Annotated in this window: 51 protein-coding genes and 4 tRNA genes (2 of these 55 only partly in view); 39 read left to right on the forward strand and 16 right to left on the reverse strand. The window is 60.4% G+C overall.

The features are described from left to right. The 5 genes from NAV27_RS13120 to NAV27_RS13140 form a co-directional block, all read right to left on the reverse strand. Positions 1–342, reverse strand: partial view of a DegT/DnrJ/EryC1/StrS family aminotransferase gene (locus tag NAV27_RS13120; protein ID WP_102828583.1) — the 5' end (the start) only. Its footprint begins 834 nt before the window's first position; the window shows 342 of its 1,176 coding nt (coding positions 1–342); its start codon is at positions 340–342; its stop codon lies off the left edge, out of view. A 62-nt stretch (positions 343–404) separates the two neighbouring features. Further along, positions 405–1,184 carry a hypothetical protein gene (locus NAV27_RS13125; protein ID WP_102828582.1) on the reverse strand — a complete coding sequence of 260 codons (780 nt, stop codon included), beginning with the start codon at positions 1,182–1,184 and terminating at the stop codon, positions 405–407. Between the two features lie 843 nt (positions 1,185–2,027). After that, positions 2,028–2,104 (reverse strand) — tRNA-Met (locus tag NAV27_RS13130). Between the two features lie 133 nt (positions 2,105–2,237). Beyond that, a tRNA-Met gene (locus tag NAV27_RS13135) sits at positions 2,238–2,314 on the reverse strand. 41 nt (positions 2,315–2,355) lie between these two features. Next, positions 2,356–2,535, reverse strand: a complete 180-nt coding sequence (locus tag NAV27_RS13140; RefSeq protein ID WP_102828673.1) for a hypothetical protein — start codon at positions 2,533–2,535, stop codon at positions 2,356–2,358. A gap of 136 nt (positions 2,536–2,671) precedes the next feature. On the opposite strand from NAV27_RS13140, the gene NAV27_RS13145 reads away from it, so the two are divergent. Further along, positions 2,672–2,953 carry a hypothetical protein gene (locus NAV27_RS13145; RefSeq protein WP_102828581.1) on the forward strand — a complete coding sequence of 94 codons (282 nt, stop codon included), beginning with the start codon at positions 2,672–2,674 and terminating at the stop codon, positions 2,951–2,953. 102 nt (positions 2,954–3,055) lie between these two features. Beyond that, on the forward strand, positions 3,056–4,030 hold the full coding sequence (locus NAV27_RS13150; protein ID WP_102828580.1) for a tRNA dihydrouridine synthase: 975 nt from the start codon (positions 3,056–3,058) through the stop codon (positions 4,028–4,030). Between the two features lie 5 nt (positions 4,031–4,035). Here NAV27_RS13150 and NAV27_RS13155 read toward each other — a convergent pair whose 3' ends face one another. Further along, positions 4,036–4,782 (reverse strand): SDR family oxidoreductase, encoded by a 747-nt coding sequence (locus tag NAV27_RS13155; protein ID WP_102828579.1) that lies wholly within the window; start codon positions 4,780–4,782, stop codon positions 4,036–4,038. A 14-nt stretch (positions 4,783–4,796) separates the two neighbouring features. Next, on the reverse strand, positions 4,797–5,693 hold the full coding sequence (locus NAV27_RS13160; protein WP_102828578.1) for a LysR family transcriptional regulator: 897 nt from the start codon (positions 5,691–5,693) through the stop codon (positions 4,797–4,799). 190 nt (positions 5,694–5,883) lie between these two features. On the opposite strand from NAV27_RS13160, the gene leuC reads away from it, so the two are divergent. The 13 genes from leuC (at position 5,884) to NAV27_RS13225 (ending at position 21,581) form a co-directional block, all read left to right on the forward strand. Next, the gene (leuC, locus tag NAV27_RS13165; protein ID WP_102828577.1) at positions 5,884–7,311 is read left to right on the forward strand and encodes a 3-isopropylmalate dehydratase large subunit; all 1,428 of its coding nucleotides are present in this window, start codon (positions 5,884–5,886) and stop codon (positions 7,309–7,311) included. An 11-nt stretch (positions 7,312–7,322) separates the two neighbouring features. After that, positions 7,323–7,970, forward strand: coding sequence for a 3-isopropylmalate dehydratase small subunit (gene leuD / locus NAV27_RS13170; RefSeq protein WP_102828576.1), 648 nt, complete (start codon positions 7,323–7,325; stop codon positions 7,968–7,970). A 106-nt stretch (positions 7,971–8,076) separates the two neighbouring features. Continuing rightward, positions 8,077–9,159, forward strand: a complete 1,083-nt coding sequence (gene leuB / locus NAV27_RS13175) for a 3-isopropylmalate dehydrogenase (RefSeq protein WP_102828575.1) — start codon at positions 8,077–8,079, stop codon at positions 9,157–9,159. A 56-nt stretch (positions 9,160–9,215) separates the two neighbouring features. After that, positions 9,216–10,328, forward strand: a complete 1,113-nt coding sequence (asd, locus tag NAV27_RS13180) for an aspartate-semialdehyde dehydrogenase (RefSeq protein ID WP_102828574.1) — start codon at positions 9,216–9,218, stop codon at positions 10,326–10,328. 424 nt (positions 10,329–10,752) lie between these two features. Then, positions 10,753–13,503: a motility hub landmark protein FimV gene (locus tag NAV27_RS13185; RefSeq protein WP_102828573.1), complete on the forward strand. Its 2,751-nt coding sequence runs from the start codon at positions 10,753–10,755 to the stop codon at positions 13,501–13,503. Then, positions 13,503–14,381: a tRNA pseudouridine(38-40) synthase TruA gene (gene truA, locus NAV27_RS13190; RefSeq protein WP_102828572.1), complete on the forward strand. Its 879-nt coding sequence runs from the start codon at positions 13,503–13,505 to the stop codon at positions 14,379–14,381. Before NAV27_RS13185 ends, truA begins: the two co-directional genes overlap by 1 nt. Positions 14,382–14,508: 127 nt before the next feature. Beyond that, positions 14,509–15,138 (forward strand): phosphoribosylanthranilate isomerase, encoded by a 630-nt coding sequence (locus NAV27_RS13195; protein WP_102828571.1) that lies wholly within the window; start codon positions 14,509–14,511, stop codon positions 15,136–15,138. 183 nt (positions 15,139–15,321) lie between these two features. Continuing rightward, on the forward strand, positions 15,322–16,215 hold the full coding sequence (gene accD / locus NAV27_RS13200) for an acetyl-CoA carboxylase, carboxyltransferase subunit beta (RefSeq protein ID WP_102828570.1): 894 nt from the start codon (positions 15,322–15,324) through the stop codon (positions 16,213–16,215). After that, positions 16,212–17,516, forward strand: a complete 1,305-nt coding sequence (folC, locus tag NAV27_RS13205) for a bifunctional tetrahydrofolate synthase/dihydrofolate synthase (RefSeq protein ID WP_102828569.1) — start codon at positions 16,212–16,214, stop codon at positions 17,514–17,516. The genes accD and folC overlap by 4 nt, the downstream gene beginning before the upstream one ends. Further along, positions 17,500–18,099, forward strand: a complete 600-nt coding sequence (locus NAV27_RS13210) for an SPOR domain-containing protein (protein WP_102828568.1) — start codon at positions 17,500–17,502, stop codon at positions 18,097–18,099. Before folC ends, NAV27_RS13210 begins: the two co-directional genes overlap by 17 nt. A gap of 133 nt (positions 18,100–18,232) precedes the next feature. Beyond that, the gene (locus NAV27_RS13215) at positions 18,233–18,808 is read left to right on the forward strand and encodes a CvpA family protein (RefSeq protein ID WP_102828567.1); all 576 of its coding nucleotides are present in this window, start codon (positions 18,233–18,235) and stop codon (positions 18,806–18,808) included. A gap of 12 nt (positions 18,809–18,820) precedes the next feature. Then, on the forward strand, positions 18,821–20,326 hold the full coding sequence (purF, locus tag NAV27_RS13220) for an amidophosphoribosyltransferase (protein ID WP_102828566.1): 1,506 nt from the start codon (positions 18,821–18,823) through the stop codon (positions 20,324–20,326). A gap of 43 nt (positions 20,327–20,369) precedes the next feature. Further along, positions 20,370–21,581: an O-succinylhomoserine sulfhydrylase gene (locus NAV27_RS13225; protein ID WP_102828565.1), complete on the forward strand. Its 1,212-nt coding sequence runs from the start codon at positions 20,370–20,372 to the stop codon at positions 21,579–21,581. Positions 21,582–21,633: 52 nt separating this feature from the next. Here the strand turns inward: NAV27_RS13225 and gspD are convergent, their stop codons facing one another. Together gspD and NAV27_RS13235 are read right to left on the reverse strand one after the other, a co-directional pair. Next, positions 21,634–23,883 (reverse strand): type II secretion system secretin GspD, encoded by a 2,250-nt coding sequence (gene gspD / locus NAV27_RS13230; RefSeq protein ID WP_102828564.1) that lies wholly within the window; start codon positions 23,881–23,883, stop codon positions 21,634–21,636. Between the two features lie 3 nt (positions 23,884–23,886). Continuing rightward, positions 23,887–24,504 (reverse strand): type II secretion system protein N, encoded by a 618-nt coding sequence (locus NAV27_RS13235; protein ID WP_008568853.1) that lies wholly within the window; start codon positions 24,502–24,504, stop codon positions 23,887–23,889. A gap of 271 nt (positions 24,505–24,775) precedes the next feature. Here NAV27_RS13235 and NAV27_RS13240 point away from each other — a divergent pair. From NAV27_RS13240 to NAV27_RS13275, 8 genes are all read left to right on the forward strand, one after another. Next, a tRNA-Val gene (locus NAV27_RS13240) sits at positions 24,776–24,851 on the forward strand. A gap of 18 nt (positions 24,852–24,869) precedes the next feature. After that, positions 24,870–24,946: transfer RNA gene (locus tag NAV27_RS13245), tRNA-Asp, on the forward strand. 209 nt (positions 24,947–25,155) lie between these two features. Further along, complete coding sequence (gene ligA / locus NAV27_RS13250) at positions 25,156–27,522, forward strand: NAD-dependent DNA ligase LigA (protein WP_102828563.1); 2,367 nt, start codon at positions 25,156–25,158, stop codon at positions 27,520–27,522. A 401-nt stretch (positions 27,523–27,923) separates the two neighbouring features. After that, positions 27,924–29,471, forward strand: coding sequence for a flagellin (locus tag NAV27_RS13255; RefSeq protein WP_102828562.1), 1,548 nt, complete (start codon positions 27,924–27,926; stop codon positions 29,469–29,471). 115 nt (positions 29,472–29,586) lie between these two features. Beyond that, entirely contained in the window at positions 29,587–29,880 is a 294-nt protein-coding gene (locus NAV27_RS13260; protein WP_102828561.1) for a flagellar protein FlaG, read from the forward strand. Between the two features lie 63 nt (positions 29,881–29,943). Continuing rightward, on the forward strand, positions 29,944–31,392 hold the full coding sequence (gene fliD / locus NAV27_RS13265) for a flagellar filament capping protein FliD (RefSeq protein ID WP_102828560.1): 1,449 nt from the start codon (positions 29,944–29,946) through the stop codon (positions 31,390–31,392). A 124-nt stretch (positions 31,393–31,516) separates the two neighbouring features. Continuing rightward, on the forward strand, positions 31,517–31,894 hold the full coding sequence (gene fliS / locus NAV27_RS13270) for a flagellar export chaperone FliS (protein ID WP_102828559.1): 378 nt from the start codon (positions 31,517–31,519) through the stop codon (positions 31,892–31,894). Between the two features lie 23 nt (positions 31,895–31,917). After that, the gene (locus tag NAV27_RS13275; RefSeq protein ID WP_102828558.1) at positions 31,918–32,214 is read left to right on the forward strand and encodes a flagellar protein FliT; all 297 of its coding nucleotides are present in this window, start codon (positions 31,918–31,920) and stop codon (positions 32,212–32,214) included. A gap of 104 nt (positions 32,215–32,318) precedes the next feature. Here the strand turns inward: NAV27_RS13275 and ppnP are convergent, their stop codons facing one another. Next, positions 32,319–32,600 carry a pyrimidine/purine nucleoside phosphorylase gene (ppnP, locus tag NAV27_RS13280; RefSeq protein WP_008568847.1) on the reverse strand — a complete coding sequence of 94 codons (282 nt, stop codon included), beginning with the start codon at positions 32,598–32,600 and terminating at the stop codon, positions 32,319–32,321. A gap of 114 nt (positions 32,601–32,714) precedes the next feature. Continuing rightward, on the reverse strand, positions 32,715–33,056 hold the full coding sequence (locus NAV27_RS13285; protein ID WP_008568845.1) for a DMT family protein: 342 nt from the start codon (positions 33,054–33,056) through the stop codon (positions 32,715–32,717). A gap of 131 nt (positions 33,057–33,187) precedes the next feature. On the opposite strand from NAV27_RS13285, the gene NAV27_RS13290 reads away from it, so the two are divergent. Then, on the forward strand, positions 33,188–33,439 hold the full coding sequence (locus tag NAV27_RS13290) for a YkgJ family cysteine cluster protein (RefSeq protein ID WP_102828557.1): 252 nt from the start codon (positions 33,188–33,190) through the stop codon (positions 33,437–33,439). Positions 33,440–33,536: 97 nt separating this feature from the next. Here NAV27_RS13290 and gltA read toward each other — a convergent pair whose 3' ends face one another. Next, on the reverse strand, positions 33,537–34,808 hold the full coding sequence (gltA, locus tag NAV27_RS13295) for a citrate synthase (RefSeq protein ID WP_008568843.1): 1,272 nt from the start codon (positions 34,806–34,808) through the stop codon (positions 33,537–33,539). A 359-nt stretch (positions 34,809–35,167) separates the two neighbouring features. Here gltA and sdhC point away from each other — a divergent pair, with 359 nt between their 5' ends. The 15 genes from sdhC to htpG all read left to right on the forward strand — a co-directional run bounded on the left by sdhC (position 35,168) and on the right by htpG (position 53,333). After that, positions 35,168–35,542, forward strand: coding sequence for a succinate dehydrogenase, cytochrome b556 subunit (gene sdhC / locus NAV27_RS13300; protein WP_003287773.1), 375 nt, complete (start codon positions 35,168–35,170; stop codon positions 35,540–35,542). Next, positions 35,536–35,904 (forward strand): succinate dehydrogenase, hydrophobic membrane anchor protein, encoded by a 369-nt coding sequence (gene sdhD, locus NAV27_RS13305; RefSeq protein ID WP_008568842.1) that lies wholly within the window; start codon positions 35,536–35,538, stop codon positions 35,902–35,904. Before sdhC ends, sdhD begins: the two co-directional genes overlap by 7 nt. A 3-nt stretch (positions 35,905–35,907) precedes the next feature. After that, positions 35,908–37,680 (forward strand): succinate dehydrogenase flavoprotein subunit, encoded by a 1,773-nt coding sequence (gene sdhA, locus NAV27_RS13310; protein WP_003287769.1) that lies wholly within the window; start codon positions 35,908–35,910, stop codon positions 37,678–37,680. Between the two features lie 11 nt (positions 37,681–37,691). After that, positions 37,692–38,396 carry a succinate dehydrogenase iron-sulfur subunit gene (locus NAV27_RS13315; RefSeq protein ID WP_003287766.1) on the forward strand — a complete coding sequence of 235 codons (705 nt, stop codon included), beginning with the start codon at positions 37,692–37,694 and terminating at the stop codon, positions 38,394–38,396. A gap of 290 nt (positions 38,397–38,686) precedes the next feature. After that, a complete protein-coding gene (locus NAV27_RS13320; protein ID WP_102828556.1) occupies positions 38,687–41,518 on the forward strand; it encodes a 2-oxoglutarate dehydrogenase E1 component in 2,832 nt (943 codons plus the stop codon). Positions 41,519–41,592: 74 nt separating this feature from the next. After that, a complete protein-coding gene (odhB, locus tag NAV27_RS13325; protein WP_102828555.1) occupies positions 41,593–42,813 on the forward strand; it encodes a 2-oxoglutarate dehydrogenase complex dihydrolipoyllysine-residue succinyltransferase in 1,221 nt (406 codons plus the stop codon). A gap of 97 nt (positions 42,814–42,910) precedes the next feature. Then, positions 42,911–44,347 carry a dihydrolipoyl dehydrogenase gene (gene lpdA / locus NAV27_RS13330; RefSeq protein WP_008568840.1) on the forward strand — a complete coding sequence of 479 codons (1,437 nt, stop codon included), beginning with the start codon at positions 42,911–42,913 and terminating at the stop codon, positions 44,345–44,347. A 201-nt stretch (positions 44,348–44,548) separates the two neighbouring features. Then, entirely contained in the window at positions 44,549–45,715 is a 1,167-nt protein-coding gene (sucC, locus tag NAV27_RS13335) for an ADP-forming succinate--CoA ligase subunit beta (RefSeq protein WP_102828554.1), read from the forward strand. After that, positions 45,715–46,602, forward strand: a complete 888-nt coding sequence (gene sucD, locus NAV27_RS13340) for a succinate--CoA ligase subunit alpha (RefSeq protein WP_102828553.1) — start codon at positions 45,715–45,717, stop codon at positions 46,600–46,602. The genes sucC and sucD overlap by 1 nt, the downstream gene beginning before the upstream one ends. Before the next feature lie 309 nt (positions 46,603–46,911). Continuing rightward, on the forward strand, positions 46,912–48,219 hold the full coding sequence (brnQ, locus tag NAV27_RS13345; protein WP_077683351.1) for a branched-chain amino acid transport system II carrier protein: 1,308 nt from the start codon (positions 46,912–46,914) through the stop codon (positions 48,217–48,219). Between the two features lie 88 nt (positions 48,220–48,307). Then, a complete protein-coding gene (locus NAV27_RS13350; protein ID WP_043298418.1) occupies positions 48,308–49,033 on the forward strand; it encodes a DUF599 domain-containing protein in 726 nt (241 codons plus the stop codon). Between the two features lie 57 nt (positions 49,034–49,090). After that, positions 49,091–49,552: a PaaI family thioesterase gene (locus NAV27_RS13355; RefSeq protein WP_008568832.1), complete on the forward strand. Its 462-nt coding sequence runs from the start codon at positions 49,091–49,093 to the stop codon at positions 49,550–49,552. After that, positions 49,549–49,995: a PaaI family thioesterase gene (locus tag NAV27_RS13360; protein ID WP_008568831.1), complete on the forward strand. Its 447-nt coding sequence runs from the start codon at positions 49,549–49,551 to the stop codon at positions 49,993–49,995. Before NAV27_RS13355 ends, NAV27_RS13360 begins: the two co-directional genes overlap by 4 nt. A gap of 56 nt (positions 49,996–50,051) precedes the next feature. Then, complete coding sequence (locus NAV27_RS13365) at positions 50,052–51,290, forward strand: MFS transporter (RefSeq protein ID WP_102828552.1); 1,239 nt, start codon at positions 50,052–50,054, stop codon at positions 51,288–51,290. Between the two features lie 138 nt (positions 51,291–51,428). Further along, entirely contained in the window at positions 51,429–53,333 is a 1,905-nt protein-coding gene (gene htpG, locus NAV27_RS13370) for a molecular chaperone HtpG (RefSeq protein WP_043298422.1), read from the forward strand. A gap of 96 nt (positions 53,334–53,429) precedes the next feature. Here the strand turns inward: htpG and NAV27_RS13375 are convergent, their stop codons facing one another. The 4 genes from NAV27_RS13375 to NAV27_RS13390 all read right to left on the reverse strand — a co-directional run. Further along, positions 53,430–54,581 carry an acyl-CoA dehydrogenase family protein gene (locus tag NAV27_RS13375; protein WP_102828551.1) on the reverse strand — a complete coding sequence of 384 codons (1,152 nt, stop codon included), beginning with the start codon at positions 54,579–54,581 and terminating at the stop codon, positions 53,430–53,432. Positions 54,582–54,615: 34 nt separating this feature from the next. Further along, positions 54,616–55,710 (reverse strand): enoyl-CoA hydratase/isomerase family protein, encoded by a 1,095-nt coding sequence (locus NAV27_RS13380; RefSeq protein ID WP_102828550.1) that lies wholly within the window; start codon positions 55,708–55,710, stop codon positions 54,616–54,618. Further along, positions 55,703–56,602 carry a 3-hydroxyisobutyrate dehydrogenase gene (gene mmsB / locus NAV27_RS13385; protein WP_102828549.1) on the reverse strand — a complete coding sequence of 300 codons (900 nt, stop codon included), beginning with the start codon at positions 56,600–56,602 and terminating at the stop codon, positions 55,703–55,705. The genes NAV27_RS13380 and mmsB overlap by 8 nt, the downstream gene beginning before the upstream one ends. Before the next feature lie 165 nt (positions 56,603–56,767). Further along, on the reverse strand, positions 56,768–57,110 hold the end of the coding sequence (locus tag NAV27_RS13390) for an enoyl-CoA hydratase (protein WP_102828548.1). The gene runs 431 nt beyond the window's last position; the window shows 343 of its 774 coding nt (coding positions 432–774); the start codon falls outside the window, past its right edge; the stop codon is at positions 56,768–56,770.

Raw genomic sequence — 57,110 nt, forward strand, 5'->3', positions numbered from 1 at the left:
CGCTTCGATCCGCTCGGGATCGATGTTCCAGGTGGCTTCGTCGATGTCGGCAAAGATCGGCCGGATGCCTTCCCATTGCAGGGAGCTGGTCGTGGCCACGAAGCTGAACGGCGTGGTGATCGCGCTGCCGGTGAGCCCCAGGGCCCGGTAGGCGATCTGCAGGGCGATGGTGCCGTTGTTGGTGAGGATGATGTTCCTCACACCCAGGTATTCCTGCAGCCGCTGTTCCAGCGCCATCACCAAAGGGCCCTGGTTGGTCAGCCAGCCCGTGTCGTAGATGCGGTCGACGTAGGCTATGAACTTGTCTTTGTTGCCCAGGTAAGACTTGGTCACGTTGATCATGTCGATTTCCTTATCGGGCCATGCGGCCCTTCTCCGGTTTCTGGCCGGCAAGGGGAGGGCAGTCAGACGGCGTGCTGGTCGCTTATCTGGCTGGCGCGACGTGCACGGTGCTGGTTGACCGCCAGGATCAGGCTGGTCAGCAGGCTGCCGGCATGCGGATCGCCGTAGTGGAAGATCGCCGTGGCACGGCGATAGGCCGGGTTGCAGGGCTCATTGGCGTGCAGTGAGCGATAGCCCCAGAACAGATAGAGGTTGCCGGGCACCAGACGCAGACGCTGCGGTCGAAGCAAATGCAGCCGTATGCCGAGGCTGATCAGCTTGCGTGTGAAGGTGTTCTGCACCAGTGCTTTCTCCAGCACGTTGAGCAGCACACTGGGGCGAACACGGCGCCGATTGGCGAATAGCAACAGATCGCCGCGCTCGTTCGGCTTGCCCTGTTGGGGGATTTCGATAGGGAGCAGGGCGGTCACCAGACTGGCATCGAAGTGAAAGCAGTTGGACTCGCGCCGTCCGCTGCCTCCCTGAACGCAGCGCAATACGGGGAATATTTCAGAACTCGGCGCGCTGTTACCGACCGCCTGTCGATAAACATCGGCGAGCATCTTCTGGAAATCAGGCGACGCCTTCAGCGCAACGAGCGGACTTCCCGCCAGCGCATTGTCGCCGTGATACGCGAAGTAGTTGCCTTCATGTCGCTCGGCCTCGATGGAAAGCTGCTCACGAAGTTCTTCAAGCTGCGATCTGCTGAGGAATTCGGGAATGCAGGCGTAACCTTCTTTGTTTATTGCCTTGGCAATAAGAGCGATAGAACTATTGTCTAAGTTGCTAGTTTGGGCGCGCACAAGTTTCTCCCGCAGAAAAGAGGGAAGTATGAAGATTTGTCTTTACATGAATTTGTTTGTCTGGCGGTGCGTTCTTCGCCCTGAACGCGGTCAATTCATATTAGTGGCGAAACGAGTATGTGTTTCGCGCGTTAGCTTGGATTACTTCTATATGAATTGCGGCTATTAGGCCGGTGGAAAACCGGAAATGCTACCGCCCATGGGCCTTTCAGCCGTTTCGCCGCTCAGCACCTGTACCGTCTTGCCTCAACTTCTACAAAGCAAAGCAATTATCTGCCCAGTAACTTTTCTTCGGGCAAAGCTACCGCACTGACCGCTCTCTTCGGTTCTTGAAATGAAAATTTTTCGGGGCTTCGCTGGCGGTATAACTCAGCTGCTGAACTTGATCGCTCCCGATGATCTTAACTGCTCGCAGCGCACTACTCCGTTCGGCAATAGATATCCGTCAAAGTGTGATCGAAGTCAAGCTCGCGGAGACGTTTTTTTGTTGCTTGGCGAGGCCTGACGAAGCAGGTCACATAACCTGCTGAATGGTAAAGGAAATTTATTTTGACGGTTTCCGTGAGAATCAATCCTTGGGTGGATTGCGATTCTCTTGCCTGTATTTCAATTGCTGATAATAGTTGAGCGCGTTACTAAGAGAATGCCTATAGAAATAAGCGCTCTTTTTTAAATGCTAGCCGGAATAAGTAATTGAGAAATGAGAGTTGCTTTCATTACGAGCGATAAGCCGCCACAGAAGCCGGAGTGCGGGGCGAGGAGGGGTGGCAACTTGTGCCTGGTGCGCTTCGACAGAACGAGGGCAGAAACGAAAAAGGCCACTCGATGAGTGGCCTTTTGAATTGGTTGCGGGAGCCGGATTTGAACCGACGACCTTCGGGTTATGAGCCCGACGAGCTACCAGACTGCTCCATCCCGCGCCGTGAATTCTACGCGCTGAGCCTCGGCTGTCAAGCGATTTCTTAAAAAATTGGCTTTTTAATCAGCGGGTTAGCTTTTGCATCGGGCTACAGGGAAAACAAAAAAGGCCACTCGATGAGTGGCCTTTTGAATTGGTTGCGGGAGCCGGATTTGAACCGACGACCTTCGGGTTATGAGCCCGACGAGCTACCAGACTGCTCCATCCCGCGGCGCGAATTCTACAGGTTCTGTCGCGATTGTCACGACCTTATTAGAAAATTTTTCTGAACGGCAGTGGCAGGCTGAAAATCTTCGTCGACGGGTGATCGCGGTGGAGCACGCGTGACCGAGGGTGGCGCCGGGCGATCCGCATCATTCCCCAGAGCAGCGCCAGCGCGACCAGGAACCAGCCGAAGAGCATCAACGTAAGAGTGAAGGCGGGCGTCATCATGTAGCGCATCCTGTGCTGCGGGTCTCGTCCTGTGGCTATGCAGTGGACCTTGTGTGCCCGAAGCGGTTCCAGACCGGCCGAACGCCTGTGAGTGACGTACGGCCTAAACTGCAGGGGAATAAAGGAGGAGACAGCCATGCGTGTTCATCTTCTGCTCGCGTTCGGGTTTGTGTGGTGGGCAAGCGCTGCAACCGCGCAATCGGACGGCGTGTTGCCCGAGCGTGGAACTGCTTACGACGGCGCGCGAGAAACCGATACCGTCGTGAAGGGATGGTCGGAAGCGGGCAAGTCCGCGGATCAGGCATCGAAACGCCTGGCGATCCCGCTCGAGCGGAATGCTGGCGAACCCGGTCATGGAGGGAACGAGACCGATATGGTCCACCATCGACGTGAGCTGCGAGACAAGTCCGACAATTGATCGTGTGCGTCAGGGCGTCATGAGCAGGGTGTCGGCCGGCATTCATCGGTGCAGCCGATCTCCGTACAATGCCGTCCTTTTTTTCACGAGACGTCACGGACCATGCAGATCGCTCTTGCACCGATGGAAGGACTGGTCGACGAAATCCTGCGCGATGTCCTGACCCGAGTGGGTGGCGTCGACTGGTGCGTGACCGAGTTCATTCGCGTCTCGGACCGCCTTTTGCCGCAGAGCAGCTTCCGCAAGCTTGCACCGGAGCTGGCCGAGGGCGCGGTGACCCGTGCCGGTACGCCGGTACGGGTGCAGCTGCTGGGCTCCGATCCGGCCTGCCTGGCAGACAATGCCGCCTATGCCTGCACGCTGGGGGCGCCGGCTATCGACCTGAACTTCGGCTGCCCGGCGCGAACGGTCAACAAGTCGCGCGGCGGCGCCGTGCTGCTCAAGGAACCGGAGCTACTGCACGCCATTGTCTGCGAGGTGCGCCGCAGCGTTCCGGCGCATATTCCGGTGACCGCGAAGATGCGTCTGGGCTTCGACAGCCCGGATGGCGCGCTCGATTGCGCGCGTGCACTAACCGCTGGCGGTGCGCAGCAGTTGGTGGTGCATGCGCGCACCAAGCTGGATGGCTACAAGCCGCCGGCGCATTGGGAATGGGTGGCCAGAGTGCGCGACGTGGTGGATGTGCCGGTGTACGCCAACGGCGACATCTGGTCGGTGGATGACTGGCGCCGTTGCCGCGAGGTCAGTGGTGTCGAGGATGTGATGCTGGGGCGCGGGCTGGTTTCGCGTCCCGATCTGGCCCGTCAGATCGTGGCGGCGAGGCAGGAGCAGGCGCTGGCCGAGATGAGCTGGGACGACTTCAACCCCATGCTGGCCGATTTCTGGCGCCAGGCCCGCGGCAAGATTGCACCGCGCTACGCGCCCGGCCGACTCAAGCAATGGCTGGCACTGCTGACGCGCAATTATCCGCAGGCGTCGGAATTGTTTGCCGAGCTTCGTCGGGAGAATGATTGCGAGCGGATCGATGCCTTGCTCGGCGTGGATACCCAGGCCATCCGCCAACGAGCGCTGGCGTAGCGGGCTCAGCGTCCGCCGCTGACATCCAGCAACGCGCCGCTGGTATAGCTGGCGCCTTCACTGGCAAGCCAGAGAATGGCCTCGGCGACCTCACGCGCGGCGCCACCGCGTCCGAGCGGAACGCTTGTCTTGACCCGCTCGATCCGGTCCGGCTCGCCGCCACTGGCGTGGATGTCGGTATAGATCACGCCGGGACGCACCGCGTTGACGCGTATGCCTTCGCCGCCCACTTCCTTGGCCAGTCCCAGCGTCATGCTGTCGATGGCGCCCTTGGCTGCCGCATAGTCGATGTACTCGCCGGGGGCGCCGAGGCGTGCGGCTGCCGAGGAAAGATTGATGATCGCGCCGCCGTGCCCGCCGTGGCGTGTCGACATCCGCTTGATTGCCTCGCGAGCGCAGAGAAAGCTGCCGATCACATTAGCGCCAAGCACGCGGTTCCAGCGTGCCGCATCCATTTGCTCCAGGCGCAGCTGTCGCTCCAGCATGCCGGCGTTGTTGACCAGCACGTCGAGGCGGCCGAATTCCCGATCAAGCGCGGTGAACAGGTCGAGCGCTTCATCTTCACGGGAGACATCGGCCTGTACCGCGATGGCCTGCACGCCGAGGCGCTGGGCCTCGTGTAGCACCTGGTGCGCGGCATCTTCCCGATGATGGTAATTCAGGCACAGGGCGTAGCCCCGTTCTGCCGCCAGTTGTGCGGTGGCGGCGCCGATGCCTCGGCTGGCGCCGGTGATCAGCATGACCTTGGACATGGTGGGCTTCTTTATTAGTTGTTTGCCTTGCGCTCGGCGGTACCCGCCACGCTATCGAGCAGGGCCATGAACGCTCTTGCGGCATTGGATAGCGTTCGCTCGGTGTGCCGGATATAGCCTAGCTGGCGCGTCAACTGGATGCTCGGCAAATCCAGGCGCACCACCTGTTCGTCGAGCATGCTGCGAGGCAGAACGCTCCAGGCGATGCCGATGGAAACCATCATCTTGATCGTCTCCATATAGTTGGTACTCATGGTGATGTTGGGCGTCAGTCCTTCGCGTTCGAACAGGCGGTGCGCGATGTGATGAGTGAAGGTGTTGCCGCCGGGAAATACCGCGGGATGGCTGGCGATATCCGCCAGCGTGATCGTGGGCCTGCGTGCCAGCGGATGTTCGGGCGCGACGACGAAGTCGAGCGGGTCGTCCCAGACTTTCATTGCCTTCACCGGCTCGGCCGTCTGCGGCGCCAGGGTGATGACCGCCAGTTCGGCACGGCCATGCAGCACCTCGTCATAGGCGATTTCCGAATCGAGAAAGCGAATGTCCAGGTTCACCTGCGGGTGGGCCCGGGTGAACGCGCGCAGCAGTGGCGGTAAGCGATGCAGGCCGATGTGATGGCTGGTGGCGAGTGACAGCCGCCCGCCGATGTCGCCGTTGAGGTTGGTCAGGGCGCGGCGGGTATCCTCCAGAACGTTGAGAATCTGGTAGGCACGTGGCTGCAGCGCGCGGCCGGCCTCGGTCAGGCTGATCTCGCGACCCAGCCGATCGAACAGGCGCACATCGAGTTGACCTTCCAGTGCGGCAATCCGCTTGCTGACGGCTGGTTGTGTCAGGTGCAGACGCTCGGCTGCCAGAGAGAAGCTGCCGGTTTCGGCGACCGCAATAAAGGCGTTGAGATTGGCAAGATCCATGGGATCTCCAAGTCGTTGATTGGCGCTACGAGCCGGATAAATGTGTGTTAACCGGCGGCCCAGGCGATTCCCGTAAGGAATGCTTCGCATAAAAAATATGAATTTGAGTAATTCAATTCAAGCCCCTAGGATCGCCCCATAAGCGCAAGGGCTATTCGCCCCGCATAGAAAGCAGATGAGGAAAACTCCGATGGCCGGCAAAACGCTCTACGACAAGCTTTGGGAGATGCACGAGGTGAAGCGGCGTGACGATGGTTCGTCGCTGATCTACATCGACCGCCACATCCTGCATGAAGTGACTTCGCCCCAGGCCTTCGAAGGGCTGCGCCTCGCCGGCCGCAAGCCGTGGCGCATCGACGCCAACATCGCGACGCCGGACCACAACGTGCCGACGACCAAGGGTGAGCGCCAGGGCGGCCTGGAAGCCATCGCGGACGAAGTCTCGCGCATTCAGGTGCAGACGCTGGACGAGAACTGCGACGACTTCGGCATTCTCGAATTCAAGATGAACGACGTGCGCCAGGGCATCGTCCACGTCATCGGCCCGGAGCAGGGCGCCACTCTGCCGGGCATGACCGTGGTCTGCGGCGATTCGCATACCTCTACCCATGGCGCCTTCGGTGCTCTGGCCCACGGTATCGGCACTTCGGAAGTCGAGCACGTGCTGGCCACTCAGTGTCTGGTCGCCAAGAAGATGAAAAACATGCAGGTGCGCGTCGAAGGCAAACTGCCGTTCGGCGTCAGTGCCAAGGACATCGTGCTCGCGGTGATCGGCAAGATCGGTACCGCTGGTGGCAATGGCCATGCGCTGGAGTTTGCCGGCAGCGCCATTCGCGACCTGTCGATGGAGGGCCGCATGACCCTCTGCAATATGGCCATCGAGGCCGGTGCCCGTGTGGGTATGGTCGCTTGCGATGAGAAAACCGTCGCCTATGTAGAAGGTCGGCCTTATGCACCGAAGGGTGCGGATTGGGAAAAAGCGGTCGAAGTCTGGAAAGACCTGGTGTCCGATGAGGACGCGGTATTCGACACCATCATCGAGTTGAAGGCAGAGGACATCAAGCCGCAGGTCAGTTGGGGCACTTCGCCGGAAATGGTACTGGCGGTCGACCAGCGCGTGCCGGACCCGGCTGCCGAAGCCGATCCGGTGAAGCGCGATTCCATCGTTCGCGCTCTCAAATACATGGGCCTGAACGCCAACCAGCCGATTACCGAGATCAAGCTGGATCGTGTGTTCATCGGTTCGTGCACCAACTCCCGCATCGAGGACTTGCGTGCCGCCGCTGAAGTGGCCAAGGGCCGCAAGGTCGCCGCCAACGTCAAGCAGGCGCTGGTAGTACCGGGTTCAGGCCTGGTCAAGCAGCAGGCCGAAGCCGAGGGGCTGGACAAGATCTTCATCGAAGCCGGCTTCGAATGGCGTGAGCCCGGCTGCTCCATGTGTCTGGCGATGAACCCGGACAAGCTGGGGAGCGGCGAGCATTGCGCCTCGACTTCCAACCGCAACTTCGAGGGGCGTCAGGGTGCCGGCGGTCGTACTCATCTGGTGAGCCCGGCCATGGCTGCCGCCGCCGCGGTGACCGGTCGTTTCATCGATGTTCGCGAACTGATCCAGGCCTGAGGAGCAACAGCATGAAAGCCTTTACCCAACACACCGGCCTGGTCTGCCCGCTGGATCGCGCCAACGTCGATACCGACCAGATCATTCCCAAGCAATTCCTCAAGTCGATCAAGCGCACCGGCTTCGGTCCCAACCTGTTCGACGAGTGGCGCTATCTGGATGTTGGTCAGCCAAACCAGGACTGCTCCAACCGCCCGCTGAACAAGGAGTTTGTGCTGAACTTCCCGCGCTACCAAGGCGCCAGCGTGCTGCTGGCCCGTGAGAACTTCGGCTGCGGCTCGTCCCGCGAGCATGCTCCCTGGGCGCTGGATGAGTACGGTTTCCGCGCCATCATTGCGCCGAGCTTCGCTGATATCTTCTTCAATAACAGCTTCAAGAACGGCCTGCTGCCGATCGTGCTGAAAGAAGATGAGGTCGATGCGCTGTTCCAGCAGGCCGAGGCCACCGAGGGCTATCAACTTACCGTCGATCTGCAGGCCCAGACCGTGACGCGCCCGGATGGCGTGCAGTACTGCTTCGAGATCGACGCCTTCCGCAAGCACTGCCTGCTCAACGGGCTGGACGATATCGGCCTGACCTTGCAGGACGCAGACGCGATCAAGGCGTTCGAGAGCAAGCACCGGCAGGCCCAGCCCTGGCTGTTCGGCGCGATCAAGTAAACGAGCGTGCAGGTAGGGTGGAAAACCGCGCAGCGTTTTCCACCAGAGGATTCCGGTGGATAAGGCCGATGGCCGTTATCCACCCCACGAAAAATAGAGGAATGCAATGAGCAAGCAGATTCTGGTTCTCCCGGGTGACGGTATCGGTCCGGAAATCATGGCGGAGGCCGTCAAGGTACTGCAGCTGGCCAACGACAAGTTCCAGCTCGGTTTCGAGCTGAGCTACGACGAACTGGGCGGCGCTGCAATCGACAAATACGGCGTGCCGCTGGCCGACGAAACCCTGGAGCGCGCCCGCAACGCGGACGCCATTCTGCTGGGTGCCGTGGGCGGTCCGAAGTGGGATGCGATCGATCCAGCCATTCGCCCCGAGCGCGGCCTGCTGAAGATCCGTTCGCAGCTGGGCCTGTTCGGCAACCTGCGCCCGGCGCTGTTGTATCCGCAACTGGCCGATGCCTCGACCCTGAAGCCGGAGATTGTTGCGGGGCTGGACATCCTCATCGTGCGTGAGCTGACTGGCGGCATCTATTTCGGTCAGCCGCGCGAGAGCAAGGTGCTCGAGAATGGTGAGCGCATGGCCTACGACACCCTGCCGTACAGCGAAAGCGAGGTCCGCCGCATCGCCAAGGTTGGTTTCGATATGGCGATGTTGCGCAACAAGAAGCTCTGCTCGGTGGACAAGGCCAACGTACTGGCTTCTAGCCAGCTGTGGCGCGCGGTGGTCGAGGAAGTGGCCAAGGATTACCCGGAGGTCGAGCTGTCGCACATGTACGTCGATAACGCCGCCATGCAACTGGTGCGCGCACCCAAGCAGTTCGACGTGATCGTTACCGACAACATGTTCGGCGACATTCTGTCCGACGAGGCATCCATGCTAACCGGCTCCATCGGCATGCTGCCGTCCGCTTCGCTGGACGCGAGCAACAAGGGCATGTACGAACCCTGCCATGGCTCGGCACCGGATATCGCCGGCAAAGGCATCGCCAACCCGTTGGCAACCATTCTCTCGGTTTCGATGATGCTGCGTTACAGCTTCAATCAGCTGGTTGCGGCGGACACTATCGAGCGCGCGGTCAGCGATGTGCTCGACCAGGGGCTGCGTACCGGCGATATCTGGTCCGAGGGCTGCACGAAGGTAGGTACCCAGGCAATGGGTGATGCGGTAGTCGCGGCGCTCGCGAAGTTGTAAGCTCTTTGCCCGCCTTTCTATATGTGCGGGCCACTTTTTCTATAGGTGTAGTTGCGATGAAACGTGTAGGTCTGATCGGTTGGCGCGGGATGGTCGGTTCCGTGCTCATGCAGCGGATGCTGGAAGAGCGGGATTTCGATCTGATCGAACCGGTGTTCTTCACCACCTCGAACGTTGGCGGCCAGGGGCCGGCCATCGGCAAGGAAACCGCTCCGCTGAAGGATGCCTACAGTATCGATGAGCTGAAGGCGCTGGACGTGATCCTGACCTGCCAAGGCGGTGACTACACCAACGAGGTTTTCCCGAAGCTGCGCGAAGCAGGTTGGCAAGGCTACTGGATCGATGCCGCCTCGGCACTTCGTATGCAGGATGACGCCGTTATCGTGCTCGACCCGGTGAACCGCCGCGTGATCGACCAGCAGCTGGATGCCGGTACCAAGAACTACATCGGCGGTAACTGCACTGTCAGCCTGATGCTGATGGGCCTCGGTGGTTTGTTCGAGGCGGGGCTCGTGGAATGGATGAGCGCCATGACTTATCAGGCTGCATCCGGCGCTGGCGCTCAGAACATGCGCGAACTGATCAAGCAGATGGGAACCATCAACGCCGCCGTTGCCGACGACCTTGCCAATCCGGCGAGCGCCATTCTGGATATCGACCGGAAGGTTGCCGAGAGTCAGCGAGGTGAAGCGTTCCCCGTCGATAACTTTGGTGTACCGCTGGCCGGCAGCCTGATTCCCTATATCGACAAGGAACTGCCCAACGGGCAGAGCCGTGAGGAGTGGAAGGCGCAGGCCGAGACCAATAAGATCCTTGGTCGCTTCAAGAACCCGATTCCGGTTGACGGTATCTGCGTGCGCATCGGCGCTATGCGCTGCCACAGTCAGGCATTGACGATCAAGCTGAACAAGGATGTGCCGATTTCGGATATCGAAGGGCTGATCAGTCAGCACAATCCGTGGGTCAAGCTGGTGCCGAATCATCGAGAGGCCAGCATGCAGGAGCTGAGCCCGGCGGCCATCACTGGCACGTTGAGCGTACCGGTCGGACGATTGCGTAAGCTCAACATGGGCTCACATTTCCTCGGGGCCTTCACCGTTGGTGATCAATTGCTATGGGGGGCTGCGGAGCCCCTGCGTCGGATGCTTCGGATACTTTTGGAGCGTTGAGTCACTCTTAAAAAACCGCGGTTAGCCGCGGTTTTTTTTCGCCTGCATCCTGCAGACTGTGCGCCGGCACAGCGTCAAATATCGGGTGGGTGTCCGTTGTCGGACAGTGGACGGTGAGCGTTGGGTCTGGCGGGCGTAGTGAGCCCGGGCTTCGGTGTGAAGAAGCTCGGCAGCGCGCAGGGACTGGGCCAGTCAAATTGTGGATTGAGTCTGATAACGTGCCAAAAGCGTCGGAGTGGAATGCTGCGCCGTCCGCCAAGTTGTTGATAAAACACCATCTGTAAAAGATACTTACTGGTAATTCGAAGAACTTTTCTAAGTTGTGCTAGTACGGCCTATCGCTGATCGGGGGCGCTGCAAAGCGCGGGCAGTGACATAAGACCCTTTCTCAAGCTTCGAGAAAAAGATAAACAAAGGATAGACAATGGTTCGGGTTCGAAATCTGGTACTGGCAATTGCAGCTGCTACTGCGCTGACTACCGAGGTGGCCCATGCGCTGGGGCTTGGTGAGGTGCGGCTGCAATCGTCGCTGAATCAACCACTGGTTGCGGAAATCGAACTGCTTGACGCAAAAATGCTCGCTCCGGGCGAGGTGGTCCCTTCGCTCGCCTCTGTTGAAGAGTTCAACCGCGCCGGAATTGATCGTCAGTACTTTCTGACCGATCTGAAATTCACTCCAGTGCTACGGCCGGACGGCAAAAGCGTCATCCGAGTCTCATCGACCAAGCCGGTACGTGAGCCTTATCTCAATTTCCTGGTTGAGGTTCTATGGCCCAGCGGTCGCTTGTTGCGTGAGTACACATTGTTGCTGGACCCCCCGCTTTATTCTCCGGAAACCGTAGCTGCGGTTGCCCCGCAGTTGCCAATCGCTTCGGTGGCGCCCGCTCGCACGCCGAGTGTTTCGGCTGCGCCGAGTCAGGTGAAGTCGCCATCACCTGCGTCGACGACGGGGCAGGCGGCTGAGCGCGTGTCGACCGGCTCCGAGTACAAGACCTCTTCGCACGATACGCTCTGGGAAATTGCCGAACGTAACGCTGGCTCTGGCACGGTCCATCAGACCATGCTTGCCATCCAGGATTTGAATCCGAACGCTTTTATTGATGGCAACATCAACCGCATGAAGAGCGGACAAGTCCTGCGTTTGCCCAGCGCCGAGCAGATCAACAGTCGCACTCAGGCCGAGGCCATTGCGCAAGTCGCTGAGCAGAATACGATCTGGCGGCAGGCGCGCACTGCGCCTCGCGACGTAGCAAAGCAGATTGATGCGACTCGCCGGACCGCTGCAGGCGAAGCGCCTGCCCAAAGTGATAATCGAGATAACCTGCGGCTTGTGGCTCCGGATGCTGGAAAATCCACCGCCGGCAGTGATACCGGCTCCAGCGGCGACAGCAAGGCGCTACGTGATCGCCTTGCCACCACTCAAGAGAGTCTCGACTCCAGTCGGCGCGAAAATGTCGATCTGAAAGAGCGCTTGGATGAGCTGCAGGGTCAGTTGGAGAAACTCCAGCGTTTGATGCAGCTTAAGGATGATCAGCTGGCCAAGCTGCAGGCTCAGCTAGCAGTCGATGGTGAGACGAGCAATGTCGAGCGTCCATCGGAAGATGCTGCACAGGCAATTCAAGCTGATTCCGCGTCTGCTTCTAAACCGCAGAGCGATGAAACGGATAACGCCAGCGAGAACAAAACCGAGCTGACTCCTGATCAGGAAACAACGGCAAGCGCTGCGGCGCCTGCTTCACAAAAGGCCCAGCCGTCTAAGCCGGCAGCGGCACCGAAGCCGGCTCCCGCAGCTCCCGTGGTTCCGGCGTCTGAAGAGCCGAGCTTGCTTGACGAATATCTGGCCAATCCGATGCTGCTCGGTGTGCTGGGTGGAAGCGCGCTGCTACTGCTGTTGGTTGGGTTGATGGCGCTATCTCGCCGTAACGCAATGAAGGAAGCTGAGCTTCAAGAGCAACTCCTCGCGGAAAGTGAGAACGAAAGCTTCAATTTGCAGCCCGGGTCGCTACAGGATCTGCATTCAGACTCGGGCGCATCGCTCCCGAGCACAGCCGCTACCTTTGTCGAAACCGAACCGGTTGCTCCGACGCATGCCTCTACCGGTGATGCTCTGGCAGAAGCTGACATCTATATCGCCTATGGCCGTTTCAACCAGGCCGCCGAGTTGCTGCGCAATGCCCTAAACGACGAACCGCAGCGCAGTGATCTACGCCTGAAGCTGATGGAAGTTTATGCAGAGCTGGGTGATCGCGACGGTTTTGCTCGCCAAGAGTCGGAGTTGCGCGAAATTGGTGGTGCCGGCAGCGATATCGAACGACTCAAGCTCAAATATCCGGCCATCGCCACCACGGCAGCCGGTGCAGCGGTAGCAACGCATGCCGATCTTGATAATTTCGATCTGGACGATTTGCAGTTCGAGGAGCAGGTATCTGCGAAGGCTGCCGGGCAGGATCCAGACGACGCCTTTGATCTGAGTTTGGACGATCTGGATATCGATCTGGTCAGCCTGACCCCGGCTACGCCAGTCAGCGAAACCGCACAGCCCGAAACCCTGGACTTCGACGATCTATCGTTTGATGAGCCGGCGCCCAGCGCGACAGAGAATGCAGGTGTGGACGATCATTTTGCCGACTTGGCAGAAGAGTCCCCGTTAGCAGCTTCCCTTTCTGAGGATCTGGATGATTTCTCCTTCGATCTCGGAGCTGAGGAACAACGCATTTCTGGGGAGGAGGGGCAGCCGTCGGTAGAAAGCTTCAGTTTCGATCTGAATGAATCCTTGGAAGACGTTGCGACCGACCGCGATGCCAAGGCAGATGAGGAGCTGCTGTCGGCTGACTTCGATCTGTCCCTTGATCATGAGCCAGTGAGTGAGCCGCAAATTGAGAGCGCGGTTGACCAGTTCGATGGTGTGGATTTTGATCTTCCAGTTGATAGTCTGGATGTCGCTAAAACAGCGTCTTCCGACGCTTTGAATGCGGAGTCTGAAAGCGCGGCAGAGGAGGATGATTTCAACTTCTTCTCGGATACCGATGAGGCCACAACCAAGCTCGATCTTGCCCGTGCTTATATCGATATGGGGGATGCCGAAGGCGCTCGCGATATTCTCGACGAGGTACTCTCGGAGGGCAGCGAGCAACAGCAGCAAGAGGCGCGAGAGATGCTCGCCAAGCTGGCCTGATGCTTCACGACCTACCCAAAGCGGCAGCCGAATCGGCTGCCGTTGGCGTTTCCAGAATCGCGCTAGGTGTCGAGTACAAAGGGTCGCGTTACCGTGGCTTCCAGCGCCAGCGTGCGGGTGTACCTTCAGTTCAGGAGGCGCTGGAGCGAGCGTTGAGCAGAGTTGCCGGCGGACACCCCGTTGCCTTGAGCTGTGCAGGACGCACGGACGCCCTGGTGCATGCGAGCGGACAGGTGGTGCACTTCGATACTTCGGTTGAGCGCAGCATGCACGCCTGGGTCATGGGGGCGAACATGAATCTGCCGGGTGATATCAGCGTGACTTGGGCCAAGGCGATGCCAGCTCATTTCGATGCGCGCTTCAGCGCTATGGCGCGCCGATATCGGTATGTCATCTACAACGACCAGATTCGCCCTGCCCACATGGCTGAAGAGGTCACCTGGAACCATCGACCACTCGACATCGAATTGATGCGCGAAGCGGCCAAGGCGTTTGTCGGCACCCATGATTTCAGCGCCTTTCGGGCGCGACAGTGCCAAGCCAAGTCGCCCGTGAAGACGGTGCATCATCTGCAGCTGCTACAGCATGGCAAGTTCATCGTGATCGACGTGCGTGCCAATGCCTTTCTGCATCACATGGTGCGCAATTTCGCCGGTGTTCTGATGACTATCGGAGCGGGCGAGCGCCCGGTTGAGTGGGCCCAGCAGGTATTGCAGGCGCGTATACGTCGCACCGGTGGGGTCACGGCTCATCCTTATGGGTTGTACCTGGTGCGGGTTGAATACCCGGAAGAGTTCAAGCTGCCTCAACGGTATCTTGGTCCGCACTTTCTTTCCGGTCTTGCCGATCATCAGGACTCCTGCTTGAACAATGGGTAGCGTTACGGCGTTAAGCTCGAATGGTCGTCTATGTTCACGCGCTGTCGGTTTCGCTGAGCCGTCCGTTCGGCTTGCAGGTAATGCGGCTTTTGCTACCATCCCTTGTCTTTCGCAAAGGTAGTAAGACTTGTCGGTCGTTCGAAGCAAAATTTGTGGGATTACCCGGGTTGAGGACGCTTTGCTCGCCGCGGAGGCTGGGGCGGACGCCATCGGTCTGGTGTTTTATGCCAAGAGTCCGCGTGCGGTCGACATCAGGCGGGCACGGGAAATCGTCGAGGCATTACCTCCATTCGTGACCGTGGTCGGCCTTTTCGTGGATGCCAGTCGCTGTGAGATCGAAGACACGCTGGATGCGGTTGCGCTCGATGTGCTGCAGTTCCATGGCGATGAGGAGCCTGCTGACTGTGCAAGATTTCATCGCCCCTGGTTCAAGGCGCTTCGAGTTGCGCCTGGGTGCGATATTGGCGCCGCGGCATCACGATATGCTACGGCTGGAGCTAGCGCATTGTTGCTCGACACCTATATAGCGGGTGTGCCAGGGGGGACGGGGGCGCGTTTTGACTGGTCGCTTATTCCTGACAATTTGCCCAAGCCTTTGATACTGGCAGGCGGTCTGACCTGCGATAACGTGGCTGACGCGATTGCGCAGGTGCACCCTTATGCGGTTGATGTGAGCGGTGGCGTTGAATTGAGTAAAGGCATCAAGAGCGCCGAAAAAGTTCGCGCGTTCATTCAACGAGTTCGCTCTGTCATGTGACGCTTGGCGGCTCTTTGCCGTCCAGTACGAATCGCTGGTTCGACTGGCGCCAGGCGGTTAGTTTGCCCGGAAAAGCGGGACCCCCCTCTAATTTAGCGAGTGCGGAGTGTTGAGCCGCGACAATACATTTGATCGGGGCGCGAGGTTGATGCGACCCGAATGGAAGCTTTGGAGAACAAGAGCATGAGCAACTGGCTGGTAGACAAGCTGATCCCTTCGATCATGCGTTCCGAGACACAGAAGAGCTCGGTACCCGAAGGACTGTGGCACAAGTGCCCGTCCTGCGAGGCTGTGTTGTATCGCCCCGAACTGGAAAAGACGCTGGATGTGTGTCCTAAATGCCAGCATCACATGCGCATTGATGCTCGTACCCGACTGGACATCTTTCTCGATACCGAGGGTCGCGAGGAAATCGCCGGTGACCTGGAGCCAGTGGATCGGCTCAAGTTTCGTGACAGCAAGAAGTACAAGGATCGCCTGTCTGCCGCGCAGAGGCAGACTGGCGAAAAGGATGCTCTGATCGCGATGCAGGGCACGTTGTTCAAGGTGCCGGTTGTTGCCTGTGCCTTCGAATTCTCCTTCATGGGTGGTTCGATGGGCGCTATCGTTGGCGAGCGCTTCGTGCGTGCCGCCAATGTGGCGCTGGAACTGCGTTGCCCGCTGATATGCTTCTCTGCGTCCGGCGGCGCGCGCATGCAGGAGGCCTTGATTTCACTGATGCAGATGGCAAAAACGTCTGCTGTGCTGGCGCGTATGCGCGAAGAGGGGCTGCCTTTCATCTCGGTGCTAACCGATCCGGTATACGGCGGCGTTTCGGCCAGTTTGGCCATGCTGGGCGACGTCATCGTGGCCGAGCCGAAAGCGCTGATTGGCTTCGCCGGACCGCGAGTTATCGAGCAGACCGTTCGTGAGAAACTTCCTGAGGGCTTCCAGCGCAGCGAGTTCCTGCTGGATCACGGTGCCATCGATCTAATTATCCCGCGTGCCGAGCTGCGGCCCCGTCTTTCCCGTCTGCTTGCGCAGTTGCAGCGACTGCCAGCGACCGTTGCGCCTGCGCAGGTTGCGGCCTCTGCATGAGCGCTCGCGGCCTCGCCGATTGGCTGAGTTATCTTGAGCAGCTGCATCCCTCGACCATCGACATGGGGCTCGAGAGGGTTCGCGAGGTCGCGCAGCGGCTGGGCCTTGGGCGTCCCGCACGAAAAGTGATCACGGTCACTGGGACCAATGGCAAAGGCTCGAGTTGCGCCTTCATTGCCTCGTTGCTGCAGGCCCAGGGCCTCAGTGTTGGTGTCTACGCATCGCCGCATCTGCTGCGCTACAACGAGCGGGTGCGCATCGGTGGCCTGGAAGCCGATGATGACGCGCTCTGCGAGGCTTTCGAGGCCGTCGAACAGGCGCGTGAGAACACCTCGCTTACCTACTTCGAGATGGGCACCTTGGCGGCTCTATGGCTTTTCCAGCGAGCCGGACTTGACGCCGCAGTGCTAGAGGTCGGCCTTGGCGGGCGGCTGGACGCCGTCAATCTGATCGATGCTGATGTGGCGGTGATCACCAACATCGGTCTCGATCACGCTGAGTGGCTGGGCGATGATCGGGAGAGCGTCGGTTTTGAGAAGGCGGGGATTTTCCGCCGCAATGTTCCGGCCGTATGCGGTGATCTGGAGCCCCCCATGTCGGTGCTGGGGCAGGCCGAGAAACTGGCGGTGCCTCTGCGGTTACGTGGCCGAGATTACGATCTGGCGAGTGGGGTGGCTGGCTGGCACTGGCGCGGCGTCGACGCGGCCGGCAAGCCGCTCGAGCTGCACGATCTCCCGCTGTTGTCGCTGCCGATGGAAAATGCTGCGCTTGCGCTGCAGGTCTACGCTTTGTTGGATTTGCCGTGGCAACCTGAGACTCTGGCAAAGGCGTTACAGCAAACCCGCATCAGCGGCCGCTTCGACCGCCGGGCGATTCGCTGGAATGGTCGCACGCTCAATCTATTGCTGGATGTCGCGCACAACCCTCATGCGGCCAGCTACCTGGCCAGCTATCTCGAACAACAGCGATTGACTGGCCGACGCCTGGCTGTGTTCGGCTTGCTGGCGGACAAGGACCTTGCCGGCATCCTGGACATCCTGCTGCCGCACGTGAGTGAGTGGGCGGTCGCGCCGCTTGCCAGCCCGCGTTCGCGCCCCGCGGCGGAGTTGCACGCGGCCTTGGCTGAGCGCAAGGCTGCGGTGAGCGCCCATACATCGCTTGTGCAGGCGCTGGAGTCGCAGTGCGAAAAAGCCGGCGAGCAAGACGAGATTCTGTTATTTGGATCGTTCTATTGTGTAGCGGAAGCGCTGCAATGGCTCGCCACGCGTACGGAGGAAGCGGGAGATGGCACTGCTGGATAAGGGATTGAAACAGCGCATGGTCGGCGCGTTGGTGCTGATCGCCTTGGCGGTGATCTTCGTGCCGATGCTGTTCACTCGCGAAGATGATCTGCGCCATGTCGTTGTCGATGCCCCGGCTATGCCCAATACACCGCCGGTGGCTCAGATCGAAATCGAGCCGGTGGAAGTCCCGGAGCCTAAATCGATTCCCGAGGGTTTCGAGATCGTCGAAAACGATGCCAGTGCCAAGTCGGCGGCTGTCCCTTCAGAGCCGACCGAGTCTCCAGCGGTGGCCGAGCCGGAGCAGGTGAAAGCGCCTGCGCAGACGACGCCTGTGCCGCAGCCTCGTGTGGATGCCGACAACCTGCCGGTGAGCTGGTCTATCCAGTTGGCCAGCTTGTCCAACCGCGCAAGCGCAGAGAAGCTGCAGAAGACCCTGCGTGAGCAGGGCTATAACGCCTACATTCGCGCCGCAGACGGAATGAATCGGGTGTTTGTCGGGCCACTCATCGAGCGCGACGAGGCCAGCCGTTTGCGCGATCAGTTGCAGCGCCAACAGAAGCTGAATGGTTTCGTAGTGCGCTTCAAGCCGGAACCGCGCTGAGGGCCCGCTCCGGCAAGCGAGAGGCTCGTCGGAGCGAGCGTTCCGCTCGGCGCGATAGTGCAGGGTGTTTGTGCTTACTCCGTCGCCGGCCCTCTGCTAAAATGCGCCGCCTTTCCTCTATGCAGAAGACGTCGTGGTTTTTACCTGGGTCGATTGGATCATCGTCGCCGTCGTTGCTGTCTCCAGTCTGATTAGTCTGAAGCGAGGCTTCGTCAAGGAAGCCTTGTCCCTGCTGACCTGGATCATCGCCGGGGTGATCGCCTGGATGTTCGGCGGTGCGTTGTCGCATCATCTGGCCGAGTTTATCAGCACGCCCTCGGCACGAATCATCGCTGCTTGCGCCATCCTGTTCGTTGCCACCCTCTTGGTGGGGGCGCTGGTTAATTTCCTGATCGGTGAACTGATTCGGGTGACGGGGCTTTCTGGTACTGACCGTTTGCTGGGGATGGCATTCGGTGCGGCGCGCGGTGGACTGTTGGTAGTGGTGCTGGCCGGTTTGCTCAGCCTTGCGCCGGTTCAGGAGGACCTCTGGTGGAAGGAGTCCGTTCTGCTGCCGCATTTCCTGCTGGTTGCCGACTGGTCGAAGAACCTGATTCTTGAGTTCAGCAGCCAGTGGCTGGCCAGTTCGCTCGATCCGTCCGGTTCTGCAAAATTTATTGAAGACGCTTCTGGCAGCTTTTTGCCTGCGCGTCAGCCTGAAACAAACTGAGGGGTTCCTTGCATGTGTGGCATTGTCGGCATCGTCGGTAAGTCGAACGTCAATCAGGCGCTGTACGACGCGCTTACCGTACTGCAGCATCGCGGGCAGGATGCCGCCGGTATCGTCACCAGTCACGACGATCGCCTGTTTCTGCGCAAGGACAACGGTCTGGTGCGTGACGTGTTCCAGCAACGTCACATGCAGCGTCTGATCGGCAATATGGGCATCGGCCATGTCCGCTACCCCACCGCCGGCAGTTCCAGTTCGGCCGAAGCGCAGCCGTTCTATGTCAACTCGCCTTATGGCATCACGCTCGCACACAACGGCAATCTGACCAACGTCGAGCAGCTCACCAAGGAGATCTACGAGTCGGATCTGCGCCATGTGAACACCAGCTCGGACTCGGAAGTGCTGCTCAACGTGTTCGCTCATGAGCTGGCGGTACGCGGCAAGCTGCAGCCAACCGAGGAAGACGTGTTCGCTGCAGTCAGCAAGGTCCACGAGCGTTGCCGCGGAGGTTATGCGGTGGTGGCGATGGTGACCGGCTACGGTATCGTTGGCTTCCGTGATCCGAATGCAATCCGTCCGATCGTCTTCGGCCAGCGTCATACCGACGAAGGCGTCGAGTACATGATCGCCTCGGAAAGCGTCTCGCTCGACGTACTCGGCTTCACCGTGATCCGCGATCTGGCGCCGGGTGAGGCGGTGTATATCACCACCGACGGCCGGTTGTTCACTCGTCAGTGCGCGGACGCTCCGAAACTCTCGCCGTGCATTTTCGAGTACGTTTATCTGGCGCGCTCCGATTCCCTGATGGATGGCGTATCGGTATACAAGGCGCGCCTGCGGATGGGCGAGAAACTGGCGGACAAGATTCTGCGCGAGCGTCCCGAGCATGATATCGACGTGGTTATCCCGATTCCGGATACCAGCCGCACCGCTGCGCTTGAGCTGGCGAACCGGCTGGGGGTGAAATTCCGCGAGGGCTTCGTCAAGAACCGCTATATCGGCCGGACCTTCATCATGCCCGGCCAGGCGGCGCGCAAAAAGTCGGTGCGCCAGAAGCTCAACGCCATCGACCTCGAGTTCCGCGGCAAGAACGTGTTGCTGGTCGACGATTCCATCGTGCGCGGAACCACCTGCAAGCAGATCATTCAGATGGCGCGCGAGGCCGGCGCGAAGAACGTGTACTTCTGTTCGGCAGCACCCGCGGTGCGCTACCCGAACGTTTACGGCATCGACATGCCCAGCGCCCATGAGCTGATCGCCCACAACCGCAGCACCGAAGAAGTGGCCGAGCTGATTGGCGCCGACTGGCTGATCTATCAGGACCTCGAAGATCTGATCGACGCTGTCGGTGGCGGCAAGGTGAAGATCGAACACTTCGATTGCGCGGTGTTCGATGGCAAGTACATCACTGGCGATATCGATGACGCCTATCTGCACAGGATCGAGCAGGCGCGCAATGACCTCAGCAAGTCCAAGGCCAATGCCGTCAGCGCCATCATCGATCTGTACAACGACTAAGCTGGGCGCCGCAGCGGCGGCTGCGGTGCTGGAGGTAGCAAGAATGACCACTGAGTGGGAAGCCGGGCGGCTGGACAGCGATCTCGATGGTGTCGGGATCGACACCCTGGCCGTGCGTGCCGGACAGCATCGCACCCCGGAGGCAGAGCACGGCGAGCCGCTGTTCTTCACCTCCAGCTATGTGTTCCGCAGCGCTGCGGCCGCGGCTGCGTGCTTTGCCGGTGAAGTGCCGGGCAACGTCTATTCGCGCTACACCAACCCGACAGTGCGCACCTTCGAGGAGCGAATCGCCGCGTTGGAAGGTGCCGAGCAGGCAGTCGCGACGGCGTCTGGGATGGCCGCGATTCTGGCGACCGTGATGAGCCTATGCTCGGCCGGCGATCATATCTTGGTGTCGCGCAGCGTGTTCGGCGCCACCGTTTCGCTGTTCGAGAAGTACTTCAAACGCTTCGGTGTACAGGTCGACTACGTGCCGCTGACCGATTTTTCGGCGTGGCAATCAGCTTTCAAGCCCAACACCAAGCTGGTGTTCGTCGAATCGCCGTCCAACCCGCTGGCGGAGTTGGTGGATATCGCTGCGCTGGCACAACTCTGCCAAGCCAACGGCGTCCTGCTTGCGGTCGACAACTGTTTCTGCACGCCGGTGCTGCAGCAGCCACTGGCGCTCGGCGCCGATATCGTCATTCATTCGGCGACCAAGTACATCGATGGACAGGGGCGCTGTCTGGGTGGCGTGGTTGCGGGAGGCAGAGAACAGATGAAGGAGATCGTCGGTTTCCTGCGCACCGCTGGGCCGACGCTCAGCCCGTTCAACGCCTGGGTCTTCCTCAAGGGGCTGGAAACCTTGCGCCTGCGCATGCAGGCTCACTGCGCCAGCGCTCAGCAACTGGCCGAATGGCTGGAGCGCCAACCTGCGGTGGGCCGGGTCTATTACGCAGGCTTGCCCAGCCATCCGCAGCATGAACTTGCGAAGCGTCAGCAGAAGGGTTTTGGTGCCGTGTTGAGCTTCGAGGTCAAGGGAGGCAAGGAGGGCGCTTGGCGCTTCATCGATGCCACCCGACTGATTTCCATCACCGCCAACCTGGGCGACAGTAAAAGCACCATCACCCATCCGGCCTCGACTACGCACGGCCGGCTGTCTGCTGAAGATCGCGCCAGCGCTGGCATCAGTGACAGTCTGATTCGCGTGGCGGTCGGGCTGGAAGATGTCGCCGATCTGCAGGCCGATCTGGCACGCGGCCTCGCGGCGCTCTGATTCGTCGGAGTGGCCAGCTACCGCTGGCAGTCGCGCGAATGAGCTCTGCGGCTTATTCGCGCGTAGGCTCGATTCTCAGCACAATGCCGTCCAGCCGCTGTTCCTTCGAGAGTTGCTCGCGCAGGCGCGCGGCCTCGTCCCGACTCGCCAGCGGCCCGACGTAGACCCGGCTGGTGTTGCTGCCCGGTCGAACATAAGCCTCATAGCCAAGCCCCACCAGGCGTTCACGCAGCGCTTCGGCATTAGCCGGATTGCGCAGACTGGCCAGCTGAATCGCCCAGCTGCCTGTAGCGCTGGAGGGGACGCCCGATTTGGTGCTGCGCGGCGGCGGAGGCGGTGCCAGCGAACCTTGGCGTGGCTCGTTGGCGCGCAGATCGATGGCTGGCGCCGGTTCGCCCTGGCCATCGAACAGACGCTCGGGATTGGCTGGAAGAATGGTGGGGCTGGCCGAGTCAGTCTCGATCACGCGGATATCGCTGTACTTCTTGCCTGACAGCGCGGCCAGACCTGCGCGATCGCGCACCACCGTCGGGCGTAGGAAGACCATCAGGTTGCGTTTTACATGGCTTTCCTGCGTCGAGCGGAACAGCGCACCGAGCAACGGAATATCGCCCAGCAGCGGAACCTTGGAGTCGGTGCGGGTCACGTCGTCCTGAATCAGGCCGCCGAGCACGATCACCTGGCCATCCTCGGCAAGAATGGTGCTCTTGATCGAACGCTTGTTGGTGACCAGGTCCACGGCCTGTGCTGTGAGGCTCGCAGTGGGCGCGATGGACGAGATTTCCTGCTCGATCTGCAGGCGCAGCGTTGCGCCCTCATTGATGTGCGGAGTTACTTTCAACGTAACGCCGATATCCTGCCGCTCGATCGTAGTGAACGGATTGTTCGCGCCCGAGGAGTCGGTGGTATAGGCACCGGTCTGGAACGGCACATTCTGGCCCACGAGGATTTCCGCCTCCTGGTTGTCCAGTGTCAGCAGGCTCGGCGTCGACAACAGGTTGCTCTTGCTGTTGGACGACAGTGCCGTGATCAGCGCACCGAAGCTGCGTGTGCCGATGCCGATGATTGCGCCATCGGGCAGGTTGCTCGGTATCTCGTCCTCGTTGATGGCGTTCAGCACGCTACCGATCGACAGCCCGGTGTTGCCGAAATTAACGCCGCCGACGCCCCCGGTGCCGCCGCGCGCATCGACAGCCCACTGCACGCCCAGGGCGTCGCTGATATCGCCGGAAACCTCGACGATTGCCGCCTCGACCATGACCTGTGCGCGCGGCACGTCCAGCTGGCGGACGATGCTCTCCAACGTGCCGATCAGCTCTGGCTCGGCCAGCAGCACCAGCGCGTTGAGGCTCTCGTCGGCGCGAATCAGGATGTTCTGGCTGCGGGTGGTGGTTGTTTCGCCTTCGCCAGAATCCTTCAGGCCTTCGGAGATATCGCCGAGGGTTTCGGCTAGCGACTTGGCATCGTTGTGCCGCAGACGGATCACCCGCGTATTGGCCGAGCGGGTAGCGGGGGTGTCCAGGATCTGTGCCAGGCTGGCCAGCTTGCTGCGAGCCTGCGGTGGGCCGATGAAGATCAGCTGGTTGGTGCGCGAGTCGGCGATTATCTGCAGTCCGGCTGTGCTTTTTGCGTCGCCACGAATCAGTGAGTTGCGCAGGACTTCGGCGATATCGGTGGCCCAGCCGTGGCGCAGATTGAGCACGCTGTAGTCGTCGCTCTCGGTGCGGTCCAGCTGCCTTACCAGATCCTCGATACGCGCGATGTTGGCGCTACGGTCGCTGATGATCAGCGCGTTGGCAGACGTGACCGCGGCCAGATGGCCATACTGCGGGACTAGCGGGCGAATCAGCGGAATCAACTCGGTCGCCGCGGTGTGCTGAACCTGGATGACGCGTGTTTCAAGTTGATCGCCGCCGGCCGGACCACCACCGGCCTCGGCCTTCGCCTCGGCGTTAGGCACGATGCGCGCGACGTCGCCCTGTGCCAGCACGCTGAAACCGTGAGTCGCCATCACCGAAAGAAATAGCTGGTAGACCTCATCCATCGTCAGCGTGGCGTTGGATACGACGCTGACCTGGCCTTTGACCCGTGGGTCGACGATGAACGTCTGGCCGCTGAGCTGGCTGACCTGATCGATGAATGCGCGGATGTCGGCATCCTTCAGGTTGATAGTCCAACCGTCTTCTTGGCTGGAACTTGGCTCAATACCGGTATCGCCAACTGCCGCCAGTGCAGCCGGCGGCATGATCAGAACGCTGGAAAGGGTCAGGGCAAGCAGCGGACGCATGAGAAACGGCGGCATCGTTCAGTCATCTTCCTTGGTCGGTACGTTCGGGGTGGGCGAGGCGGGCGGGCTGACGGCGTTCTCCAGTTGCTGGCGCAGCGCCTCCATCTGTTGCTGCATTTCCTCATCGCCCGCATCCTCGGTCTCGTACGGTTGCGGCGCCTCATCGGGAACGAACACCGGCGAACGCACGGCAGGAAAGTCCAGCCGTTCCATCTGACCGTCGCGCATGAGTTGCACGTGGTCCGGATGCACGCCGCGCAGCACCACGCCACTTTGCAGCTCCTGGCCCTGCCAGACCAGCTGGGGTGGTTGACCGTCAATCTGAATAATGGCGCTGGAGCGACTAGGGTCGGCATGCACGAAGCTGCCATGCAGGGTTACGCCTGCGGCGCTGGTCGTTGCACTGCCCTGAAGCGCGGGCGGGGTGCCGAAAAGGGCGTCCAGGCGCGATGGATCGGAACTGCCGGTAGCGCTGACGGCAGGAGGGCTGACCTCTGCCGTGAGAGGGGCGCGGCTCAGTTGCCACACCGTTTTGATCTGGCTCGCCAGGAAAATGCCGAAAAGGCAGACCAGCAGGGCGCTCAGGGCTAGCGGGGTGTGCTGTCGATAGTTCCGCAACGGTCCGGGCAAATACAAGCGAGGTACTCCATGCCGCATCGTGATGTTATGTCCGTTACGTCTTCAACCTTAGGCACATATCGCGCTTTTCGACAGGCGACTGTCGCGAGACTCGTTACGCCTGTTGCCGTTGCGGCAGAACAAAGACCGCAGGGCAGCGCGATAGTGCCGCGGCATGATTTCAATCCGTGAGCCAGTAACGATGGACCAGTAGCGCGATAAAAAAATCCAATGCTGCTGTTGACTTAGCTAAGGGGGATCAGTAAATTGCGCGCCTCGCAAGGCGATCGGCTGATTAGCTCAGCTGGGAGAGCACCTGCATCACACGCAGGGGGTCGGCGGTTCGATCCCGTCATCAGCCACCATCTTTGCGAGACCGACGCGCAGCGGTAGTTCAGTCGGTTAGAATACCGGCCTGTCACGCCGGGGGTCGCGGGTTCGAGTCCCGTCCGCTGCGCCATATCTTCCGCCGTTATCAAACGATAATGAGTGGGTAAAGAAAGCTGCCTAGGCAGCTTTTTTTTCGCCCGTTGTTTTTTGCCCGGCGTGCCGCCTTGGTAGTGAGCCGCATCATTTGGGGCGATCGGCTAGAATCGCCTTCTCATTAATCTCCGGCGTGCTGATGCGGTTGCGATTGGCACAGCCACAGCCTACGGCCCCGCTTGCTATATGCCTTCTGCCCAGACCGCTGCCGAGCGCATCGCCGAACTGCGTAGCGAAATCGACGCACATAACTACCGTTATTACGTTCTCGACGAGCCGAGCGTTCCGGACGCTGAATACGACCGTCTGTTCAATGAGCTGAAAACGCTGGAAGCCGAACACCCGGAACTGGTGACGCCCGAGTCGCCGACCCAGCGCGTCGGTGGTGCGGCGTTGGCGGCGTTCGGCCAGGTGCGCCACGAAGTGCCGATGCTGAGCCTCGGCAACGCCTTTGAAGAGCAGGACCTACTCGACTTCGACCGACGTGTGCGCGAAGGGCTGGACATGCCGGCCGGCGGCCTGTTCGGCGACGGCGCCGAGGTTGAATATAGCTGCGAACCCAAGCTCGACGGCCTGGCCGTCAGCCTGCTCTATGAGAACGGCCATCTGGTGCGCGGTGCGACCCGTGGCGACGGCAGCACCGGCGAAGACATCAGCGCCAATGTACGCACCGTGCGCAATATTCCGCTCAAGCTGCACGGCAGCGGTTGGCCGTCAGTGCTCGAAGTGCGCGGCGAAATCTACATGCCCAAGGCAGGCTTCGAAGCGCTCAATGCGCGGCAGGTGGAAAGTGGCGGCAAGCCCTTCGCCAATCCGCGCAACGCCGCGGCCGGCAGCCTGCGCCAGCTGGACCCTAAGATCACCGCCGCGCGTCCGCTTGAACTGTGCGCCTACGGTGTTGGGCGTAGCGATGGCGAGCTGCCGGATACCCATGTCGGTATTCTCAACGCGCTCAGAGAGTGGGGATTGCCCATCAGTCGAGAGCTGAAACTGGCCAAGGGTGTTGTCGAATGTCGCGCCTACTACGAGGCCATTGGCGAGAAGCGTGACGCGCTGGCCTACGAGATCGACGGTGTGGTGTTCAAGGTTAACTCCGTCGCGCAGCAGCGCGAGCTGGGCTTTCGAGCGCGCGAGCCGCGTTGGGCAATCGCCCACAAGTTCCCCGCGCGCGAGGAGATCACCGAGTTGCTCGGCGTCGAATTCCAGGTCGGTCGTACTGGTGCGATCACGCCGGTGGCACGGCTAAAGCCGGTACAGGTCGCTGGCGTCACCGTCTCCAACGCGACCCTGCACAACATGGATGAAGTCGCGCGCCTGGGCGTGATGATCGGCGATACGGTAATCGTGCGTCGCGCCGGCGATGTCATTCCGCAGATCCTCGGTGTGATCGCCGAGCGCCGGCCGGCACACGCGCGGCCCGTACATGTGCCGGAGCGTTGTCCGGTCTGCGGTTCTGCCGTGGAGCGCACCCAGCTGATCAAGCGCAGCAAAGGGCGCGAATCGGTCAGCGAAGGTTCGATCTACCGTTGCGTCGGCCGGCTGGCGTGCCAGGCGCAGCTGAAGCAGGCGATCATCCACTTCGTCTCGCGCCGCGCAATGGATATCGACGGGCTAGGCGACAAGATCGTCGAGCAGCTGGTCGATCGCGGTCTGGTCGGCTCGCCCGCTGACCTTTATTGCCTGTCGTACGAGCAGATAGTCGAGTTGGAAGGCTTCGCCGATCTCTCCACGCGCAATTTGCTCGACGCCATTGACGCCAGCCGCAAGCCCACGCTGGCGCGTTTCATCTTCGCCCTCGGCATCCCCGATGTCGGCGAGGAAACCGCCAAGTTGCTGGCGCGAGCGCTGGGCTCGCTGGATCGCATCGCGTATGCATTGCCGGACGTGCTGGTGTACCTGCCCGACGTCGGCCTTGAAGTCGCGCACGAGATCCACAGTTTCTTCGAGGACGAGCACAACCGCACAGTCATCGCGCAACTGCGCGAGCGTGGCGTGGAGTTGCAGGGGGAGGGGGAATTGCATCCGGAGTTCGCTGCGTGCGCCACCCTGGCCGGCCTGCTCGACAAGCTGAACATTCCGTTCATCGCCAGCACCGGCGCCCAGCGTCTGGCAGAGCGCTTCGGTAGCCTGGACGCGATCATCGCCGCCGACTGGCTCGATCTGCGCCAGGTCGAACGTCTCACTGAGAAGGCCGCACGCTCGCTGCGCGATTACTTCGACAAGTCCGCGAATGCCGAGCGCGCCCGGGCCATCGAAGCCCAATTGCGCGAGTTCGGCATGCACTGGGAGAGCGAGAAGAAAGTCGCAGCAGGCCTGCCACTGGCCGGCCAGACCTGGGTGTTGACCGGCACGCTGGAAAGCATGAGCCGCGACGACGCCAAGGCGCGACTCGAAGCTTTGGGGGCGAAGGTGTCTGGCTCGGTATCAGCGAAGACCAGCGTGGTTGTAGCGGGACCGGGTGCCGGCTCGAAGTTGACCAAGGCCAACGAACTCGGTGTGACGGTGCTCGACGAACCGCAATTCCTCGAGCACCTCGCACAACTTGGTTCATAGCACGTCAGCATCGCCTCATCCCATCGAGACTCGCTGTCATACCGCCCCCCAAATGTTTCACCGAATCTTGGGAGCGGCCTTTGCCGGGAATGCGCTAGCAACGCTCACCAGCAGTGAGCGAGCTCCCTTTGACTCCAGGTCAGGGAAATGGCTTCAGCCATCCCCTAAAGTTTTCCCCGCTTCACCCGAAAAGCTAGTCAAGCAAGTCCGCAGTATGGATGTGCTGGCGTAGCGTTGGAGCGGTACCGGGCTCACGAAAAAGTTCGAATCTGCCCTAAAGCCAACCCAAACGGCGCCGATAAGCTAATCGAATGCGAACTCAATGGGTGCCTGGGCACAAGCCGGCCCGGAGTCGCAAGCTCAGGCAACCAAAGTAACTAGCGCCCTTGGAGGCAAACACCATGGCTCTTACTGTCAATACCAACATTGCTTCGCTGAACACCCAGCGTAATCTCAGCAACTCGTCCAATGCGTTGCAGACCTCCATGCAACGCTTGTCTACCGGTAGTCGTATCAATAGTGCGAAGGATGATGCTGCGGGTCTGCAAATCGCCAACCGCCTGACTAGCCAAATAAGCGGCTTGGGTGTGGCGGTTAAGAACGCTAACGATGGCATCTCCATGGCTCAGACTGCCGAAGGTGCGATGCAGCAAAGCACGAACATCCTTCAGCGGATGCGGGATCTCTCGCTTCAAGCAGCCAACGGTTCCAACGATAGTGCTGATCGTGGAGCCCTGCAGAAAGAAGTTGCGCAATTGCAACAAGAAATGGATCGGATTGCTGAAACTACCGTATTCGGCGGCCGCAAGTTGCTTAACGGAACCTTTAGCGGGGTTCAGTTCCAAGTGGGGTCAAATGCGAATGAAACCATTGGTTTCAGCATTGGGTCAGCGCGGGCTGAGGATCTTGGTAGGGTTAACGCTCTTTCGTTTGCTGGACTGGACTCTAGTAATGTCGCGAGTGGCAGCACTGGCGGAATCGCTACGCAAGATCTTACATTCAAAGTCGATAATCGCGAGAGCACGGTATCCTTAACAGCTGGCGCAAGCGCCCGTGATGTTGCTGATGCAGTCAATGCTGAGGTAGACGGTGTAACAGCCAAAGCGACTACTGTAGCTCAAGTTGGATTCGCAAATATTGCGGGAGGTACAGACGGAGCCGATCCAACTGACGACGTTGAAGTCTCGATGAGCTTCAAAATTAACGGCATAACGTTGTCCAATATCGGCAATGCTGATGGTATGACCGGCGCGAAGCAAGCTGAAGCGCTACAAAAAGCCATTCAGTCTGAATCTAGATTGTCTGATTTGCAGGTTTCTATCGATGGAACTGATCCTACAAAACTGAATATCACTGACAGTACAGGTAAAAATATTTCAGTTGAGCTTGCTGGCCAAACAGGGGTAGCAGCAGTAACCCTGGATTCGATGCAATCGGATGCGGCTGGTGTGTTGACCGGCACTGGCGCGGCTCAAGATTTGATTACTGCTGGTGATGAGGCTGGCGTGGTAACGGGGCAAGTATCATTTACGGCGACAGCTGGTGCTGTAAGTGTAAAAAGCAGCGTTAACGCTAATAATGGATTGGGTACTTTGGGGACCACCGAAGTCGTTGGGACGCTGACTGACTCTGGAAAGCGGGTCTCTACGATTGATATCTCGACAGTAGATGGCGCGCAGTCTGCTATTGATGTTATCGACGCAGCGCTGGCTTCGATTGATGACACCCGAGCAAATATGGGTGCGGTACAGAATCGCTTCGAAAACACTATTTCAAATCTGCAAAACATCAGCGAAAACGTTTCTGCAGCCCGTGGCCGTATTCAGGATACCGACTTTGCCGCCGAAACCGCGAATCTGAGCAAGAACCAGATTCTGCAACAGGCTGGTACTGCGATCCTGGCCCAGGCCAAGCAGTTGCCGCAGGCTGTTCTCAGCCTGCTGCAGTAAGCGAGGCTCACCGATGGGGTGGTTAATTCCACCCCATCGATTCATTGAGAGGTGAATCATGGACGTCGCAAGAGCAGCAAGTGCCACACTTGCGTCATCCTCGTCGAGCAATGCAATGCCCAGCTTTCGTCAGGAAGCTGGGCTTCCGTCGTTGCAGGACGAGGGTGGCGCTGGTAAGGCGCCACAGAATGTAGATGTAAACGAAGCAGTAGAGCGAATTCGCACGCAAGTGCAGAACTTGCAGCGCGATTTAAACTTCAGCGTGGATGATTCCTCCGGTCAGGTTGTAGTACAGGTGCTGGACGGCGACTCGGGCAAAGTAGTACGGCAGATTCCATCCGAGGATATTCTCCGTCTGGCAGAGCGTTTGGATGAGATGCGCAGCCTGTTGTTCGAGGCCAAGGCCTAGGCACGTTTCTTGTTTGGTTTTAGATCTAGTACGGTCGCGTGGTTTATTTGACGAGGTGAAGCTATGGCAGGCGTAACAGGCATCGGTTCCGGGATCGACATCGACAGCATCGTGGCCAGCATGGTGGCTGCCGAGCGCGCGCCCAAGGAAACCCAGCTTGCAACCCTCGAAAAGAAGACCACTACGCAGATCACGGCGGTTGGCGCGCTAAAGGGTGCAATCAGTGATTTCCAGACTGCACTGGGTGCGCTGAACAAGCCAGAGCTGTTCCAAGCGCGCTCGGCTACCTCCAGCAAGTCGGACCTCGTGGGCGTTACGGCGACAACCACCGCGGGAGCTGGCAGCTATCAACTGGAAGTCAAATCATTGGCCAGCAGCAGCAAGGTTGCATTGGCCGCGATTCCCAATACGGCCGAAGCCCCTGCGCGTTTTACCAGTGGAACGTTCGAGGTCTCGCTTGGTGTGCCAGGCATCCCGCCCGCGCCGAACACCAAGGAATCCTTTTCCGTCACGATTGACGAGAACAACAACACGCTCGCCGGTGTGCGTGATGCAATCAACACGGCCGGGAAAGACATGGGTGTTAGCGCCACCATCGTCACGGACGAGTATGGTTCTCGACTGGTGCTGAGTAGCGGCAAGACGGGCGCAGGGCGCGATATTACCGTCACTGCAACCGGGGCAGACGAACCTGGGCTCATCGGTCTTTCCGCATTGAACTTCGATGGTACCTCAGGCACCGGCAAAGATGCTCGCGTGTTGACCTCGGCACAGAGTGCTGAATTGTATGTCGACGGTTTGAAGGTAATCAGCGAGACCAACAAAGTCGATGGTGCCATTGAGGGCGTCACGCTCGACCTTAAGGCCAAAACCGTCGCAAACGAACCGCTGACCATCGCGGTGGCGGAAGACAAGGCGGGGGTTAAAAAGCATATCCAGTCCTTTGTCGACAGCTACAACAAGCTGATCGGCGTGATCAATGCGCAGACCAAGGTCACAGCGGTTGGTGATGACAAGGCGCCGCTAACGGGTGCATTGGTTGGCGATGCCACGGCGCGCACCTTGCTTAACACGATTCGTAACGAGCTGGTTAACGTGCAGGGTGATGGTGCACTGCGTGCGCTGACCGATATTGGTATCACCACACAGAAGGATGGCGCGCTCGCCATTGACAGCGCCAAGCTGGACAAGGCGATGGCCAGTAACTTCGGCGAATTGTCGGGCCTGTTCACAGGTGACAAGGGGTTGGCTTCCAGGCTTGATGCGAAGCTGAAGCCATACACCGAGACCGGTGGAATACTCGAGCAGCGCAACAAGGCAATGACCGAGACGATCACTAAGATAGATGATCAGAAAGAGGCGCTCACCCGCCGTATCACCTCGCTTCAAGAGCGACTGTACAAGCAGTTCAATGCAATGGATCTGTTGGTGGGTCAGTTGTCCAATACGTCGTCTAGTTTGTTGGCTTCGCTGGAAAACCTGCCGTGGGCAGCGAATAACTCGAAGAAGTAAGGGACTCCGCTTCAAGAAAAAAGCCGCCGCCAGGCGGTTTTTTGTTTTCAGAACAAACTCAAGTCCTGCGCTAGGCGACCGATAAGTAGGTATGTGAAATTGATGTGGTAAGAGGCTCATCCAGATGAATGCTATGGCAGCAATGCGGCAATACCAGCAGGTCGGCGTAAAGGCGCAGGTTACCGAGGCCGATCCGCATCGTCTGATCCAGATGCTGATGCAGGGCGGGCTGGATCGTATCTCGCAGGCCAGGGGGGCTATGGAGCGCGAGGCCTATCCTGAGAAAGGCGTGCTGATCGGCAAGGCGATCAACATCATCGGCGGGCTGCGCGACGTGCTGGACAAGGAGGCGGGTGGCGAGCTGGCCACCAATCTTGAGCGTCTGTACGAATACATGACGATGCGCTTGTTCGAAGCTAGCCGTCACAACGACGTAAGCAAGCTGGACGAGGTGGCAAAGTTGCTTAGTGAAATCAAATCCGGCTGGGATGGCATTGCCTGAGCATTCAGCCCAAGGAGTCCCTGATGTCCATTTCGGCGCTGCGTTTTGAGGAGCTTGGTCGTGCGCTGCGCGAGGCCCTGACGCGGCAAGAGTGGGATGCCATTGCCGAGCTTGATGTGCAGGTTAGCGCACTGCTTGGCGAAGCTGCGGCGGATGAGGCAGGGGTCGATCAGGTGTTGCGTCAGCAACTAGAAGATCTGGTGCATCTGTACGCGCAATTGCAGCAGGATAGTCGCGCCGAACGGGAGCGGCTGACATTGGAGCTGACACGTCTGAACCAGTCGAAGCAGGCCGCGAGCGCCTATAAGCCGCTCGACTGATTCAGAAGCCAGCGCGGAGTGCGCTCGCCTGGTGCGGGTGTGAAAAAGGTTGCACGAGATTCACATCGAGGCCGGCTTGTCTCGCAGCGCCGACCTCTTGTCGCTTAACGATACTCGCAGAGATAGGCAGTATCGGTAGCGACCTTCAGTTGGAACTTGCTGTTCGCCGGCACGGTGAACTGGGTGCCCGCGCCGAAGGTTTCGTATTTCTCGCTGCCGGGTAACTTCACGTCCAAACTGCCGGCAATCACATGCATGATTTCCAACTGACCAGTACCGAACTCATAGTCGCCCGCGGCCATGACGCCGATGGTGGCTGGGCCTGCGGCCATGTCGAACGCGATGGATTTTACGGTGCCGTCGAAGTATTCGTTGACCTTGAACATGGCGATTACCTGAAGGGTGAAAAAAAGGGTGGTCAGTATGCCCAAGTGCTACGTGGGCGTCATCTGCCGGTCGCGGGTGCGGTTGCGCAGTGAGTTGAGTGGTTGTCTGAGCGATCAGCTGCGAAAGATGAAGTACACCGCCCCGACCAGGCACAGGCCGGCCCATAGGTAATCGAGCTTTAGCGGCTGTTGCATGTAAAGGACGCTGAAGGGTACGAAAACTGCCAGGGTGACGACTTCCTGCATGATCTTTAGCTGGCCGATCGATAGTTCGGTGTAACCGATGCGATTCGCCGGCACCATCAGCATGTACTCGAAGAAAGCGATGCCCCAACTGATCAGGGCGGCGATCAGCCACGGCTTGCCGTTCAAGGTTTTGAGGTGGCCATACCAAGCGAACGTCATGAACAGGTTGGAGCAGCAGAGCAGGGTGGCGGTTTGCAGCCAGATGGGCATAGCGGAAGGCTCGTGAGGAGATGGGCGTCAAAGCCTATTCTGGGCGTGGTTACGTCGCAATACGCGCTTCTGGTGTGCGCAACTTCGTCTGAATTATTATCGTCTCCCTGTTTTTTGCTGGTCGTTCTTCCATGGATTGCCGTCCTGGTTGCGGTGCTTGTTGCATCGCCCCTTCTATCAGTTCGCCGATACCCGGCATGCCACATGGCAAGGCCGCAGGCGAGCGCTGTGTGCATTTGTCGTCGCAGTTTCTCTGTCTACTTTTCGGTGATCCACGGAGACCGGAGGTATGCACGGCGTTCGGCGCCGATCCGTTATGTTGTGGCACCAGTCGCGAAGAGGCGATTCGTTTGCTTGGGTGGTTGGAGCAGGCGACCGCCTGAGTGAGTCGTAGGCAGCTATAACCCTGCTAGAAGTAGTGTTGGATCCAGAAAAAAGAAAAGGCTGCCCGCGGGCAGCCTTCTCGTTTGGCTCCAGTGCTTAGCGCGGCAGATCGCGCTGTGCATGGCCAGTGTAAAGCTGGCGCGGACGCCCGATTTTCTGACCGGAGGCGATCATTTCCTTCCAGTGCGAAATCCAGCCCACAGTGCGCGACATCGCGAAGATCACGGTGAACATGCTCGTCGGAATGCCGATAGCCTTGAGGATGATGCCCGAATAGAAGTCCACGTTCGGGTACAGGTTGCGTTCGGCGAAGTAGGGATCCTTCAGGGCGATTTCTTCGAGCTTCATCGCCAGTTCCAGCTGCGGGTCATTGATGCCCAGCTCGCCCAGCACCTCGTCGCAGGTCTTCTTCATGACCTTGGCGCGCGGATCGAAGTTCTTGTAGACGCGATGGCCGAAGCCCATCAGTTTGAACGGATCGTTCTTGTCCTTGGCCTTGGCCAGGAACTTCTCGATGTTCGATACGTCGCCGATTTCATCCAGCATGGTCAGCACGGCTTCGTTGGCGCCGCCGTGAGCAGGTCCCCAGAGGGCGGCGATGCCAGCTGCGATACAGGCGAACGGGTTGGCGCCGGTGGAGCCGGCCAGTCGCACGGTAGAAGTCGATGCGTTCTGCTCGTGATCAGCGTGCAGGATGAAGATGCGATCCATGGCATTCGCCAGCACCGGACTGATCGGTTTGATCTCGGCCGGGGTGTTGAACATCATGTGCAGGAAGTTTTCCGAATAGCTCAGATCATTGCGCGGATACATGATCGGCTGGCCCATGGAGTACTTGTACACCATGGCGGCGATGGTCGGCATCTTGGCGATCAGACGATGCGCAGAGATTTCGCGATGCTGCGGGTTATTGATGTCCAGTGAGTCGTGATAGAACGCGGACAGGGCGCCTACGATGCCGCACATCACGGCCATCGGGTGGGCGTCGCGACGGAAGCCGTTGAGGAAGGTCTTCAGTTGCTCATGAACAATGGTGTGGTTCTTGATGGTGCTGACGAACTGGGCCTTCTGCTCGGTGGTCGGTAGTTCGCCGTTGAGCAGGAGATAGCAGGTTTCCAGATAGTCGGATTTTTCCGCCAGCTGCTCGATGGGGTAGCCGCGATGAAGCAGGATGCCCTTGTCGCCGTCGATATAGGTGATCTTGGACTCGCAAGAGGCGGTCGACATGAAGCCGGGATCGAAGGTGAAGTGACCCGTGGAGGTCAGGCTTCGGACGTCAATTACATCAGGCCCTACGGTACCGGTTAAAACGGGCAGTTCGACGGGGGCGGTGCCCTCGATGATCAACTGCGCTTTCTTGTCAGCCATGTATGGCCTCCTGTTTTGTGCTTGGAATCATCATGGCCCCCCACGCAGGGCCCGCATCACTATAGTGTGATAAATCGCAAAGTCAATTTGCTCGAACCCATGCTGCAGAGGGGTTTGCGGGGTATCGGTGCAGCATGGGGCGACTGTTTACGGCATTTATATAGGGGCTGCCATCCGCCTTTAGTGGCACTTCACCACATTGTCATTAGTGACCTAACTGTTTATACTCGGAAACCGACCGGCAGGGGCCTTACAGGCGACATTCTGTAGGTTGTCACTCGTGGGTAGCGGGTACTGCTGCGTACTCTTCCCAACAACTTTGCCCTGCGTTCAGGGGCTCTCAAGTGTGAAAAGAAGCCGTGAAAAGCCAACGACCTGTAAACCTAGATCTTAGGACAATAAAACTCCCAATCACTGCTTACACGTCGATTCTCCACCGTGTATCCGGTGTCATTCTGTTCGTCGGTATCGCCCTGTTGTTGCTTGCGCTCGATACCTCGTTGTCTTCTCCAGAAGGCTTCGAGGAGGTTCGAGAGTATCTGGGTGGTCCGCTGGCGAAGCTGATTAGCTGGGGGCTGCTGTCTGCACTGCTGTACCACCTCGTGGCAGGTGTTCGTCACCTGATCATGGATGCCGGCCACGGTGAGACGCTGGAAGGCGGCAAGCTGGGCTCGAAAATCGTAATCGCCGTTTCGGTGGTGCTGATCGTTCTGGCGGGGGTGTGGATATGGTAACCAATGTCACAAACTTTTCGCGTTCAGGCCTCTATGACTGGATGGCGCAGCGCGTTTCTGCGGTGGTCCTCGCGGCTTATTTTCTGTTCCTGCTGGGTTATCTGATCGCAAATCCAGGGCTGGAGTATGCGCAGTGGCATGAGCTTTTCTCTGCCAATTGGATGCGGATTTTCAGTCTGCTGGCTTTGGTTGCCCTGAGTGTGCACGCGTGGGTGGGTATGTGGACGATTTCCACCGACTACCTGACCAACATGGCGATCGGTAAGTGGGCTACCGGTGTGCGTTTCCTGTTCCAGGCGGGGTGTGGCATTGCCATGTTCACCTTCTTCGTCTGGGGCGTGCAGATTCTGTGGGGTATCTGATTCATGGCTAATATTCGTACGCTTTCCTTCGACGCCATCATCGTAGGTGGCGGTGGCGCCGGTATGCGCGCGGCACTGCAGCTGTCGCAGTCCGGCCACAAGACCGCGGTGGTCACCAAAGTCTTCCCGACTCGCTCTCACACCGTTTCCGCTCAGGGTGGCATCACCTGCGCCATCGCGTCGGCCGACCCGAACGATGATTGGCGCTGGCACATGTACGATACCGTCAAGGGCTCCGACTATATCGGTGACCAGGACGCTATCGAGTACATGTGTTCCGTAGGACCGGAAGCCGTGTTCGAGCTCGAGCACATGGGGCTGCCGTTCTCCCGTACCGAGCAGGGTCGCATCTATCAGCGTCCGTTCGGTGGGCAGTCCAAGGACTTCGGCAAGGGTGGCCAGGCTGCGCGGACCTGCGCTGCAGCTGACCGTACCGGTCACGCGCTGCTGCATACTCTCTATCAAGGCAACCTGAAGAACGACACCGTTTTCCTCAACGAGTGGTACGCGGTCGATCTGGTGAAAAACCAGGACGGCGCTGTCGTGGGTGTCATCGCCATCTGCATCGAAACTGGCGAAACTGTCTACATCCGTTCGAAAGCTACCGTTCTTGCCACCGGTGGTGCTGGTCGTATCTATGCTTCGACCACCAATGCCCTGATCAATACCGGTGACGGCGTGGGCATGGCCCTGCGTGCCGGCGTGCCGGTTCAGGACATCGAGATGTGGCAGTTCCACCCGACCGGTATTGCCGGTGCTGGCGTGCTGGTGACCGAAGGTTGCCGCGGTGAAGGCGGTTATCTGATCAACAAGCATGGCGAGCGCTTCATGGAGCGTTACGCGCCGAACGCTAAGGATCTGGCCGGTCGTGACGTCGTTGCACGTTCGATGGTCAAGGAAATCCTGGCGGGCAACGGCTGTGGCCCGGATGGCGATCATGTAATGCTGAAGCTGGATCACCTGGGCGAGGAAGTGCTGCACAGCCGCCTGCCAGGTATCTGCGAACTGTCGAAGACCTTCGCTCACGTCGACCCGGTTACCGCACCGGTACCGGTCGTGCCGACCTGCCATTACATGATGGGTGGTATCGCCACCAACATTCATGGTCAGGCAATCACGCAGGACGCCAGCGGCAACGACAAGATCATCGACGGTCTTTTCGCAGTCGGCGAAGTGGCTTGCGTATCCGTGCACGGTGCCAATCGCCTGGGCGGCAACTCGCTGCTCGACCTAGTGGTCTTCGGTCGTGCGGCCGGTCTGCATCTGGAGAAGGCCCTCAAGGAGGGCATCGAGCATCGCGGTGCTAGCGAAACTGATCTGGATGTCGCTCTTGGTCGTCTTGCAGGCATCAACGAGCGCACCACTGGTGAGGACGTTGCTCCGCTGCGCAAGGAACTGCAGAACTGCATGCAAAACTACTTCGGCGTGTTCCGTACCGGCGAATACATGCAGAAAGGTATCGCCCAGCTGGTCGATCTGCGTCAGCGCATCGCCAACGTGAAGATCTCTGACAAGAGCCAGGCGTTCAACACCGCGCGCATCGAAGCGCTCGAACTGCAGAACCTGCTGGAAGTTGCCGAAGCCACGGCGATTGCGGCGGAAACCCGCAAAGAATCCCGTGGTGCGCATGCTCGCGAGGACTTCGAAGAGCGTGACGATGAGAACTGGCTGTGCCACACCCTGTACTTTCCGGGTGAGAAGCGCGTTGCCAAGCGTGCCGTGAACTTCGCTCCGAAGACCGTTCCGGCCTTCGAGCCCAAGGTTCGGACTTATTGAGGTCGCCGAATATGTTGCAAGTGAGTGTTTATCGCTACAACCCCGATCAGGACGAAAAGCCGTTCATGCAGGATTTTCAGGTCAATACCGACGGTAAAGACCTGATGGTTCTCGACGTCTTGGCTCTGATCAAGGAACAGGACCAGGGTTTCTCTTATCGTCGCTCCTGCCGTGAAGGTGTGTGTGGCTCCGACGGCATGAACATCAACGGCAAGAATGGCCTGGCCTGCATCACCCCGCTGTCTGCTGTGGTGAAGGGCAATAAGCTGGTTATTCGTCCGTTGCCGGGGCTGCCGGTCATTCGTGACTTGGTCGTCGATATGAGCATCTTCTATAAGCAGTACGAGAAGGTGCGCCCTTATCTGATGAACGATACGCCACCTCCGGCTATCGAACGTCTGCAGAGCCCGGAAGATCGCGAGAAGCTGGATGGACTGTACGAGTGCATTCTTTGCGCTTGCTGCTCGACCAGTTGCCCGTCCTTCTGGTGGAACCCAGACAAGTTCCTTGGTCCGGCTGCGTCGCTGCAAGCCTATCGTTTCCTGGCTGATAGCCGGGACACGGAAACCGAGGAGCGTTTGGCAGCACTGGACGATCCGTTCAGCGTGTTCCGTTGCCGTGGCATCATGAACTGCGTTGATGTCTGTCCGAAAGGGCTGAATCCGACCAAGGCGATTGGTCACATTCGCAACATGCTGCTGCAGAGCGGTACTTGATGATAGGGCGGTCGTGAGCGCTTCGCTGGCTGCGAACGACCGACACTGTATTGCTGTGGTATCTGCGGCGCCGGAGTAACATCCAGGCGCCGTAGCTTTAGTAGGAATTTCAGCCCAAAAAGTCGGAATTCCACTCTGAAAATTTGTTGACCAGCAGGAGCATCCGGGGCAGTTCCCGGAAACTATCTGCGCGGTCCGTAGTGGCTTTACCTGAGTCGCTGCTTCAGAACTTGGGAAGTCATGCTGCGGTCTCCACGCTGGTGGTGTCTCCTTATCAAAGGTGACCAGACATGCAAGAAAGCGTAATGCAGCGCATGTGGGACAGCGCCCACCTATCCGGTGGTAACGCTGCCTATGTGGAAGAGCTTTATGAGCTCTACCTGCACGACCCCAACGCAGTGCCCGAAGAGTGGCGCACTTATTTCCAGAAGTTGCCTTCTGGCGGCAGCGCGGCAGCAGACGTGTCGCACTCGACGATTCGTGATCATTTCGTGTTGCTGGCGAAGAACCAGCGTCGCGCACAGCCTGTCTCTGCAGGCAGTGTCAGCAGCGAGCATGAGAAGAAGCAGGTCGAAGTCCTACGGCTGATCCAGGCATATCGACTGCGGGGTCATCAAGCGGCGCAGCTTGATCCCCTGGCACTGCAGCAGCGTCCGGTTCCCGCTGATCTTGCGATCACCAACTACGGTCTGACCGACGCAGATTTGGATACCGTCTTCCGCACTGGCGATCTGGCGATAGGCAAAGACGAAGCCAGCTTGCGTGAAATCCTGAAGGCGCTGCAAGAGACGTATTGCCGCACCATCGGCGCGGAGTTTGCCCATATCGTTGATTCCGAGCAGCGCAACTGGTTCATCCAGCGCGTTGAAAGCGTACGTAGCCGTCCCGAATTCTCGCCGGAAATCAAGGGCCATCTACTGGAGCGACTGACAGCCGCTGAAGGGCTGGAAAAATATCTCGGCACCAAATATCCGGGGACCAAGCGTTTCGGTCTAGAGGGAGGTGAGAGCCTGATTCCGATGCTGGACGAAATCATCCAGCGCTCCGGCTCCTACGGCACCAAGGAAATCGTCATCGGCATGGCCCACCGCGGCCGCCTCAACGTGCTGGTCAATACCTTCGGCAAGAATCCGCGCGACCTGTTCGACGAATTCGAAGGCAAGAAGGTCGAAGGCCTCAGCTCCGGTGACGTCAAGTATCACCAAGGTTTCTCTTCCAACGTAATGACTCCCGGTGGAGAGATCCATCTGGCGATGGCTTTCAACCCCTCGCACCTGGAAATCGTTTCGCCGGTGGTCGAAGGTTCGGTGCGTGCTCGTCAGGATCGTCGCTGTGATCCAGCCGGCGACAAGGTTCTTCCGGTAACCATCCACGGTGACGCCGCTGTCGCCGGTCAGGGCGTGGTGATGGAAACCTTCCAGATGTCGCAGACGCGTGCGTACCGCACCGGCGGCACGATCCGCATCGTGGTTAACAACCAGGTCGGCTTTACCACTAACAAGCAGGAAGATGCGCGCTCCACCGAGTACGCGACCGACGTTGCGAAGATGATCCAAGCGCCGATCTTCCACGTTAACGCAGACGATCCTGAAGCGGTGCTGTTCGTCACCCAGCTCGCGGTGGATTATCGGATGCAGTTCAAGCGCGATATCGTGCTGGACCTGATCTGCTATCGCCGTCGCGGTCATAACGAGGCCGACGAGCCGAGCGGCACCCAGCCGCTGATGTATCAGAAGATCGCCAAGCAACGCACCACCCGTGAGCTGTACGCAGATGCGCTCATCCAGTCCAATGTGCTGGACGCTGAACGTGTTCAGGCCAAGGTCGATGAGTATCGCACCGCGCTGGATAACGGGCTGCACGTGGTCAAGAGCCTAGTCAAGGAGCCGAACAAGGAACTCTTCGTTGACTGGCGCCCGTATCTGGGCCATGCGTGGACCGCACGTCATGACACCAGCTTCGATCTGAAGACTCTGCAGGATCTGTCCAGCAAGTTGCTGAGCGTCCCGGAAGGCTTTGTCGTCCAGCGCCAGGTGGCCAAGATCCTTGAAGACCGGCAGAAGATGGGCGCGGGAGCGCTGGCCATCAACTGGGGCTTCGCGGAGACCATGGCCTACGCAACGCTGCTGTTCGAAGGCCACCCAGTGCGTATCTCTGGCCAGGACGTCGGTCGCGGCACCTTCTCGCATCGCCATGCTGCGTTGCACAATCAGAAGGACGGCAGCACCTACATCCCGCTCCAGCACATCTATGAAGGGCAGCCGCGTTTCGATCTGTACGACTCGTTCCTTTCCGAGGAAGCGGTTCTGGCGTTCGAATATGGCTATGCCACTACTACTCCCAACGCCCTCGTGGTTTGGGAGGCGCAGTTCGGCGACTTCGCCAACGGTGCGCAGGTCGTTATCGACCAGTTCATCACCAGCGGCGAACACAAGTGGGGCCGTCTCTGCGGTCTGACCATGCTGCTGCCGCATGGTTATGAAGGGCAGGGCCCGGAGCATTCCTCCGCACGTCTGGAGCGCTATCTGCAACTGTGCGCCGAGCAGAACATCCAGGTCTGCGTACCAACCACCCCGGCTCAGGTTTATCACATGTTGCGTCGGCAGGCGATTCGCCCGCTGCGCAAGCCGCTGATCGCCCTGACGCCGAAGTCGCTGTTGCGTCACAAGCTCGCGATCTCGACGCTGGAGGAGCTTACCGAGGGTTCGTTCCAGACCGTTATCCCGGAGATCGATCCGATCGAAGCGGCCAAGGTCGAGCGCGTGATCATGTGCAGCGGCAAGGTCTACTACGACCTGCTGGAAAAGCGCCGCAACGAAGGTCGCGACGATATCGCCATCGTGCGTATCGAGCAGCTCTATCCGTTCCCTGAGGAGGACCTCGCCGAGGTGCTGGCGCCTTATCAGAACGTCAAGCACATCATCTGGTGTCAGGAAGAGCCGATGAATCAGGGCGCGTGGTACTGCAGCCAGCACCATATGCGCCGCGTCGCGACTGCGCATAAGAAGGAACTGTTCCTGCAATACGCTGGTCGTGATGCATCCGCGGCCCCGGCGGTCGGTTATGCATCGATGCATGCCGAACAGCAGGAAAAGCTCCTGCAGGACGCCTTCACCGTTTAATCCATTGCTATTGCGAGAGGCCGCGCACGACGCGGCCTCGATGCAGAAAATCGAATCAAATAGGACTCCTGATAATGGCTATCGAGATCAAAGCCCCTACCTTCCCGGAATCGGTTGCCGACGGCACCGTAGCAACCTGGCACAAGCAGCCGGGTGAGGCGGTCAAGCGCGACGAGCTGATCGTCGACATCGAAACCGACAAGGTCGTCATGGAAGTACTGGCCGAGGCTGACGGCGTTCTCGTCGAAATCGTCAAGAACGAGGGCGACACCGTTCTCAGCGGCGAGCTGCTCGGCAAACTGGAGGCAGGTGCCACTGCTGCGGCACCGGCAGCTGCGGCTGCTCCGGCTCAGGCGCCTGCGGCGGCTACTGCTCCGGCCGCCACCACCGAAGATGCGATCCTGGCTCCGGCGGCGCGCAAGCTGGCCGAAGAGAATGGCATCGATCCGAACAGCCTCCGCGGCACCGGCAAGGATGGTCGCGTAACCAAGGAAGACGTGGTCGCTGCCGTCGAAGCCAAGAAATCCGCTCCGGCCGCTGCCGCCAAGCCCGCTGCTCCGGCTGCCGCCGCGCCGATCTTCGCTGCCGGGGATCGCGTCGAGAAGCGCGTGCCGATGACCCGTCTGCGTGCCAAGGTCGCCGAGCGTCTGGTCGAAGCCCAATCGTCGATGGCCATGCTGACCACGTTCAACGAAGTCAACATGAAGCCGATCATGGAGCTGCGCGCCAAGTACAAGGACCTGTTCGAGAAAACCCACAACGGCGTTCGTCTGGGCTTTATGTCCTTCTTCGTCAAAGCAGCGGTAGAAGCGCTCAAGCGTCAGCCCGGCGTCAACGCCTCGATCGATGGTAACGACATCGTCTACCACGGCTACCAGGACATCGGTGTTGCCGTCTCCAGCGATCGTGGCCTGGTGGTCCCGGTTCTGCGCAACGCTGAGCACATGACGCTGGCCGAGATCGAAGGTGGCATCAACAACTTCGGCAAGAAGGCCAAGGCCGGCAAGCTGACCATCGAAGAAATGACAGGCGGTACCTTCACCATTTCCAACGGTGGTGTCTTCGGTTCGCTGCTTTCCACGCCGATTGTCAACCCGCCACAAACCGCTATTCTCGGTATGCACAAGATCCAGGAACGCCCGATGGCCGTTAATGGTCAGGTGGTTATCCTGCCGATGATGTACCTGGCGCTGTCCTACGATCACCGCCTGATCGATGGTAAGGAAGCAGTTACCTTCCTGGTCACCATGAAGGACCTGCTGGAAGATCCGGCTCGCCTGCTGCTGGATATCTGACAAAACAGCTACAAGCGACAAGCGGCACGCTGCTCGAAAGAGGAGCCCCGCTTGTGGCTTGTGGCTCGTTGCCTGCTGCTTAGAAAGAGGATTCGTAATGAGCCAGAAGTTCGACGTCGTCGTCATCGGGGCTGGCCCCGGTGGCTATGTGGCCGCTATCAAGGCGGCACAGCTGGGATTAAAAACCGCCTGTATCGAGAAGTATCAGGGCAAGGATGGTAAAACTGCGCTGGGCGGAACCTGCCTGAACGTCGGTTGCATCCCTTCCAAGGCGCTGCTGGACAGCTCGTACAAGTACCATGAGGCTCACGAGAGCTTCAAAGTCCACGGCATCAGCACCGGTGAAGTGGCGATGGATGTGCCGACGATGATCGCGCGCAAGGATCAGATCGTCAAAAACCTCACCGGCGGCGTTTCTGCGCTGATGAAAGCCAATGGCGTTACTGTCTTCGAAGGTCACGGCAAACTGCTGGCCGGCAAGCAGGTCGAGGTGACTGGTCTGGATGGCAACGTCCAGACCCTGGCGGCCGAGAACGTCATTCTGGCGTCCGGTTCCACTCCGGTGAACATTCCGCCGGCCCCGGTCGACCAGAAGGTTATCGTCGATTCCACCGGCGCCCTGGATTTCCAGAGCGTGCCGAAGAAGCTGGGCGTGATCGGCGCTGGTGTTATCGGTCTGGAGCTGGGTTCGGTATGGGCGCGTCTGGGCGCTGAAGTGACCGTAATCGAGGCGATGGACAAGTTCCTGCCGGCCGCCGACGAGCAGATCGCCAAGGAAGCTTTCAAGGTCCTGACCAAGCAGGGTCTGAAGATTCTGCTGGGTGCGCGTTTGACCGGTTCGCAGGTGTCTGGTGATCAGGTCACCGTCAGCTTCACCAGCGCCGAAGGCGAGCAGCAGATGACGTTCGACAAACTCATCGTTGCTGTTGGTCGTCGCCCGGTCACTACCGATCTGTTGGCTGCCGATGCTGGTGTCGACATGGACGAGCGTGGCTTCATCTTCGTTAACGACCAGTGCGCTACCAGCGTTCCGGGCGTCTATGCCATCGGTGACGTGGTACGCGGCGCGATGTTGGCGCACAAAGCGTCCGAAGAGGGCGTGATGGTTGCCGAGCGCATCGCCGGTCACAAGACCCAGATGAACTACGACCTGATTCCGTCGGTTATCTACACCCACCCGGAAATCGCTTGGGTCGGCAAGAGCGAGCAAGCTCTCAAGGCCGAAGGCGTCGAAGTGAACGTGGGCGTGTTCCCGTTTGCGGCCAGCGGTCGTGCGATGGCGGCCAACGACACTGCAGGTCTGGTCAAGGTCATCGCCGATGCCAAGACCGATCGCGTGCTGGGCGTTCATGTGATGGGTCCGAGTGCTGCCGAACTGGTCCAGCAGGGCGCCATCGGCATGGAATTCGGTACCAGTGCCGAAGACCTGGGCATGATGGTGTTCTCGCACCCGACGATGTCCGAAGCGCTGCATGAAGCGGCACTGGCGGTCAATGGCCACGCCATTCACATCGCCAATCGCAAAAAGCGCTAATCGCTAAACGCTTTTTGTGAAAAAAGCCCGGCCTGTTCCTAGGAACACGTCGGGCTTTTCTTTGACTAAAGTAGAATGCTTTTCGGTCAATACAGGTTCCTGAAAGGTATCTCGAATAGTTTTCAGGAACTTGCGTTGAAGGGGGCAGGGCGCGTCAGGGGCCCTGCTTGAATGCAGTACCTAAAAACAACGGTAAGAAGCATGAATCTTCACGAGTACCAAGGTAAGCAGCTGTTCGCTGAATATGGTCTGCCGGTTTCCAAGGGCTATGCGGTCGACAGCCCGAAAGAAGCTGCCGAGGCCTGCGACAAGATCGGTGGCACCGAGTGGGTGGTCAAAGCGCAGGTCCATGCCGGCGGTCGCGGCAAGGCGGGCGGCGTCAAGCTGGTTCGCAGCAAGGACGAAGCCCGAGCCTTCGCCCAGCAATGGCTCGACAAGCGACTGGTAACCTACCAGACCGACGCCAACGGGCAGCCGGTCAGCAAGATCCTCGTCGAAGCCTGCACCGATATCGACAAGGAACTCTACCTGGGCGCGGTCGTTGATCGTGCCAGCCGGCGCATCGTGTTCATGGCGTCCACCGAAGGTGGTGTGGATATCGAGAAGGTCGCGCATGACACCCCGGAAAAGATTCTCAAGGCGACCATCGATCCGCTAGTCGGTGCGCAGCCGTTCCAGGCGCGTGAACTGGCGTTCCAGCTGGGGCTGAAAGGCGATCAGGTTAAACAGTTCGTGCACATCTTCGTCGGCCTGGCGCAGCTGTTCAAGGATTACGACCTCGCGCTGCTGGAAGTGAATCCGCTGGTGATCAAGAAGGACGGCAACCTGCATTGCCTGGACGCCAAGATCAACATCGACAGCAACGCTATCTATCGCCAGCCGAAGCTGCGTGACATGGCCGACCCGTCGCAGGATGACCCGCGCGAGGCGCATGCGGCCAAGTGGGAGCTCAACTACGTCGCTCTGGACGGCAACATCGGTTGCATGGTCAACGGTGCGGGACTGGCGATGGGCACCATGGATATCGTCAACCTGCACGGCGGCAAGCCGGCCAACTTCCTCGATGTCGGCGGTGGTGCCACTGAGGAGCGCGTCACCGAGGCGTTCAAAATCATCCTCTCCGACAGCAACGTCGCCGCGGTGTTGGTGAACATCTTCGGTGGCATCGTGCGTTGCGACATGATCGCCGAGGGCATCATCGGAGCAGTGCGCGAAGTAGGCGTGCAGGTACCGGTAGTGGTGCGGTTGGAGGGCAATAATGCCGACCTGGGCGCCAAGATGCTGAGCAAAAGCGGGCTGAACATCATCGGTGCGCAGAGCCTGACCGATGCGGCCATTCAGGTTGTCAAAGCCGCGGAGGGCAAGTAATGAGCGTGCTGATCAACAAGAACACCAAAGTCATCTGCCAGGGTTTTACCGGCTCGCAGGGTACCTTCCACTCCGAGCAGGCGATTGCCTATGGCACGCAGATGGTCGGTGGCGTCACGCCGGGCAAGGGCGGCACGCTGCATCTCGGTCTGCCGGTGTTCAATACCGTCAAGGAAGCGGTAGATGCGACGGGTGCCGATGCCTCGGTGATCTACGTGCCGGCGCCGTTCTGCAAGGATTCGATCCTCGAGGCCGCTTTCGGCGGTATCAAGCTGATCGTCTGCATCACCGAGGGCATCCCGACGCTGGACATGCTCGAAGTGAAGATCAAGTGCGATGAACTGGGCGTGCGCCTGATCGGGCCGAACTGCCCGGGCGTTATCACTCCCGGCGAGTGCAAGATCGGTATCCAGCCTGGGCATATCCACCAGCCGGGCAAGGTCGGCATCGTTTCCCGTTCCGGCACGCTGACCTATGAAGCGGTCAAGCAGACGACGGACGCCGGTTTCGGCCAGTCCACCTGCGTCGGTATCGGTGGCGACCCGATCCCGGGCTCGACGTTCATCGATATCCTGACCCTGTTCCAGAACGATCCGCAGACCGAAGCCATCGTCATGATCGGCGAGATCGGTGGTTCGGCCGAAGAAGAGGCCGCCGCGTTCATCAAGGCCAACGTCACCAAGCCGGTGGTGTCCTATATCGCGGGCGTCACCGCGCCGGCGGGCAAGCGTATGGGCCACGCGGGTGCGATCATTTCCGGCGGCAAGGGTACGGCGGATGAGAAGTTCGCTGCCCTGCAGGACGCCGGTGTGAAGACCGTGCGCTCGCTGGCAGACATCGGCAAAGCGCTTGCCGAGGTCACCGGTTGGAGCATGAAGGGCGCCTGATCGCTCTGTTGCTTGTCGAAGGCCACCCCAGCGGGTGGCCTTTGCGTTTTCTACGCCTGAACCGACGGTTTGCCTCGGCATACATGGCAGGACAATGGCATCATTGCCGCCCTCAGCGTCGTCTGCTGTCTTCACGAGAGATGCAGGCGCGCAACAATGGACCGACCCAATCAGGCCGAGATCCGATTTCCAAACTCACGGAGACTTCCCAATCCATTTCCGCCGTTGCGATCAGAATGCCGGTGCCTCTTCAGGTTCTGGCGGCATTGCTGTTCTCGATGGCCACATCCTTTCCGGTAGTTGTTTCGCATGAATCGTTTGAAAGGCTTCGATCTGCTGGCCCTTGGCTTCATGACATTCGCGCTGTTCCTTGGCGCCGGCAATATCATCTTCCCGCCCAGCGCTGGTATGGCCGCTGGTGAATTCATCTGGCAGGCGGCGCTAGGCTTCCTGTTCACCGGCGTAGGGCTGCCGCTGTTGACGGTCGTGGCACTTGCTCGCGTGGGCGGCGGCATGGACCGGCTCACCGCGCCGCTCGGCCGGGGCGCCGGTACGTTGCTGGCGATCGCGGTGTACCTGGCAATCGGTCCGCTGTTCGCCACCCCGCGCACGGCCGTGGTGTCGTTCGAGATGGGCATCGCGCCGTTCACCGGCAATACGGCGGCGCCGCTGCTGGTCTACACCGCGCTGTTCTTCACCGCTGTGCTGTTCCTGGTACTGAACCCCGGGCGTCTGGTCGACAGTGTCGGCAAGATCATCACGCCCGTGCTGCTGGCGGCGCTGCTGGTACTCGGTGGAGCTGCGCTGTTTCTGCCGGCAGGTGAAATCGGCAGTGCCGCCGAGAGCTATCGTGCCAGTCCGATGATCAAGGGCTTTCTCGAAGGCTACCTGACGATGGATACGCTCGGCGCGCTGGTCTTCGGTATCGTCATCGCCACTGCGATCCGCGACAAGGGCGTGAGCGACGCGACACTGGTGACTCGGTATTCGATGACGGCCGGCGTGATTGCAGCGATCGGCCTGTCGCTGGTCTACCTCTCGCTGTTCTACCTCGGGGCCACCAGCCAGGGTATCGCCGGGGACGCGCAAAATGGCGTGCAGATCCTGACCAGCTACGTCCAGCACACCTTCGGTACGATGGGCAGCATGTTGCTGGCCGTGGTTATCACGTTGGCCTGCCTGACCACGGCAGTTGGCCTGACGGCCGCTTGCGGTGAGTTCTTCAGCGCGCTGCTGCCGGTTTCGTACCGCAACGTGGTGATTGTGTTCAGCCTGTTCAGCCTGCTGGTGGCCAACCAGGGTCTTACCCAGCTGATCAGCGTTTCGGTACCGGTGCTGGTAGGTCTGTATCCGCTGGCCATCGTGTTGATCGCGCTGAGTCTGCTCGATCGGCTCTGGGTCTCGCAGGCGCGGGTGTTCCGGCCGGTGATGGCGGTGACGCTGATTTTTGGTGTGACCGACGGGCTGGCTGCGGCTGGTTTCACCCAGCTGGTTCCCGCCTGGTTCGGCGCGCTGCCGCTGGCCGCGCAGAGCATGGGCTGGCTGGTGCCGGCCTTGGTGACCCTCATCGTTGCCGCGCTGGTCGATCGTCTGCTCGGCAAGCATCGGCAGGTATGAGCGCACGGGTGGCTCCTCGCTACCGCGCACGGGTGCTGGCGATCATGCGACCTCGCTATAATCCGGCGCAGTTCACGAGGGGCTGCCCATGATGTTTGCCGATCATCTTCTGCCGCATGTAGTCGCGGTTGTCTGGTTCATCATTTGCTGGGTTGGCTATACCCGCTATGCCACCTGGCGCGGCCGCGACACCGCCTGCCTGGCTAGTGTGCTGCATTTGTACCGCCAGGACTGGATGCAGCGCCTGCTGTTGCGCGACAACCGCATTGCCGATGCCAACGTGATCGGCAATCTCGAGCGCAATGCCTCGTTCTTCGCCTCCAGTACGCTGATCATCCTCGCCGGTGTGCTCACCGCGCTGGGTGCTTCCGATCGCGCGGTCTCGCTGCTGGCGGATCTGCCCTTCGCCCAGCCGGTCAGTCGCGGCCTCTCGGAAATCAAGCTGCTGGGGCTGGCGGTGGTTTTCGTCTACGCTTTCTTCACCTTCAGCTGGTGCATGCGCCAGTACAACTTCGCGGCGGTGCTGGTGGCTTCCGCGCCGATGGCCGGTGAGCGCAACGTCAGCGATCACGAGCGCAAGGCGTTCGGCCAACGCGCGGCGCGTGTTCTCTCGATGGCGGCCAACCAGTTCAACTTCGGTCTGCGCGCCTACTACTTCGGCATGGCGACGCTGGCCTGGTTCATCCACCCGTGGTTCTTCATGGCGGTCACCACCGGTGTGGTCCTGGTGCTCTATCGTCGGGAGTTCCACTCCGACGTGCTCAGGGTCATGGTGTTCACGCCAACTTCCATCAGCGATTCGCTCAAGGAGTAGGGCAGGTACTGGCGAGCCGCTATGATGCCCGGCTCGATTGATCATCCGAGCGTGCAGATGAGCGATAGCCAGATTCTCGAACGTACCCAGCGTTTTCTTTCCCTGCTGCGGCACTGCCAGGTGCTGGGCCTGAGCGTTGAACATGCCGACCGCAGCGGACTGACCCTGCGCCTGCCGTACAGTGAAAAGCTGATCGGCAATCCCGAAACCGGCGGCATTCACGGCGGCGCGATCACCACGTTGATGGATACCACCTGCGGCATCTCCACGGCCTGCGCCTTGCCCGAGCTGGAGGTCTGTCCGACGCTCGACCTGCGTATCGACTACATGCATCCGGCCGAACCGGGGCACGATGTGTTCGGCTTCGCCGAGTGCTATCGAGTGACCCCCACGGTGATCTTCACCCGCGGCGTCGCCTACCAGCGCGATATCAACGAACCGATCGCCCATGTGGTCGGCGCCTTCATGCGCATGGGCAAGGGCACGCAGCCAGCAGGCGGAAAGGGCACGCAGGCATGAGCAAGATGAACTTCAACGAGCTGGTTCGTCAGGCGCATGCCAGCAACGATTACGATCCGCTGATCAATCTGGTGCCCTACGCACGTCTGATCGGCATCGAGTGCCTGCGTCTGGGCGACGACATGGTGTTCCGCCTGCCGCAGAACGAAGACAACATCGGCAATCCGATGCTGCCGGCGATCCACGGCGGCGTCATTGCGGGCTTCATGGAACACGCCGCGATGCTGCATCTGCTGATGTTCATGGGCGCTCCGCATTTGCCGAAAATCATCGACTTCTCGATAGATTATCTGCGGGCCGGTCACTATCGTGACACCTTCGCTGCCTGCCAGGTCTGGCGCCAGGGCCGCAGGGTCGCCAACGTCGCGATCACTGCCTGGCAGACCACTCAGGCCGAACCCATCGCCACCGCACGCTGCCATTTCAAGATCGACGAACCCTGACGTTGCACATGGGGCGGCCGGCTGGCGACCACCCACGTGTGATTCAAGGATTGTGAATGGATGCGTTGTTGATTCTCGGCGGTGTGCTGTTGACCCTCGTCGGGCTCGTCTGGCTGGTAAGCCTCGCTTTCGCGACCAGCCTGTTCTGGGGCATCGGCAGTCTGCTGCCGCCTATCACCCTGGCATATGTGGTGCGCCACTGGAACGTGGCGCGCAAGGCCATGCTGGTCATCGGGCTGGGTTTCATCCCGACGATCGTCGGCCTTTCCTTGCTGGCCGCGCGCGATCCGGAGCGGCTGACGGCGATCTTCAGCCTGCAGTGGCTGCCGCGGGAGGTGAAGCCCGAACTGGACACCGAGCTGCGCGGCCAGCTGAACGGCCGCACCTTCAAGCCGCAATATGGTGAGCTGATCGACGGCGTGCTGACGTTGCGTGCCGGCACGGAGTTCTTTGCCCAGCAGGAAGTCAGCATCCATCTGCCCGCAGCGGTCAGCGGGGCACTGGCGCTGGATGTGCTGCCGGACGATGAAGGCGCGCTGCCGGTGGTCCATCTTTCATGGCTGGAGCCGGGGCGTGAACTGCCCGAGTCTCGGCGCATCACGCGCGGCTATACCCTGCATCTCAATCTGGTGCCGGAGGCGCCCAACCGGCTGCGCGGGGATTTTCATCTGGTCATGCCGCCGCACTTTGCGACCAGCCTGAGCGGCAAGGTCGAGCTTTACAGCAGCCACCTGCGCTTTCGCGACGGTGCTGTCGACCGCCGGCACGACTCCGCCGATACGCTGGCCTATGTCGTACGCGACTACCTGCAACGTCGCCACCATACCCGTGATGTCGAGCTGGCGCCGCTGGATGACATCAAGCTGCCGGCCGCCCGGCTGGAGCTGACGGTGCGTGGGCAGATCGCTGGTGAAGCGGCCGAGCAACCGCTGGTGCTGCTCAAGACCGCGCAGGGCTGGACGGTGGACGGCGACGATTACCCGCCGCTGGCCGTCGAGTCGCAGCCCGAGGCGAAACCGCGCGCGGCCGAGGCGCAGCCGGTTGCCGTAGCGCCGACCAGCAACCTCGACCGTCGGCCACGCTTTTCGTTGGAGCGGCTGCTGCAAAACCCAGGCCGTTACGAGCATCTGCTGGTGCGCGCGCACACCGAGCGAGGAGGCCTTGCGGAAGGGCGTTTCGCCGGGCTCGACAAGGACGGCAACCTGCGTATCCGCCGGGTCATCAGCGGTCCCGGCGAGGCTTACTACAACCTGGCACCGGGCGAGATCGTCCTGCTGGAACTCCTCGAACCGTAAACGCTGCCCGGTGAACCACTCGGCCGTTGCACGCCTGCGCGGCGGCCGCCACCCTTGAAATCCGTCACTCGAACCCCATCTGCCTGACACTGCCGCAGCCGCGGCCCGTGCCAATCGACGATGTGGAGTGTGTGACCGATGAGTGTGGAGACTCAAAAAGAAACTCTGGGCTTCCAGACCGAAGTGAAGCAGCTGCTTCACCTGATGATCCATTCGCTGTACTCGAACAAGGAAATCTTCCTCCGCGAACTGATCTCCAACGCCTCCGACGCGGCCGACAAGCTGCGCTTCGAGGCGCTGGCCAAGCCCGAGCTGCTCGAGGGCGGCGCCGAGCTGAAGATCCGCCTGTCGTTCGACAAGGATGCCAAGACCGTGACCCTAGAGGACAACGGCATCGGCATGAACCGCGAGGACGTCATCGCCCATCTGGGCACCATCGCCAAATCCGGTACCGCTGACTTCCTGAAGAACCTCTCCGGCGACCAGAAGAAAGATTCGCATCTGATCGGCCAGTTCGGTGTCGGCTTCTACTCGGCTTTCATCGTCGCCGACAAGGTCGATGTCTACAGCCGCCGCGCCGGAACACCGGCGAGCGAGGGCGTGCACTGGTCCTCGCAGGGTGAGGGCGAATTCGAAGTTGCCACCATCGACAAAGCCGAGCGCGGCACCCGCATCGTCCTGCACCTGAAGAAGGGCGAGGAAGAGTTCGCCGATGGCTGGCGCCTGCGCAACATCGTCAAGAAATACTCCGACCACATCGCGCTGCCCATCGAACTGCCGAAAGAATTCCATGGCGAGGAGAAGGACAAGCCGACCGAACCCGAGTGGGAAACCGTCAACCGCGCCAGCGCCCTGTGGACCCGTCCGCGCAGCGACGTGAAGGACGAGGAATATCAGGAGTTCTACAAGCACGTCGCCCATGACTTCGAGAACCCGCTGGCCTGGAGCCACAACAAAGTCGAAGGCAAGCTGGAATACACCTCGCTGCTCTACGTGCCAGGTCGCGCGCCGTTCGATCTGTACCATCGCGAAGCGCCCAAGGGCCTCAAGCTGTATGTGCAGCGCGTGTTCATCATGGACCAGGCCGACGAGTTCCTGCCGTTGTACCTGCGCTTCATCAAGGGTGTGGTCGACTCCAACGATCTGTCGCTGAACGTCTCGCGCGAAATCCTGCAGAAGGACCCGGTGATCGACAGCATGAAATCCGCGCTGACCAAGCGTGTGCTGGACATGCTGGAGAAGCTCGCCAAGGACAAACCCGAGGACTACCAGAGCTTCTGGAAGCAGTTCGGCCAGGTGCTCAAGGAAGGTCCGGCGGAGGATTTCGCCAACAAGGAGAAGATTGCCGGCCTGCTGCGCTTCGCCTCCACCAGCGACGCCTCCGGCGAGCAGTCGGTGTCGCTTGCCGACTACCTCGGCCGCGTCAAGGAAGGCCAGGACAAGATCTACTTCCTCACCGGCGAAAGCTATGCGCAGGTCAAGAACAGCCCGCACCTGGAAGTCTTCCGCAAGAAGGGTATCGAAGTGCTGCTGCTCACCGACCGCATCGACGAGTGGCTGATGAGCTACCTCACCGAGTTCGACGGCAAGCAGTTCGTCGATGTGGCCCGCGGTGATCTGGACCTCGGCAAACTGGACTCCGAAGAAGACAAGAAGGCCCAGGAAGAAATCGCCAAGGCCAAGGAAGGGCTGATCGAACGCCTGAAAGGTGCGCTCGGTGACGAAGTGGCCGAGGTGCGTGTGTCCCATCGTCTGACCGATTCGCCGGCGATCCTCGCCATCGGCGAGCAGGATCTGGGCCTGCAGATGCGCCAGATTCTCGAAGCCAGTGGGCAGAAGGTGCCGGAAGCCAAGCCGATCTTCGAGTTCAACCCGCAGCACCCGCTGATCGAGAAGCTGGATGCCGAGGCTGACGAAGACCGTTTCGCCGACCTCTCGCACATCCTCTTCGACCAGGCCGCACTGGCGGCCGGTGACAGCCTGAAGGACCCGGCTGCCTACGTGCAGCGCCTGAACAAGCTGTTGGTGGAACTCTCCGCCTGATCTGAAACAGCGGCTGAAAAAGGCCCGCTTCTCACCCCATCATTCACGTTCCCGTGGATGGCGAGGCGAGGGCGGGCCTTCGTGTTTCTGTGCGGATTACAGCGGGTAGTGGGCCAGCTCGCGGGCGATCAGCAGGCGCTGGATTTCGCTGGAGCCTTCGTAAATCTGCGTGATGCGCGCATCGCGGTAATAGCGCTCGACCGGGTAGTCCTCCAGGTAGCCGTAGCCGCCGTGTATCTGCACCGCCTGCGAGCAGACCTTCTCGGCCATCTCCGAGGCAAACAGCTTGGCCTGTGAAGCCTCGGACAGGCAGGGCAGGCCGGCACTCTTCAGTCGCGCGGCATGCAGGATCAGCAGGCGCGCGGCGTTCAGCTGGGTCTGCATGTCGGCGAGCATGTTGGCGATGCTCTGGTGCTCGGCGATCGGCTTGCCGAACTGCACCCGCTCGCGCGCATAGCGCAGCGCGGCCTCGAACGCGGCGCGGGCGATGCCGAGCGCCTGCGCGGCGATGCCGATGCGACCGCCTTCCAGGTTCGACAGGGCGATGGCCAGGCCCTTGCCACGTTCACCGACCAGGTTTTCCTGTGGGATGCGACAGTCGCTGAGCGATACCGCGCAGGTGTCCGAGGCGCGGATGCCCATCTTGTGTTCGCTGCGTTCCACGGCAAAACCGGGGGTGTCGGTGGGTACGAGAAACGCGGAGAGTCCTTTCTTGCCTAGTTCTGGGTCGGTGACGGCGAAGACGATGGCCAGCTTCGCGCGGCCCGCGTTGCTGCAGAACTGCTTGCTGCCGTTGAGCACCCAATGGTCGTCCACCAGTTCGGCACGGGTGCGCAGGTTGTGCGCCTCCGAACCGGCCTGCGGTTCGGTGAGGGCGAAGCAGCCGATGGCGCGACCGCTGGCCAGTTCCGCCAGCCACTCGTCCTTCTGCGCCTGCGAACCGTAGTTGAGCAGCGGGCCGCAGCCGACCGAGTTGTGGATACTCATCAGCGCGCCGGTGGCGCCGTCGCCGGCGGAGATTTCCTCCACGGCCAGGGCGTACGCCACGTAGTCGATATAGCTGCCGCCCCATTGCTCCGGGACGACCATGCCAAGCAGGCCCAGCTCGCCCATCTGCGCCACCAGCGCGTCGTCGATCCAGCCGGCCTTCTCCCAGGCCTGCGCGTGAGGCGCGATCTCGCGGCGGGCGAAGTCGCGCGCCATGTCGCGGATCATGCGTTGGTCTTCGCTGAGTTCGAGGTCATGCATAGCGCTGTCCTTCTTGTCGTTGGCGTGCCGGAGCTCAGACCGTGGCGCTGCGCCGGGTCTTGCCGGAGGCGGTCTTGAAACCGGCGAAAAACGCCTGTACCCGTTCGGGGGTGACTTCGGCCAGCGTCGGCGGGTTCCAGCGTGGTGACTTGTCCTTGTCGATGATCAGCGCGCGCACGCCTTCCATGATGTCGCCCTGGGCGAACCACTGGCGATCCAGATGCAGTTCCAGGGCGAAGCACTCGGCCAGCGGCAGGTCGCGACCACGGCGCAGCATCTCCAGCGTCACGCACATCGCCAGCGGCGAGCGGCTGTCGAGCACCTTGAGGGTTTCCTCGGCCCAATCGCTGAACTCGCTGCGGGTTTCGGCGGCCAGCGAAGCGCGAATGGCCGCTACGTCGTGCTGGCCGAAATGCTCGTCGATGGCCTGGTGCAGGGCCTTCAGCTCGGAGCCGGGCAGGCGGTTGGTACCAAGGGTCGCCACCAGCGTGCGCAGCGCCTCCTGTGGATGGATGCTCCAGCTCATGTGATCGAGGCAGCGATCCAGCTCGGCGATCTGCTCGTGACTGATGCACCAGTCGGCCAGGCCGGCATGCAGCGCGTCGGCCGCGCGGATCGGCAGGCCGGTCACGCCCATATAGGTGCCCAGCTCGCCGGGCAGACGCGAGAGGAAATAGCTGCCGCCGACATCCGGGAAATAGCCGATGCCGACTTCTGGCATGCCCATGCGCACCCGTTCGCTGATCACCCGCAGCGCAGCGCCTTGCACCAGGCCCATGCCGCCGCCGAGGACGAAGCCGTCCATCAGCGCCAGCAGCGGCTTGGGGTAGGCGTGGATGTACTGGTCGAGGGCATATTCCTCCTCGAAGAAGGTCTCGTGCTCGGTATCGCCGCGCTTGAAGCTGTCGTACAGCGAGCGGATGTCGCCGCCGGCGCAGAAGGCCTTCTCGCCGTTGGCGCGCAGCACCACGGCGTGAATTGCCGGATCGACCGCCCACGCACGCAACTGCTGGTCGAGCAGGCGCACCATCTCCAGGTTCACTGCGTTGAGCCCGGCCGGGCGGTTGAGGGTGAGGTGGCCGATGTGGTTGCGCACGGCCGCCAGCACGGGGCGTTCGGTTTCACTCATGGGTGGAATCCTTGCGGTACTGATTGATGATCGCGGAGAAGTCCAGGCCGCCGTGGCCCTGTGCACTGAAGGCCTGGTAGAGCTGCTGGGCCAGCGCGCCGAGAATCACTGGTTGGCGCGCCTGCTTGGCGGCTTCGGTGGCCAGACCCAGGTCCTTGAGCATCAGGTCGGTGCCGAAACCGCCACTGTAGCCGCGCGAAGCCGGCACGTTCTCCAATACGCCGGGGAACGGGTTGTAGGTGTCCGAACTCCAGCAGCGACCGCTGGAGGTATTGATCACCCCCGCCAGAGTCTTGGCATCCATGCCCAGTGCTACGCCCAGCGCCATGGCTTCGGCCACGCCGATCATGGAGATGCCCAGCAGCATGTTGTTGGCGACCTTGGCCACCTGGCCGTTGCCGCTATCGCCGCAGTGGATGATGTTCTTGCCCATGGCCTCGAGTATCGGCCGGGCGCGCGCGAAGTCCGCCGTGCTGCCGCCGACCATGAAGGTCAGGGTGCCGGCGGCCGCGCCGCCGGTGCCGCCGGAGACCGGCGCATCGAGCATCGGGTTGCCGTGCTGGGCGGCCACCGCGGCGACGTCGCGGGCGCTGTGCGGGTCGATGGTCGAGCTGTCGATCAGCAGCACGTCGGGGCGCACGTTCTGGATCAGTCCGTCGTCGCCCAGGTAGACGCTGCGCACGTGAGGCGCGGCGGGCAGCATGGTGATGATGACGTCGGCGTTGCCGCGGGCGATGGCGCCCGGCGATTCGGCTGGCAGCGCACCCGCTTGAACCAGCTCGCGCACTGCGGCGTCGTTGAGGTCGAACACGCTGAGCGCGTAGCCGGCCTTGAGCAGGTTGCGCGCCATCGGCGCGCCCATGTTGCCTAGTCCGATGAATCCGATATGCATGGCTCGTTCCTTTTGCAGCCCATCCGAAAGCTACTGCGCTAGGCTCTGCGGCGTTGAAATCCCCCTCGAAAGCTCATTTACGACTTGTAAACTCCGCTTCCTCGGGTGATTTCGCCTTGCATAGCCGTCGCTCGCGACGCTTTCGAACGGCCTGTTGAGTGTGGCTCAGCGGTTCTTGAACTCCGGTTTGCGCTTCTCGGCAAACGCGGCCATGCCTTCCTTCTGGTCGGCGGTGGCGAACACCGAGTGGAACACCCGGCGCTCGAAGCGGATGCCCTCGGCCAGCGTGGTTTCAAAGGCGCGATTGACGCTTTCCTTGACCATCATGGTGGCGGGCAGCGATTTCTCGGCGATCACCCGGGCGGCCTTCAGCGTTTCCTCCAGCAGGCTTTCCTGCGGGAAGATGCGCGCCACCAGGCCGGCGCGCTCGGCCTCTTCGGCATCCATCTGGCGGCCGGTCAGGCACAGGTCCATGGCCTTGGCCTTGCCCACGGCGCGGGTCAGGCGC

This window comes from Stutzerimonas degradans, from assembly GCF_024448505.1.
Classification (GTDB): Bacteria; Pseudomonadota; Gammaproteobacteria; order Pseudomonadales; family Pseudomonadaceae; genus Stutzerimonas; species Stutzerimonas degradans.

Bases quoted from the DNA above. Each gene is read 5' to 3' on its own strand.
- NAV27_RS13140 (WP_102828673.1), bottom strand. From the start codon at position 2,535: ATGATGACGCCCGCCTTCACTCTTACGTTGATGCTCTTCGGCTGGTTC.
- NAV27_RS13145 (WP_102828581.1), top strand. From the start codon at position 2,672: ATGCGTGTTCATCTTCTGCTCGCGTTCGGGTTTGTGTGGTGGGCAAGC.
- NAV27_RS13150 (WP_102828580.1), top strand. From the start codon at position 3,056: ATGCAGATCGCTCTTGCACCGATGGAAGGACTGGTCGACGAAATCCTG.
- NAV27_RS13155 (WP_102828579.1), bottom strand. From the start codon at position 4,782: ATGTCCAAGGTCATGCTGATCACCGGCGCCAGCCGAGGCATCGGCGCC.
- NAV27_RS13160 (WP_102828578.1), bottom strand. From the start codon at position 5,693: ATGGATCTTGCCAATCTCAACGCCTTTATTGCGGTCGCCGAAACCGGC.
- leuC (WP_102828577.1), top strand. From the start codon at position 5,884: ATGGCCGGCAAAACGCTCTACGACAAGCTTTGGGAGATGCACGAGGTG.
- leuD (WP_102828576.1), top strand. From the start codon at position 7,323: ATGAAAGCCTTTACCCAACACACCGGCCTGGTCTGCCCGCTGGATCGC.
- leuB (WP_102828575.1), top strand. From the start codon at position 8,077: ATGAGCAAGCAGATTCTGGTTCTCCCGGGTGACGGTATCGGTCCGGAA.
- asd (WP_102828574.1), top strand. From the start codon at position 9,216: ATGAAACGTGTAGGTCTGATCGGTTGGCGCGGGATGGTCGGTTCCGTG.
- NAV27_RS13185 (WP_102828573.1), top strand. From the start codon at position 10,753: ATGGTTCGGGTTCGAAATCTGGTACTGGCAATTGCAGCTGCTACTGCG.
- truA (WP_102828572.1), top strand. From the start codon at position 13,503: ATGCTTCACGACCTACCCAAAGCGGCAGCCGAATCGGCTGCCGTTGGC.
- accD (WP_102828570.1), top strand. From the start codon at position 15,322: ATGAGCAACTGGCTGGTAGACAAGCTGATCCCTTCGATCATGCGTTCC.
- folC (WP_102828569.1), top strand. From the start codon at position 16,212: ATGAGCGCTCGCGGCCTCGCCGATTGGCTGAGTTATCTTGAGCAGCTG.
- NAV27_RS13210 (WP_102828568.1), top strand. From the start codon at position 17,500: ATGGCACTGCTGGATAAGGGATTGAAACAGCGCATGGTCGGCGCGTTG.
- purF (WP_102828566.1), top strand. From the start codon at position 18,821: ATGTGTGGCATTGTCGGCATCGTCGGTAAGTCGAACGTCAATCAGGCG.
- NAV27_RS13225 (WP_102828565.1), top strand. From the start codon at position 20,370: ATGACCACTGAGTGGGAAGCCGGGCGGCTGGACAGCGATCTCGATGGT.
- gspD (WP_102828564.1), bottom strand. From the start codon at position 23,883: ATGCCGCCGTTTCTCATGCGTCCGCTGCTTGCCCTGACCCTTTCCAGC.
- ligA (WP_102828563.1), top strand. From the start codon at position 25,156: ATGCCTTCTGCCCAGACCGCTGCCGAGCGCATCGCCGAACTGCGTAGC.
- NAV27_RS13255 (WP_102828562.1), top strand. From the start codon at position 27,924: ATGGCTCTTACTGTCAATACCAACATTGCTTCGCTGAACACCCAGCGT.
- NAV27_RS13260 (WP_102828561.1), top strand. From the start codon at position 29,587: ATGCCCAGCTTTCGTCAGGAAGCTGGGCTTCCGTCGTTGCAGGACGAG.
- fliD (WP_102828560.1), top strand. From the start codon at position 29,944: ATGGCAGGCGTAACAGGCATCGGTTCCGGGATCGACATCGACAGCATC.
- fliS (WP_102828559.1), top strand. From the start codon at position 31,517: ATGAATGCTATGGCAGCAATGCGGCAATACCAGCAGGTCGGCGTAAAG.
- NAV27_RS13275 (WP_102828558.1), top strand. From the start codon at position 31,918: ATGTCCATTTCGGCGCTGCGTTTTGAGGAGCTTGGTCGTGCGCTGCGC.
- ppnP (WP_008568847.1), bottom strand. From the start codon at position 32,600: ATGTTCAAGGTCAACGAATACTTCGACGGCACCGTAAAATCCATCGCG.
- NAV27_RS13285 (WP_008568845.1), bottom strand. From the start codon at position 33,056: ATGCCCATCTGGCTGCAAACCGCCACCCTGCTCTGCTGCTCCAACCTG.
- NAV27_RS13290 (WP_102828557.1), top strand. From the start codon at position 33,188: ATGGATTGCCGTCCTGGTTGCGGTGCTTGTTGCATCGCCCCTTCTATC.
- gltA (WP_008568843.1), bottom strand. From the start codon at position 34,808: ATGGCTGACAAGAAAGCGCAGTTGATCATCGAGGGCACCGCCCCCGTC.
- sdhD (WP_008568842.1), top strand. From the start codon at position 35,536: ATGGTAACCAATGTCACAAACTTTTCGCGTTCAGGCCTCTATGACTGG.
- sdhA (WP_003287769.1), top strand. From the start codon at position 35,908: ATGGCTAATATTCGTACGCTTTCCTTCGACGCCATCATCGTAGGTGGC.
- NAV27_RS13315 (WP_003287766.1), top strand. From the start codon at position 37,692: ATGTTGCAAGTGAGTGTTTATCGCTACAACCCCGATCAGGACGAAAAG.
- NAV27_RS13320 (WP_102828556.1), top strand. From the start codon at position 38,687: ATGCAAGAAAGCGTAATGCAGCGCATGTGGGACAGCGCCCACCTATCC.
- odhB (WP_102828555.1), top strand. From the start codon at position 41,593: ATGGCTATCGAGATCAAAGCCCCTACCTTCCCGGAATCGGTTGCCGAC.
- lpdA (WP_008568840.1), top strand. From the start codon at position 42,911: ATGAGCCAGAAGTTCGACGTCGTCGTCATCGGGGCTGGCCCCGGTGGC.
- sucC (WP_102828554.1), top strand. From the start codon at position 44,549: ATGAATCTTCACGAGTACCAAGGTAAGCAGCTGTTCGCTGAATATGGT.
- sucD (WP_102828553.1), top strand. From the start codon at position 45,715: ATGAGCGTGCTGATCAACAAGAACACCAAAGTCATCTGCCAGGGTTTT.
- brnQ (WP_077683351.1), top strand. From the start codon at position 46,912: ATGAATCGTTTGAAAGGCTTCGATCTGCTGGCCCTTGGCTTCATGACA.
- NAV27_RS13350 (WP_043298418.1), top strand. From the start codon at position 48,308: ATGATGTTTGCCGATCATCTTCTGCCGCATGTAGTCGCGGTTGTCTGG.
- NAV27_RS13355 (WP_008568832.1), top strand. From the start codon at position 49,091: ATGAGCGATAGCCAGATTCTCGAACGTACCCAGCGTTTTCTTTCCCTG.
- NAV27_RS13360 (WP_008568831.1), top strand. From the start codon at position 49,549: ATGAGCAAGATGAACTTCAACGAGCTGGTTCGTCAGGCGCATGCCAGC.
- NAV27_RS13365 (WP_102828552.1), top strand. From the start codon at position 50,052: ATGGATGCGTTGTTGATTCTCGGCGGTGTGCTGTTGACCCTCGTCGGG.
- htpG (WP_043298422.1), top strand. From the start codon at position 51,429: ATGAGTGTGGAGACTCAAAAAGAAACTCTGGGCTTCCAGACCGAAGTG.
- NAV27_RS13375 (WP_102828551.1), bottom strand. From the start codon at position 54,581: ATGCATGACCTCGAACTCAGCGAAGACCAACGCATGATCCGCGACATG.
- NAV27_RS13380 (WP_102828550.1), bottom strand. From the start codon at position 55,710: ATGAGTGAAACCGAACGCCCCGTGCTGGCGGCCGTGCGCAACCACATC.
- mmsB (WP_102828549.1), bottom strand. From the start codon at position 56,602: ATGCATATCGGATTCATCGGACTAGGCAACATGGGCGCGCCGATGGCG.